Consider the following 57671-nt stretch of genomic DNA (forward strand, 5'->3'; position numbering starts at 1 on the left):
CTCCCGAGCATTTCCGCGGCAGCAGCAGCAGCAGCTATACCGACCGCAGCAGCCGCTCTCGCGACCGTGATACAGGTTCTGAGCTGCCGTTCGCAGGTTCTTCCCTCCGAGAGCATATCGAGCAGAGCCCCGCCGTCGAGTCCGCTGAACGGCAAAAGGTTGAACACACCCGCCGCGAGGCTCAGCCGAGCCGTTCCCGTGCAGCAGTGCAGAGCCGTCAGGAGCAGATACAGCAGCAGATTCACCGCAGGTCCGCTCAACAGCACAGCCGCTCCCCTGCTCACATCCGCTGCGGGAGCTGCGACCATTCTTATCCCGAAGAAGCTCAGCTCCACGCGGCGCAGCTCACCGCCCGTGAGTCTCAGCGCAGCGATATGCCCGAACTCGTGCAGCAAACATACCGCGTAGAATGAGAGTATCATTTCCCCGCCGCAGAAAAGGAACAGCAGAGCATTGAACAGCAGGAAGGAAAAACCGACCCTTAACCTCGTCATTAGTCCAGCATTTCCGTCAGGAGTTCGAGGGGGTTCCGAAAGAGTTCGTCCGCGCTCCCCGAGAGTTCACGTATACGCGCAAAGAGCTCGCCTGATACATCGGGGCGGAAAATGTTAGTTATCAGCAGAGCAGCGGCGACCAGCATACACACTGCCGCCTGCATCGCGATGATATCGTCCGCATGACCCTCGCGTCTGCGTCTGGAGCTCTCCTCCGCGAGCATTTCGGTGTCGTCCTCGGCGGGGAGGGCGGGATGGTCGTCAATGACCGTAGGGATAATGTACGTCTCGTCCATTTTCAAGCCTCCTTTTCATAATAATCATACTGCGAAAAAAGCGAAAACAGAACCCGCATCCCGCGCCCGCACAAATTAAAAGAATAAAATATATCTTCTGCTGCTTGACAGCCACCATCCCGTATGCTATAATTAAGTACTGTAATGTATATTGGCACTACTGTCTAAAGGAACTGATGGGCTGCACGATTATACAGAAATAAACCATGGAGGTGAAAATCGTGAAAGAGGGAATCCATCCTACAATGTACAAGACCACAATTACCTGCCACTGCGGTAATGTGATCGAGACAATGTCCACAAAGGAGAACATCAAGGTCGAGATCTGCTCTAAGTGCCATCCGTTCTACACAGGCAAGCAGAAGCTTGTTGACACAGGCGGACGCGTTGACAGATTCAAGAAGCGTTTCAATCTCGATAAGTAATCAAAGAGCCGCTCAAACGAGCGGCTTTTTTGCTCGGAGCCCGCGCTGGCAGCTTCGCGATGTTATTCCCGCAGAAACGGCAGTCTTTTTCACCGCGAGCCATACTTGTCAGCACATTCACATAAAAAACGGATCTGCTGATTCACGTCCATACGCCGAACGCCCGACCGCACGGAGGTGCATAATGAACTACCTGACGATATCCGCTCCCGCCGAAGCCTCGTTCGTGGAGAAGAAGTCCGAATTCATCGGATACATCGCTCCCGTGAAGAACGGCGACGAAGCAGTTGAATTCATAAACAAGATAAAGTCGATGCACCGCAAGGCGCGCCACAACGTCTACGCCTACATTGTGCGTCAGGACAATATTTCCCGATATTCCGACGACGGCGAGCCGCAGGGCACAGCGGGCGTCCCCGTCCTCGACGTACTGCAAAAGCGCGGACTCACGGACGTGTGCATAGTCGTGACCCGCTACTTCGGCGGCATACTGCTCGGCGGCGGAGGTCTCGTGCGTGCATACTCCCACGCGGCGGCACTCGCCTGCGACGCGGCACAGCTCATGGATATGAGGCTCTGCCACAGGCTGAGGATAACAGCGGATTACGGGCTGTACGGCAAGATAAGCTATATCCTGCCGAGCTTTGACACGATAACGGAGAACTCCGACTTCGGCAGCGAAGTCACGCTTGAAATACTGGTGCTGTCGGAGAAGCTCGCCGCACTGACCGAAGAACTGACCGAGGTCACCAACGGAGCCGCTAAAATAGAGGATCTGGGCGAGCTCTACGGAGATTTTTCCTCGGTGAAAAAAATTTTCTGAAAAATTTAAAGGGATTTTCACGTTTCTGGAGTATAAGTATTATAAAGACTAATTATGTAGGGGCGCATTCCGTGCGCCCGATAAATACCGACAAACTGGCGGGCGAGCGGAACTCGCCCCTACAGGTTCGTTTGAATTATCGTAGGGAGTCCTTGGCGCACCGTCTGAGCTTTGAGCTCTGAAAAGGGGTGATAGAATGACTGTAAGAGAACAGTACGAGATAACAGAAGTCGGCATACTGAGCAAATTCGCGTGTACGAGCGTGAACGAGGAGATGATACGCCGCGAGCGCCACGAGGACAAATGCCCTTTCCGCACGGAGTTCCAGCGCGACCGCGACCGCATAATCCACTGCAACACCTTCCGCAGGCTGAAGCGTAAGACGCAGGTATTCCTGTCGCCCGTGGGCGACCACTACCGCACCCGTCTCACGCATACGCTCGAGGTCTCGCAGATAGCGAGGACTATCGCCCGCGGAATGCGGCTGAACGAAGACCTTACGGAGGCTATCGCGCTCGGTCACGACCTCGGACATTCCCCGTTCGGTCACTGCGGCGAGAAGATACTCAACGAGATATGCCCCCACGGCTTCAAGCACTACGAGCAGAGCGTGCGCGTGGTGGAATCCCTCGAAAAAAAGGGAAGCGGGCTCAACCTCACCTATGCAGTCCGTGACGGCATACTGTGCCACACGAACAAGGTCGCGGCGACCAAGGAGGGCAACATCGTCCGCCTCGCTGACACTATCGCATACATAAACCACGACATCGAAGACTCTGTGCGCGCGGGCATACTCGACCCGAACGACCTGCCGAACGACTGCGTGCGGGTACTCGGCAACACCAAGACAAAGCGCATAACCACGCTCATCGCCTCGGTCATCGAGCACGGAGCGTACGAAATAGACTTTGCGCCGCAGATAAGGCGTGCGCACGACGACCTCAAAGCCTTTATGTTCCGCAAGGTGTATACGAATCCCGCAGCCAAGCAGGAAGAGGCGAAGGCAGTGCAGCTCATATCAAAGCTGTACGAGTACTTCATCGCGAACATAGACAAGCTCCCCGAGGAGTACCGCATCATCGCGAAGAAGACCGACCCCGACCGCGCGGTCTGCGACTACATCTCGGGCATGAGCGACAGCTACGCGGTAGACCTCTACACCGAGCTTTTCGTCCCCAAATTCTGGAAGTGACCGCTGATGGTAAAGAACGACGAATTTCTCTACAGACTGCGGGAAGCCAACCCGATAGAGACGGTCATGGGTGAGTATGTCAACCTCATCCGCCGCGGACGCAATTACGTCTGCAACTGTCCGTTCCACTCGGAGAAAACTCCCTCGTGTACTGTATTTCTGGACAAAGACCCGCATTTCTACTGTTTCGGCTGCGGAGCGGGCGGCGACGTTATCACCTTTATAATGAAGGTCGAGAACCTCGACTTTATGGATGCCGTGAAGTTCCTCGCGGAGCGCAGCGGCATGGAAGTCCCTCAGAACAACGACCGCAGCAGCCTCTCGGCACAGCGGAGAACGCGCATCTACGAGATGAACCGCCTCGCCGCCAACTTCTTCTACGCGAACCTGATAAAGGGCGCGAACAAGGCGGGGCTGCAATACTTCTACAAACGAAAGCTGACTCCCGCGACGATAAAGAAGTACGGGCTCGGCTACGCGTCGGACTCATTCACCGAGCTGACGGATATGCTGCGCTCGAAGGGCTACACCGAAGACGAGATAGTCGACGCGTGGCTCGGCGGACGCTCGCAGAAGACAGGCAGACTGTACGACCTCTTCCGCAACCGCGTGATGTTCCCGATAGTCGACCTCCGCGGCAATATCATCGGCTTCGGAGGGCGCGTCCTCGACGACAGCAAGCCGAAATACCTCAATACGGGAGCCACCCCCGTCTTTGACAAGGGCAGCAACCTCTTTTCGATGAACTTCGCAAAGAACGCCGACCAGAAGCGGCTGATACTCTGCGAGGGCTACATGGACGTCATAGCCGTGAATCAGGCAGGCTTCGAGAACGTCGTTGCAACGCTCGGAACGGCAATAACGCCCAATCAGGCGCGTCTGATAAGCCACTACTGCGACGAGGTCGTCATCGCATACGACAGCGACGGCGCAGGACAGAACGCCACACAAAAAGCGATAAACCACTTCTCGGACGTGGGACTGCGCACACGCATCCTCCATATGGACGGAGCCAAAGACCCCGACGAATACATAAAAAAATTCGGAGCACAGCGATTCCGCAACCTTATCGAAGGCTCCGACGACGCCAACAACTTCATGCTCGACCGCTGTGAGGAAGGGCTCGACCTCGACTCCGAGAGCGGCAAGGTAGAGCTGCTGAAGCGCGTATCACGTGTGCTTGCGGGGATAGAATCGCCGCTTGAGCGCGAGGTGTACATTTCCCGCACGGCTAAGAAGTGCGACATCTCCACAGATGTACTGAAAAGCCACATCAACGAAATGATACGAGCGAAAAAAGCGGGAAAGAAAAAGGAAGAATGGCGGAATATCAAGGCAAAGACCGCATACGTAAGGGACGACGTCAATCCCGAAGCCGTGCAGTTCCGCAGGGAAGCAAAGGCAGAGGAGACCATAATCACCTATCTGCTGAGACGTCCCGAGGACGCCGAAAAGATAGGCGCCGCCGCACCGCCCGAGATATTCGTGACCGCCTTCAATAAGCGCGTGTATGCGTCACTTCTGCGTGCGATACAGGCGAGCGAGCACTTCACGCTCTCGCTCATCGCGGACGAGTTCACTCCGCAGGAAATGGGAAGGATAAGCGGAATATCCGCCTCAAACCGCGAGTTTGGCATAACCGAGAAAGCGATGCTCGACTGCGCGGAAACGCTCAGACAGCACCGCGCACCCACAGGCACGGGCGGAGATATTTCCGACGACGACCTGCGCGACCTCTTCAATAAAAAGAAGCATTAAGACATCACCGCGCAATGCGCGCCGCAATGATAAACGTCAAACAAATCCCAAGATAAAGCCAAAAATCAGGAGGAATCATAATGGATTCAAAAAAGAACACCATTGACTCGCTCATAGAGCAGGGTCAGGCAAACGGAAAGCTCACGACAAAGGAGATAACAGACGCCCTTGAAGAGCTCGACTTCGACGTTGACCAGATAAACAGCTTCTACGACAGGTGCGAGGCGCTCAACATCGAGATAGTCGAGGACATGAACGTCGATACCGACCTGAAGATAGGCATGGATTCGTCTATCACGGACGACCTCGAAATGGCGCTCTCCACCGAGGGTATCGCCATCGACGACCCTGTAAAGATATACCTCAAGGAGATAGGACGTGTTCCCCTTCTCACGACCGAGGAAGAGATAGAGCTCGCACAGCGAATGGCAAAGGGCGACAAATACGCGAAGAAGCGTCTCTCCGAGGCTAACCTCCGCCTTGTAGTCAGCATCGCGAAGAAGTATGTCGGCAGAGGGATGCAGTTCCTTGACCTCATACAGGAGGGCAACCTCGGACTCATCAAGGCAGTCGAGAAGTTCGACTACACCAAGGGCTTCAAGTTCTCGACCTACGCCACATGGTGGATACGTCAGGCTATCACGCGAGCCATTGCCGACCAGGCGCGTACTATCCGAATCCCCGTACATATGGTAGAGACCATCACAAAAGTAAAGAAGGTATCGAGCCAGCTCCTCCACGAAAACGGTCACGACCCCAGCCCCGAGGAGATAGCGGAGAAGCTCAATATGCCTGTGGACAAGGTACGCGAGATAATGCGTGTCGCTCAGGACCCCGTATCGCTTGAAACACCTATCGGCGAGGAGGAGGACAGCCACCTCGGCGACTTCATCCCCGACGACGACGCGCCCGCACCTGCGGAAGCAGCATCGCACACACTGCTGAAGGAGCAGCTCAACGAGGTGCTCAACACTCTCACAGACAGGGAGGCAAAGGTACTGAAGCTCCGTTTCGGACTTGAAGACGGCAAGGCACGCACGCTTGAAGAGGTAGGACAGCGTTTTGACGTAACACGTGAGCGTATCCGCCAGATAGAGGCAAAAGCACTGCGCAAGCTCCGTCACCCGAGCCGCAGCAAGAAGGTCAAGGATTTCCTCGATTAATAGCCAATCATTAAGGACTGCATATTGCAGTCCTTTTATTTTTTCAAAAAAGCTCAAATCAGGTATTGACAAATAGATATATATATGCTAAACTGTACATATACAGATATATACACGCATATACAGTATAAACAGGAGCGCTTCATGAAGATAATAATAAAAAACAGCTCAACTCTGCCGATATATGAGCAGATAGAGGAACAGATCAAATCACAGATACTCGCAGGGAAAGTCACTGAGGACGAACAGCTCCCCTCGATACGCCAGCTCGCACGCGATCTGAAGATCAGCGTCATCACGACGACGAGGGTATACAACGACCTTGTCGCCGAGGGCTTTCTCGTTTCGGTCGCAGGCAAGGGCTACTTTGTCGCACCGCGCAACAACGAGCTCCTTCGCGAGCGTATGCTCTGCGAGATGGAGGAAGCTATCGAGCAGGTCGTAGTCAGCGGACGCAACGCGGGGCTGTCCGATGAGGAGATACTCGCCGCAGTAAAAGGATTTATGGAGGAATAACTATGGAGAACATACTTGATATCAAAGGACTGAACAAGGCATACGAGGGCTTCGCGCTCAGGGACGTCACCTTCTCGCTGCCCAAGGGCTATATCATGGGCTTTGTAGGACAGAACGGCTCGGGCAAGACCACGACTATCCGCTCTATACTCAACATGGCGAACATAGACAGCGGCAAGATAAGCGTATTCGGGCTCGACAGCGTGACCGAAGCGGTCGCGATAAAGGAGCGCCTCGGCGTGGTATTCGACAGCCTCTACCTCGCAAATCACCTCAACGTAAAGCAGATAGACAAGCAGCTCGCCCCCTTCTACAAGGACTGGAGCAGCGAAGAGTTTTTCCGCAGGATAAAGGCATTCGGGCTGCCCGACAACAAAAAAGTCGGCGACTTCTCAAAGGGCATGAAGATGAAGCTTATGGTGGCAGTCGCGCTCTCGCACAAGGCAGAGCTGATGATACTCGACGAGCCGACAAGCGGTCTTGACCCCGTAGCCCGCGACGAGCTGCTCGACATACTCTCCGAGTACATCGCCGACGACAGCAGGAGCGTCCTCTTCTCGACGCACATCACCTCCGACGTTGAGCGTATCGCCGACTACATCACCATCCTCCACAACGGAAAAGTATGGTTCACGGGCACAAAGGACGAGCTCCACGAGAAGTACCTCGTCCTGCGCGGAGCCGAAGAGGACATCTCCTCGTCACTGAGGGAGAAGTGCATCGGCTTCCACGGCTACAGAAACGGCTTTGACGCGCTCATCTCCGCCGACCATACGGACGAGATACCGCGCGAGCTCGAGACCGAGAAGGCGAGCATCGACGAGATACTGGTCTACATCGCAAAGGAGGACAGCCATGAACAACGTTCTGAAAATGATAAGGTTTGATTACTCGATAACCAAGGGATTAGGCGCAAAATACGCATATTACTTCGCGGCACTGTGCACAGTCGGCTGCCTGTCGGGCTGTTTTCCTGCGGCATTCGGATTTGTGATAATCCCGTTTGCGCTCTTCTCGCCGCTCGAAACTATCCGCAAGGGCGACTTTATGAAGATATACGGCTTGCTTCCCATAGAGCGCAGGTACGTTACGAGGGCGCTTTTCGCCGAGATAGCGTATCCGCAGATAGCAGGCTGCATCGTCTGCGAGCTGCTGCTGCTCATCACAAGAGCAGTCGGCGAAGCACGCCTGTATCCTGCTTATCTTCAGGAGCACATCTACGACGAAAACAAGCTCAATATCCTTGCAAATCTCGGAATGAGATACAGCGACCTGTACGTTATCGCGGCCCTCGCAATGGCGGCGATAACCATTGTCGTGCTGTTCTTCTATATGATACTTGAGATAAAGGGCGAGACGATAGCGCTGATGTGCTGCGTACCGTTTATGATAGCTATGTTGGCTGCCGCAATAGGCTATATGCTCGGAAACGACAACGGCGCAGTCCCGTCAATTTCCGAAATGCTCCCCGAAAGCGCTATACTGCGCGTGCTTATCATCATCGTCTCATTTGCGGCAGTTCTCGCAGCAGAGCGGCTCTTCAGCAGCTTCACGATAAAAGCAACTGCCCAAAAGGAGATATGAGGAGGGAAAGAAATGAAAAATATACTCAGCATAATGAAGCTCGACCTCATCGCGATGGGTGCGAAAAAGTTCAGCCTCGGCAAATTCTATGTGATAATGTCCATAGTTTCCGCCGTCGTCGGAGTCATCTTTCCTCCGCTGATACTCGGCTTTGTGTTTGCACTTTCTCTTACGGCTGTTACCTCGTTCATCGACATTGACGACAAAAACGGCGGTGAGATGACATTCGCGGTCATCCCCGTAACGAGAAAGCAGAACGTCATCGCGAGATACGGGCTCATCACACTGATACTGACGATCAATATGTCGCTGTCGCTCATGGTTCTGAAAATAGCACAGCTTCTCGATATATCGGGCTTTTTCCGCTTATCGGGCGAACTGAATGAATCGCTCTCGGAAGTGCTCGGTCTCAAAATAAACGATTTCGGCTTCTTCGCGCTCGGTATGTGCGCATTATTTGCTTACGGAATGGTATTCTCTGCCATGCAGCTCGGCGCCTATTTCAAAAGCGGCAGAAACAGCGCAAAAAAATCGGCCGCAAGAGGACTTTTTATACTTGTTTTCGTATATCTCGCTTTTGCAGCAGTTATAATGATAGAATCCTCATCGCTCGACGTAAAGGTGCTGCACAGCGCCCTTGCAGTGTTCGTTTCACTGTTCATGTCGCTCTCGGCGCCGTATAACGGAGCTCTGCTCGGCATACTCGTGCTCGTTTGCGCATACGGATTCGTATTCTACAAGGCTGCGTGCTCGGTCATCGACTACGAATCACGCGAGCTGTAAGGAGGTGCGGAAATATGAAAAACATCGTTAAACGTATGGCGTCCGCACTTCTTGCGGCAAGTACAGTTTTTGCTCTCGCAGCTCCGAATGCTATGGCTGAGGACGAGCGCAGGCTCCCCTCGGGGGTAAAGTTCAGCGACCTCGGGAAGAAGTTCGACAGCGAGCTCAATTTTGAAACAGAAACAGGCATAGAGTACTACGCTGGCTATGAAGCGATAGTCTTCTGCGGCGACGAGATAATCTATGAGGGCTATTTCGGCGAGACCGACCGTGAGGCTCACATCGCCTGCGACGAGGACTCCGTCTTCGAGTGGGGCAGCATCTCCAAGACGATGACGTGGGTCAGCGCCATGCAGCTCTGGGAACAGGGCAGGCTCGACCTTGATGCAGACATAAGGGACTACCTCCCCGACGGCTTCCTTCAGCATCTCAGCTACGACGAGCCCATAACAATGATGGACCTCATGGACCACACGGGCGGCTGGTGCGAGACCACCTACAGCTTCTCCACTCCCGACCGCACCAAGCTCAGGTCACTTGCAGAGACATTGCAGGCGACCGAGCCCGCACAGGTGAATCCTCCTGGCGAGGTCATTTCCTACTCCAACTGGGGAGCAGCGCTCGCGGCGTATGTCATCGAATGCATAACAGGCGAGGACTACGCCGATTACGTCCGCGAGAATATCTTTGATAAGCTCGGCATGGAGCACACCTCCATTGCCGCCGACTTCAGCGACAACGAATGGGTACGCTCTCAGCGCGACAAGCTCTGCTCCTACAGGTTCACGGCACCTATCCCGAAATACAAATCGGAAGGAAAAAAGATATCCTACATCGAGCTCTATCCGTGCGGCTCGGCAGCGGGCACGATCCGCGACCTCGCGACCTACGCGCAGGCTTTCGTCAGCGATGACGCTCCCCTCTTCGAGCACAGGGAGACACAGGAGAAAATGTTTGAAGGTACGCAGTTCTACGGCAGCACCGATATCCCGATTTCAAGCTGCGGCTTCTGGTGCGATGAATACAAGGTCCGCACCTTCGGCCACAACGGCGCAACGATCTCCTGCCATTCCAATATGCTGTTCGACCGCAAATCAAAGGTCGGACTTGTAACGCTCACGAACGAGACCTCCGCAAACCTCGTCATTGAGGGCATACCCAAGCTGATATTCGGCTCGCCCGACACTGACAGCCTATCCGACGGGAACAAGTCAGCGGAGAGATTCGACGGCTTTTATCTTACATCACGTTCAGCGCGTTCCGGCATAATGAAGCTCACAAGCTACCTTTCGCCCATCAACGCCAATATGTATCCTGACCTCACAAGGCTCGGCGACGGCTTCTACTCTCTTGGAGACACAGGTATGCTGCTCGGCGTCAGCAAACGTACTGACGGCACAGACGCCTTCATTCTCGGCGGCGGCGCGATGGAGATAGACAGAGACAAGGCATATCCCGCGGAGATATCGCTTCTCGCTCTGTACTTCGTCATAGCGGCAGGCTCGGTGTTTGTACTGCTGTACAAGTTCAAAGCAGCCCGCAAAGGCAGATACAGTCTCACGGCTGTCGGCGCGGTGCAGACTGCGGGACAGCTCATCAAGCTCGTTTCGGTCGCGTCAGCATTTGTAATAATAGCCTACTCGGGGCGCGAGGCATTCTACGGCATACCCAAGGCAGTCGGCGTGGGAGCGGGCACGCTCAACATCATCTGCATTGCGGTCTGTGCAGCAGCGGGAGCAGCTTCTCTCGCAGCGATGATAATGAAGAAGACGGACAAATGGGCAAAGCTCCGCTGCGCAGTCAACATAGCAGCAAACTCAGTGATGATAGCCGCGATCATCTACTTTGAGATGTACAAATTCCTCGGCTGCTGAAAACAGGGTAAGCAAGGGCGTGACAAACGGGTTTGTCACGCCTTTTTTGCGCGCAGGCGCATTATACCATATGTAAAAACTCATTCCCGATATACCGAAACAGGCATATCCTTCCGCAGTTTCAAGGCGTATCGGTCAAACTGCTCCGAGCATACCGCAAGATTTTTCCGCAACATTGACAAAAATTTCTCAAAGCAGTCCCTTTTGCCGCTAAGTGCCATTGACATTTCAGTAATGCCATTGTATAATAATAATGTATACGCGCACGGATGCAAAAGATTTGCAAATTTTGTCCCATTTCTTTGACTTTCCGCGAGTATACTGATATAATCATATATGGACTATGATAACGGTCGCCGCTTCCGACAAAAACGGCAGGCTCAACGAGCCATAGGAGAGAGATCATGAAAAAACACAACAAAACGCTTATCTGCGCATTTGCGGCAGGGCTTGCAATGCTCGCTGCCGCTCCGTCAGCAGCACACGCAGCCGAGGGCGACCCGATTTCCACCGCCCCCGCGACCACAGCCGCCGCGAGCACAACGACGACCGCACAGGCTTCGACCACGACCTCGCAGGCGACCACAACAACAGCTGCTGCCTCTACCACAACAACAGCGGCTGCCTCCACGACTTCCTCGACAGCGGCTCCGACTACAGCCGCCCCCGCTTCGAGCACAGCTCCCGTATCAACGAGCACAGTTACCCCTTCGATAGAGGGCTGGCACATCGACACCGCGGGCAGGATAACCTACTACAAGGCAGACGGTACATTCCTCACAGGCATACAGGAGATAGACGGCGAGAAGTACATATTCTCCAAGAACGGCAGTCTTAAAACAGGCTGGCGAACAGTCGGCGGCAAGCGTCTTTACTTCTCCCCCGATTCGGGCAAGCCCGTATACGGCTGGCTCGAATACTGCGGCAGGAAGTATTACATCACCAAGGAAGAAGGCAAGATAACAGGCGTCTACACCGACAAGGACGGCAAGCAGTACCGCTTCTCGGATACAGGCGCACTCATGGCTGAGGCAGGCTTCTTCAAGGTCGGCGACGACTTCTTCTACGGCAAGGACGACGGCACACTTGCCGAGGGCGAGATAACGATAGACGGCTTCCCGTACATATTCGGCGAAGACGGCAAAGAGCTCACAGGCTGGCAGGAAATAAAGGGCAAGTCGTACTACTACTATCCCGAGACAGGCAAAGCAGCCGAGGGGCTCTCAAAGATAGAGGATAAGTTCTACTTCTTCAGCGCAGAGAGCGGCAAGACGACAGGCATCGTTGATATCGGCGGAACGCCCCGCATATTCGGCGAGGACGGCGTAATGCTCCTTGGCAGACAGTACATCACAGGCAAGGGCAAGTATTATTTCTACGATGATTCGAGCTATGCAAAGGGTCTCTGCACTGTCGACGGCAAGAACTACATATTCGGCGAAGACGGCATCCTTGTTGAGGAGCGCGGTCTCACGACAGTCGACGGCGTGACCTACTACCACGACGAAAAGGGCGAGGCGCTCAGCGGCGGACAGATAATCAACGGCGATTACTACTACTTCGGCGACGACTTCAAGATGTTCACGGGCATCCTCGAATACAACGGCAAGACCTACTACTTCGGCGCAGACGGCAAGCGCACAACGGGACTCATCGACTACAAGGGCGCGACCTACTACTTCGACGAGACCGACGCCGCGATGAAGACAGGCCGCCTGAAGATAGACGGCAACAAGTACTATTTCACCGAAGACGGAAAGATGACGAAGTCGAGCTGGGCAACGATAGACGGAGCGAAGTATTACTTCGGAGCAGACGGCATAATGGCATCGGGCATCACCGAGATAGACGGCGACAAGTACTGCTTCTCCGCCGAGACAGGTCAGATTGCCACAGGCCGCCTCATCGTCGACGGCAAGAAGTACTACTTCGGCGAGGACGGCAAGATGCGCTTCGGTATGCAGGAGATAGACGGCAGCAAGTATTACTTCGACGAGGACGGCACCATGCACACGGGCTGGCTGGAGTACGAGGGAAATAAGTATTACTTCCTCGACACAGGCGCCATGGCAAGGAATATGGTCATCGACGACACCAACCTCCTCAACGACGGCACAGCCGCCCCGCTTTCCGACGTACAGATAAGGGCAAAGAACATACTGACCTATTCGGGCAAATCAGTTGACGGCATATACAATTACGTCCGTGCTCACAACTATTACAAGAATATGGAAGCGACCAAGTCACTCAATGAGATACAGCAGACAGGCTGGTCATACTACGCTTCCTACATGATGAACAACAGCGGCGGAGTCTGCTACTACCTCGCAGCGATAACCGATATCCTGTACAAGCAGGCAGGCTACCAGACGCGCATAGTATACGGTACAGGCGCATACAACAGCGACCACTACTGGAATCAGGTGCTCATAAACGGCAGCTGGGTCAACTATGACACCTGCAACGGATTCCGCGGCGTAACGGAAGCCTACCTTAAAACGCCAGGCAATCAGAACGAAAACAAGAATTACACGACAGGCAAGGGCTATACCATAAAGGCATACGTCATCACAAGTTACAATTAAATTCGGAGGATAAATATGAAAAAGGAAATCATCGCTATCGCAGCGATAGCACTCATCAGCACAATGACAGCCGTTTCATGCGGCAGCGACGTCGAGCAGGACTCCGTGTCCGTAGCACTCCCCAAGGTGACAGTAGCCTCGGGCGAGCAGACGACCACGGGCACTGCCACCACAAGCAAGACCACGGCTACGGCTGCGGTAGTATCGGGCACAGGCACAAGCTCAGGCTCGTCGACGACCAAGTCCGACGACGACGAAAAGGACACCGAGACCACAGCAGCTGCAGAGGAAAAGACCGACGCGGACGAGCCCGCGGAGAAGCCCACCGAAGCTCCCACGGAAGCGCCTACAGAAGCTCCCAAAGCGACAGGCACAGGCGTGAGCCCCTCCTACATCGACCAGACATTCGACTCCTTCGCCTCTGCATACGGCACAGGCTACGTAGAATCTGTAGTTCCCTCATGTATCCCGAAGGGCGACGAAAGCGATATGTACGTCTATGATTACAGCGGAATGACGATCCAGTGCTACTCCAGCGGCGGTGTCAAGTACGTTGGAGCTATACACATCACAGGCAGCAATTATGCTACTCCCGAGGGTGTGGGCATAGGCTCGTCCAAGAGCGACGTAGAGGCAGCATACGGCAGCGGTCTTGTACAGGGCAGCGGCAACATCCTCTACAGGGGCGCATACAATCTCGAGTTCATTATGAACGGTGATACGGTTTCAGAAATAGATTACGACCTCGCATTCTGATAAGGAGGAGCTGTTTTGGTATTCAGCAGTCCCGTATTCCTGTTCGTATTCCTGACGGCGGTATACATACTCTACCGCATAATACCGACAATGACAGCGAAGAACGTGCTGCTGCTCATATTCAGCATCGCGTTCTACGCATACGGCGAGCCGAAAGCAGTCATTCTGATGATAATATCCATCGTAATGAACTACCTCTTCGGTCTCGCGATGAAAAAAGAGAACAAAGCGCGCAGAGCAGTGCTCGCAGCCGCGGTTATCGCGAACCTGCTGATGCTCGGCGCATTCAAGTATCTCGGCTTTGCGGCGGAGACAGTGAATATGCTCCCCTTCGTGAAGCTCCCCGTACCTCACATCGCCCTGCCGATAGGCATATCGTTCTACACCTTTCAGGCGATGTCATACGTTATCGACTCCTACAAGGACCCTCGCTACATCCAGAAGAACCCTTACAAGCTCGCGCTGTACATAACGTTCTTCCCGCAGCTCATCGCAGGTCCTATCGTTAAGTATTACGACATAGCAGACCAGATAGACAACCGCAGGAGCACCCCCGAGATGACCGCGCGCGGAATACGCCGCTTCATCACGGGGCTTTCAAAGAAGCTCTTCATCGCGAACACCATGGCACTCGCAGCGGACTACGTCTACGCCCTCGGCACCGACGAGCTGTCCTTACCGCTCGCATGGCTCGGAGCGATATCCTATCTTTTCCAGATATACTTCGACTTCAGCGGCTACAGCGATATGGCGATAGGTCTGGGTGCGATGTTCGGATTCAGTTTCCGCGAGAACTTCAACTACCCATACATCTCGCAAAGTATGCAGGAATTCTGGCGCAGGTGGCACATCAGCGTGTCAACATGGTTCAAGGAGTACCTGTACATCCCGCTCGGCGGCAACCGCAAGGGCAAGCTCAGGACTGCATTCAACAAGCTCGCAGTGTTCTTCTGCACGGGACTTTGGCACGGCGCAAGCCTCAACTTCATCGTGTGGGGGCTTCTCAACGGCGGCTTTATGATGCTTGAATCCTACGGCATACTCAAGCCGCAGAAATGGCTTCGTCCGCTGCGGCACATCTACGCATCCGCAGTGACGGTGCTCGCATTCGTGTTCTTCCGCGCGGAGGATTTGCCGACAGCGTGCCGTTTCATCGGGCATATGTTCGTGCCCTCGGGCGGAAGTGAGAAGTGGGCGATGTTCATGTCACAGCTCACACCGATGTACCTGATAATGCTCGGTGCGGCTATAGTGTTCTCGGCGCCCGTTATCCCCGCGGCAGCGAAGAAAGCGCAGGGTATCAAGCTCGCGGGCATATGCGAGGTCTGCTCGTATGCGGCAGCAGCAGTGATGTTCCTGCTGTGCGTGATAACGCTCTCATCGGCTTCCTACAACCCGTTCATCTATTTCAGATTCTGAGGAGGCGCACGATGAAAAAGAACATACTTTACAGGCTTTACACAGGTGCATTCATTGGCATCTGTCTTATCCCCTCGGCGCTCATGCCGTTCGTAAAGGACGGCGAATCCAAGGAAAACCGTACTTTATCGGAGCTCCCGAAGCTGAAAACGGCAGAGGGCAAGCTCAACATAAACTACCTTTCCGACCTCGGAGACTACTTCTCCGAGCACTTCGCATTCCGTCAGCAGCTCGTCACCGCCGACGGACGCATAAAGACAGCGCTGACCGCCACCTCCCCCAACACCGACGTCATCGACGGCACGGACGGCTGGCTCTACTACAGCGCGACTCTTGACGACTACCTCAACATCAACACAATGAACGCGCGGCAGATAAGCGGCATTTGCCACGACCTGCGGCTCGTGAACGAATACTGCGGGCGCAGCGGCAAGAGCTTCCTGTTCACCTCCGTGCCGAACAAGAGCTCGCTCTATCCCGAGCATATGCCGTTCAACTACGTCCCCGCGGACGCTCCCGACAACTACGAGCTCCTTTCCGCTGAGCTTGCGGGAGAGCCGTTCTACCTTGATATGAAGGCAGCTCTCGCGGACACAGGTTCGAGCATACCGCTGTATCACGCGACCGATACCCACTGGAACAACCTCGGCGCATACGCGGGACACTGCGCTATAATGGGCGCTCTCGGCAGGGAGACCTGCCCCGCGGACAACTGGACGGTCGAGGCTGACGGACGTCTCGGCGACCTCGCGGCGATGATATACCCCGCAGAGGACGCGAAGGACACTCAGGTCAACAGCGACCACGCTTTCACATACGAGTATCAGGGACACTTCAAAGCTCTCGACGATGTCACGATTGATACCGTCAGCGAGAGCGGCGAGGGCACGCTGCTTATGTACCGCGACTCCTTCGGCGAGGCTATACTCCCCTACATGGCAGAGATGTTCGCAAGTGCCGAATTCTCGCGCATCACGCCCTACCGTTTCGACGAAGCAGCCATCTCAAAAGGCGACACCGTCGTACTGGAGATAGTCGAGCGCAATCTCCCGCGGCTTGCACGGACAGCGCCGTTCATGCCCGCCCCAGAGGTTGCAGAGGACATGGTCTTCTTCACACCTTCAAAGTATGTGGGAGAATTCAGTGAAAAGGAAAACTGCCCCGTCATCGACTGGGAGGATATCCCCGTACATATTGCTCAGAACGGCGCATTCACGCTCATCGCGGGAGCTCTCCCCGAGAGCTTTTTCAGCGGTGACAGCGCAAGCGTTTACATCACCGTCAACGGCACAACTTTTGAGGCATTCCGCGCGAGCGAATACACCGACTGCGGAAACGGCTTCTCGGCATATATCCCCGCGGATACGGAATTCGACAGCATTGAGGTATTCACCCAGTGCAGCGACGGACTCGCCGTTGCAGTCGAAGTCCCCGCAGACAAAATGATAAGAAAGGAACAGTAACAATGAAACAGAAAAAACTGCTTTCAGCTTCTATGGCAGCCGCAGTTCTCGCAGCAATGCCCGCTGCGAACGTATTTGCGGCGGAAGAGCCCGTTTTCCCGCACTTCAACAAGAACGACGTCAACGGAAGCGTCACCGTAGCCCTCCCCGAGGGCATGAGCGCAAATGTGAGCATCACCTTTGATTCGCCCGAAGGCAAGGCAGAGCCGTACTACGTCAAGGAGCTTGCCGAGAACAGCACCGCGACCTTTGATATCGAAGGCAGAGACAATACCGAAGACGACTACAGGAACTACCTCCTCACAGTCACCCCCACAGGCGTTAGCGTAAAGCCGTTCACAGCGGAGTTCACCGTTCCCGACGGCAATGATAACCCCGACAGCTTCAAAGCATACACATATACATTTGTTGTAGACGACGTCATCTCCGACAACGACTGGGACACTGCTGACACAGAGTCGGGCGTTCAGGTAGCGTACCACCTCAACGCCTTCACGCGCGGCGACGTCAATCAGGACGGCAAGATAGACGCCAAAGACGCATCGAACGTGCTCGTGTACTACTCCAAGATGTCCACAGGAGCAGAGGGCAACCTCACCGAGGCACAGAAAAAGGCAGCAAACGTCAACGGCGACAACAAGATAGACGCCAAAGACGCCTCACGTATACTTGTCTACTATTCTGTCGCCTCCACAGGCAGCACCCCCACATGGGACTGACCCGCAAACATTGCTTAACAGCGAACTCGTTTTTCCAACTGCAATAAAAAAGCTGACCTTTCGGTCAGCTTTTTTTGTAGGGAGAATCGTTACTGTTTTGTATCGGACTCCGCAATGCTCTTTAGCCCTGCTGCGAGTCCCGCGAGACCCTGTATCTCGCTCGGTATGATTATCTTGGTAGCCTTGCCGTCAGCCGCCTTAGCGAAAGCTTCGAGCGACTTGAGCTGGATGACCTTCTCATTGGGCGAAGCGTTATTGAGCTTTACAAGGCTCTCAGCGACAGCCTGCTGAACGAGTTCGATAGCCTGCGCCTCACCTGTAGCCTCGAGCACTTTCTGCTCTCTTACCGCATCAGCGCGGAGTATCATAGCCTGCTTCTCAGCCTCAGCCTCGAGTATCTGAGCTTCCTTCTTAGCCTGCGCGCGGAGTATCTGCGACTCCTTTTCACCCTCGGCAACGAGTATCTGTGACTTCTTGTCACCCTCAGCCTGGAGTATCTTCTCACGGCGCTCACGCTCAGCCTTCATCTGCTTCTCCATAGCGTCCTGTATCTCACGGGGCGGGATGATGTTCTTGAGCTCAACGCGCTCGACCTTGATACCCCAGCGGTCGGTCGCCTGGTCGAGGATAGCAGTGATGTTGGTGTTGATAGTATCACGCGAGGTAAGTGTCGAGTCGAGCTCGAGCTCACCGATGATATTACGGAGCGTAGTAGCCGAGAGGTTCTCGATAGCCGCGAGAGGTCTCTCAACGCCGTAGATATACTGTTTAGCGTTCGTTACCTTATAGAATACGACAGTATCTATCTGCATGGTAACGTTATCCTTAGTGATAACGGGCTGCGGCTTGAAGTCGACAACCTTTTCCTTGAGTGATACCTTGCCTGCGATGCGGTCGATGAACGGGAAGAGGAAGTGAATGCCTGTTTCCCACTCACACTTGAAAGAGCCGAAGCGTTCGATAACGAAAACGTGAGCCTGCGGTACGATCCTGAAGCACCTGATGAACATAAATAATAGGAAAACGATGACCAGTAATACGATGATGCCGAAGGCACCGAAGATAGAGCCTGTGTTGAAATCCATAACAATTTCCTCCTGTTAATCCTTTGGTTTTACTGTGAGCTTTGCGCCGTTCACGGCGGTGACAGTAACGACAGTGTCGGCGGGGATAACGGAATCGTCAGCGGAGACCGCGCTCCAGTCGACGCCCCCGACCCTGACACGACCCGTGCCGTTGTCGGTGTTGATCTCTTCGATGACCCGCGCGACCCTACCTACTTCGAGCTCGGAATTCGTAGGTATATAGCCTTTTTTCTTCCTTTTCGCGATGATGAACGGCATTGTCAGTGCGAGGAAGAGGGCAGAAGAGCCGATAAAGATACCGACCTGCCCGATAATGGGTATATCGAAGAAAAAGACGAGTATCATCGTCACGAGGGCACCTGCGGCGAACCACACGGAAACGAGCTGTACAGTTGCGACCTCAGCGATGACGAAAGCTATAACGAGAATAGCCCAGATAATAACGTCCATGAAATTCCCCCTTTCGCGGACATTTCACCCTACGCCATTATTGTATCATATTTTTCTCGGCATTGCAATATGTTTTTTATTAATAATTTCGCAGAATGAACAAAAATCAACAAAAAGCGTAAAATCGTCAGATAGTGAACGAAAAAAGCACTGCTCGGCGGGCGGGTTTTCAACAATTGCCTGTTGCAAAAACCAATTTTTGTTCACAAATTACCGTCAACCGCAAAAGCTCCTGCCGCACATCCCATATAATGAATATAACGTAAATTTTTGTTTTTATGTTGCAATGAAGTCGGGAATGTGCTATAATAATAATGAATTAATATCGTTTTCAGACAGTATCAACTACGGTGAGCTGCTCACCGAGAAAGCAGCTCCGCATCAATGCGGGTCAAAGGAGCGCTTATGAGTATTTTTGACCTTTCAAAAAAACCTCCTGAGCTGAGCCACGACTGGGAAGTATTCCAGCAGTTCGTCGGCAATATAGGCGCTTTCACCTACATAGCAAAGGAGAAATCCGCCTACCTCGACGAATCCGCCTGTCGGATGCTCGCCTGTACGAGCACAAAGCTCAACGAATTCGAGTTCTTCAACCTTCTCGAAAAGATATCGAAATCCCCCGTTGAGGGACAGAAGCACATCTACCGCTTCACGAACAATAACACGACCAAATACATCAAGATGAACATATACGAGAGCAGCGATGAGTGGCTCGGCTTCGTGCAGGACTTCTCACGTCAGTTCTCGGAGGAGAACGAGAACAGCAGCTTCATCGAGTACGACCCCGTAATGCGGCTGCCCTCGTACCCGTCGTTCTCGCAGAAGATAAAGAAGCTCCTGCCCGACATCAAGAACTGCTGTCTCGCAACGCTGTACCTCAACGGCATCGAGAAGCTCGGCTCGTTCCTGACAGTCGACAGCACCAACAGCTGTATAGCCTCCGTAGCAGAGACACTGAAAAGCTTCTCGAGCGACAATATCATCATAGGCGCAAAGTCCAACTACGAGATATTCGCCTTCTTCATGAACTGCGACAAGATGCAGATATACAACGTCCTCAACAGCATGGACGAGGCAGTGCAGAACTGCATCCTCACCGATGACTTCGGCGAGATAATCGACATATCCGACAAGAGCCGCCTCAGCCTGTCTATCGGCTGTTCGTCGTACCCTGACGAGGCTTCGGACTTCAATATGCTCGTCAATTACTCCGAGTTCGCACTGTATGAGGCACGCGCCGACCGCAGACACGTTATCAACTGGTTCTCCGAGGAGAACTACGTCCGCGAGAAGGACTCCTACAAGAACGCCCAGCTCCTGACGCGTATCGTCATGGACAATATGCTGATGTACTATGTCCAGCCCATCGTCGAGACTACCACGGGCGAGATAGTCGCATATGAGGCGCTGATGAGGACAGTAGGCGACATAAAAATGGAGCCGAAACAGATACTCTCGATAGCCTCGGGACAAAACAACCTCTACTCGATAGAGAAGCTCACCTTCTTCAACACCCTGCGTCTCCTGAGCGAGAATCAGCAGGTATTCGCGAACAAGAAGCTCTTCATCAACTCGATGTCGGAATATATGCTGACCGAAGAGGACTTCAACGACCTCTACCTCACATTCGGTGAACTTCTTGAGAAAATAGTCATCGAGATAGTCGAAGACAGCGACGCCACAGCCGAGGGTATAGAGACGCTCCGCAAGCGACTTTCCTTCACGCATTCCCAGCTCGCGATAGACGACTACGGCACGGGCTACTCCAACCTCACCAACCTCCTGAAGTACAAGCCCGACTACGTAAAGATAGACCGCTCACTCATCGCAGACATCCACAACGACCTGAAAAAGCAGCAGCTCGTCACGCAGATAATCGAGTTCTGCCGCGACAATCAGCTCCAGTCGCTCGCCGAGGGAGTTGAAACGGCACAGGAGCTCAAAACGGTGATACGCCTCGGCATAGACCTCGTACAGGGCTACTACACGTCCAAGCCGAAGCCGCTCTTCCTCGACAGCATAGCCAAGGACGTCAAGGACGAGATAATCAAGACCAACCTCGAGACCCGACCGAACGGCACAAGGAAGATATACGCCGCAAGGAACGATACGGAGATAGACCTTCTGAAGCTCGCTCTCGAGAAGTACACGGATATCCACATCTACCAGAGCAAGCTGACCATAGTCGGCGACCCCGACAAGCAGGTCAAGATGAACATCGCGGTAATGGACAACCACAGCTGTGAGCTGACGCTGAAAAACGTAAATATGGTCAGCGGCAACAGCAAGCCGACCATTTCCGTCGGCGAGTACGCACGTCTGGTTCTCATCATCTCGAAGAACAACAAGCTGGGCTACTCGGGCATATACGTGCCGATGGGCTCTCAGTTCGAGATGACGGGCAAGGGCTCGCTGACTATCGACTGCTACGCCTCGGCGGGTATCGGCATCGGCAATGACTACGACCACGGCTACGGCGATATCACGGTAGATATGCAGGGCACGCTCGAGATAATCTGCAACGGCATGGAGACCGTGTGCATAGGCGGCGGCTACAACGACGACGAGAGCGAGATAAAGCTGCTCTCGGGCAAGACGAAGCTGTATATGTACAGCCATAACGGACTTGCGATAGGAAGCTACAACGGCGACGCCAACATCGAGATAGACGAGAAGTGCGACCTTGACATAACCGTCTCGGGCATCAAAGTGACGGGCATAGGCAGCTGCAAGGGCATCGCCACAGTCTCGTGCGCAGGCGACATAAATATGTTCTGCACAGGCGCGCAGGCAGTGGGCATAGGCTCGCTCGAGGAGGGCGAGGGCAGTATCCTCATCAGGAAGGGGCGCGTCAACATCAAGATGCGCTCGGCGAAGCATTCGTGTATCGGAGCAATAGACGGCGACGTGAACACGAAGATAATGAACGCAGAGATAATCATCGACTCCGAGGGCGACTTTGCAACAGGCATCGGAGACCCGCAGGGCAGCGGCAACGTATTCATCATGGACTCGGCAGTTACGATGAATATGCTGTGCGGCAACCCGAACGACATCTGTTCGGGCAGCGGCGACGTGCAGATACAGAACTCGACCATCAATTCCGTGGTCAATAACCGCAAGGTACAGCACGGGTCGAACTGAGCTGTCAGAGCTCAGACTGTAGGGGCGAGTTCCGCTCGCCCGCCAAACTGTCAGCAATAATCGGGCGCACGGATAAGCAGCACACCAAATCTTTGATTTGGATTGTGATGCTATATGCAGCTTTGCTGTAATGCGCCCCTACATGGCAACTTTGTAGGGGCCGCCTTTGGCGGTCCGAAAGCAAACAATAAATGCGGACGCCCGAAGGACGCCCCCTACAACAGCAAAAATGCAGGGAATGCCGCACTCGGCGTCCCACAAAAACACAACAGAAAGTAAGGTAAATCAAATTATGAAGCTTGGTATGGTAGGTCTGCCCAACGTGGGCAAAAGCACCCTTTTCAACGCACTGACGAACGCGGGCGCAGAGTCGGCGAACTATCCGTTCTGCACTATCGAGAAGAACGTGGGCATAGTTTCAGTCCCTGACGAGCGCCTCGATAAGCTCGCGGAAATGTACAAGCCCGACAAGTTCACCCCCGCAACGCTCGAATTTGTGGACATCGCAGGCCTTGTAAAGGGCGCATCGAAAGGAGAGGGACTCGGCAACAAATTCCTTGCCGATATCCGCGAGGTGGACGCAATAGTCCACGTGGTACGCTGCTTTGAGGACGGCAACATCGTCCACGTAGACGGCAGCATAAACCCGCTCCGCGACATCGAGACCATCAACCTCGAGCTCATATTCTCCGATATAGAAATGGTCGACAGACGCATCGACCGCGCACTGAAAGCAGCAAAGGGCGACAAGAAGTACCTCGCGGAGGCAGACTTCCTGAAGCGTCTGAAGGCTCACCTTGAGGAAGGCAAATCCGCGCGCGGCTTCGACTTCACAGACGAGGAGCGCGAACTGATAAAGTCAACTCCCCTGCTCTCGGCAAAGCCCGTAATATACGCCGCAAATCTCAGCGAGGACGACTTCGCGAACAACATCGAGACCAACGAGAACTACCAGCAGGTACGCAGGCTCGCCGAGGAGGAGCATTCCGCGGTGCTGCCGATATGCGCGCAGACCGAGGCTGAGATAGCAGAAATGGACGAGGACGACAAGAAGATGTTCCTTGCGGAACTCGGGCTTGAGGTGTCGGGACTCAACCGCATCATCAAGGAGGGCTACTCACTGCTCGGACTCATCTCCTACCTCACCGCAGGCAAGCCCGAGGTACGCGCATGGACTATCAAGAAGGGCACAAAGGCACCGCAGGCGGCAGGCAAGATACATACCGACTTCGAGAAGGGCTTTATCCGTGCGGAGGTCATCTCATTCGACGACCTCATGGCTTGCGGCTCAATGGCAGCGGCGAAGGAAAAAGGACTTGTCAGGCTCGAGGGCAAGGAGTACGTAATGCAGGACGGCGACATCGTGCTGTTCAGATTCAACGTCTGAAACGAAATACTTGGGGGCGGAGACATTAGGCTGCTCTCCTTAGCGGAAAAAAGTGGGCTACCGAGCCGTAAAGTAACGGCTCATATTTGGTAACCTGCGAATCCGCCAAAGGGGGCTCCCCTTTCCGCCCCTTTTTGTATTAACGGCTGGTCAAGGGAGAAGCCCTTGCAAAAAGTACACAGAAAAAAACGGCTCACAGCGCAGAATTTTAACATATGAAGTCTTGTATTTTAAGCGCCTAAATGATATAATGTAAAGTGGCCGTATTTTCGGTCGAAAGAACAAAAGGAGATGGGCTCACAAAGCCCGCGAAAGATATATGGAGCATAAGAATTTTACCGAGGAGAGCGCCGCCGAGGTCATCTGCGGACGCAATCCCGTTACCGAAGCACTGAAATCGGGGGCTAACCTCGATACGATATACATTTGCGGCAGCGGCGGGAGCCTCAGTGTTATCCGCCGTCTTGCAAAGGAGAAGGGCGTAGTAGTCAAGGACGCCCTCGAAGCCAAGCTGACCAAGCTCTCGGGCGGCGCGTCACATCAGGGAGTAGTCGCGATAGGAGCGTGTGCGGAATACGTGACTATCGACGATATCCTTGCCGTCTCCGAAAAAAAGGGCACGAAGCCCTTCATCATCATCTGTGACGAGATAGAAGACCCCCACAATCTCGGCGCTATAATCCGTACAGCCGAGACTTCGGGAGCTGACGGCGTGATAATCCCCAAGCGCAGGAGCGCAGGGCTGAACGCCACCGTGTACAAGACCTCCGCAGGCGCGGCAAGCTACGTCCCCGTAGCGCGTGTATCGAACCTCGCCGCAGCGCTCGACGAGCTGAAGGAGCGCGGAGTATGGATATACGGCACAGACGCCACGGGCTCGGACTACACAGCTACCGATTTCACGGGAAGCTGCGGACTTGTCATCGGCTCGGAAGGCTTCGGCATCAGCAAGCTGATACAGAAAAAATGCGATTTCATGGTAAAGCTTCCGATGCTCGGAAGGATAAATTCGCTCAATGCCTCTGTCGCTGCGGGCATCTTCATGTATGAGGTGCTCCGCCAGCGCGGCTCCAAAGCATAAGGAGGACATTATGGCAGAAAACAAGCTTTCACTTGAAAACATACTCGACGAGTATTCCCCCGATAAAGATGAAGCGGGGGCGCCTCACGTAGCGAGAGCGGACGCGCAGAAGGTCATAAATTCGACCCTGCCCGACCCCGTGAAGGAAGAGCCCGCGCCCAAGCCGCCAACGGTCTCGCACGAGAGGCACGAACTGTTCGACGAGCCCGCCGAGAGGCAGCCTTCAGCGGACGAATACAAGCCCGAGACTATTTCCCGCAAGAGAACGGGATTTGCTGGAAATGAGGGACTTGAAGACGTAAAGACCGAAACTCCCGTCAACTCCTACGCCGCCGACGATAACGCCCCCGCAGCGAGCGGCACACCGCTGATAAGGCGTATGGCGGACTCAACACGAGCCCGCGAGATAGAGCGGCAGAGCAAGAAAAAGAAGCGCGGCCGCAAAAACAAGACGGGCTATACCTACTCAAAGGAGTCGCCCGACGGCGAGTATATGTACACTCCGCCCGAATTCAAGAAGAAAAAGCGTACACGCCGCGAGATACTTGATGAATTCGAGTCACCCGAAGGCAGGAAGTACGTGACCGACATAGTCCCCTCCCCCGACGCGGTAGAGGCAGCAAAGCCTGTTATCCCCGCACCGCGTGCAGAGGTGACGAGCCTGAATCTCAGCGAAACGCAGGAGATAGACGCCTCACAGCTCGACGTACATATCACCCAGAATGCCGACGAGATAACGCGTATGAAGGCAAAAGCCGAGCGCACCAAGCGCATCGTCGACTTCAACTACTACGGCGACGTGCAGGACGTAGGGCGCGACATATACGAGCTGAAAGGCATCATTTCCACAAGGACGACCGTGCTCGCGATGACAGCCTTTCTGAGCCTGTATATCACGCTTTGCAGCCGATTCGGCTTCCCGATAGTGAGCTTTCTCAGCATCACCCACATCAGAACTTTCCTGCTCGCACACCTGCTGCTCGGACTGATATCGATGTTCTACTCGCTGCCCGTCATCACCAAGGGCGTGAAGAACCTCATCACGCTGAAGCCCGACAGCGACTCACTTACGGCAGTGACCTCGCTCTCCTGTCTCCTCTCGCTTCTGACGGCATTTCTGCGGCAGGATATGGCACAGCAGGAGACGATACACATCTATATGCCCGTCGCGATACTTGCGATGCTGATGAACTCGATAGGCAAGCTGCTGATAATCAGGCGTGCCCACCGCAACTTCAAGTTCGTCTCGCAGAACTTCGAGCGTCACGCAGTCGTATACGTCCGCGACGAAGAGCGCGCCGAGCGCCTTACCCGCGGCACGCTCGGAGACTTCCCGATACTTGCCGCCATGCGCCGCACCGACTTCCTCACCGACTTCCTGCGCTATTCCTACTCCGCAGACATCACAGACGCATTCTGCCGCAAGTCAGTGCCGCTGAGTCTCGCATTTTCGGTGATAGTATCGGTATTCCTCACATTTTTCAGAACAGGCTCACTGTTCACGGCAGATTCGCTGGCATTCGGCTTTTCGATATTCAGTATGCTGATATGCGCAAGCTCATGTATAGCTCTGCCCTTCGTAGCGAACATACCGCTCGACAACATCTCGAACACCACACTCAGGAACAAGGGCGTGCTGCTCGGATATCAGAGCGTCGACGACCTATACGACGCCAACTCTCTCCTTGTGGAGAGCAGCCTGCTCTTCCCCGAGAACACGGTGAGACTGGGCGGAATAAAGGTCTTTTCCAACACAAAGATAGACGAGGCGCTGCTTGATGCGGCAAGCCTCACCCACTACTCGGGGAGCGTGCTCCAGCAGCTTTTTGCTGACGTGATATCGGGCAGGGAAACGCTCCTCTACCCCATCGAGAACTTCTCCGCCGAGGACACGGGTATGTGCGGCTGGATAAACAACCGCCGTATCCTTCTCGGCAGCCGCGAGCTGATGGAGTCCCACAACATCGAAGGACTCCCCACCCGCACACAGGAGGGCGAGGTCTCGAATGGGCACGAACCGCTTTACCTCTCCATATCGGGAAATCTTGCGGCGCTGTTCGTCGTGGACATCGTCCCCGACAGGAACATCAGAAAGTGGTCGGAGAAGCTCATCAAGAAGAAGATATGCCTCATCGTGAAGAGCACAGACCACTTCATCACGCAGGATTCGATAGCCTCTTACTACAATATCCCGAAGGATATGATAAGGGTCATCCCGAAGAAGCTTTACGAAGACTTTGACGCCGAAACGAAGCGCACAGTCCGCATGAGCGCCTCAATGGCTTGTACGGGACGCTTCTCCTCGTTCGCACAGCTCATACTCGGCATCAAGATAGTACACTCGTCCGCCACCCTCGGGCTCATCTTCCAGACGGCGTCAATACTGCTCGGACTTGCACTGTGCATGATGCTGATACTGTCGAAGGCATTCGAGTTCGACTACATCTATATGTCGGCGACGGCAATGGTGGTATACAATCTCATAGTGACGGGACTGACATATCTTGCCGTGAACCGCAAGAAGCTGTAAACAGATACATCAAGGGCGCACCATCGTGTGCGCCCGAATCATAACCGCAAAAGGAGCGACATCATGTCCGAGAAATACAGAAACGGCCGACCTGTCCGCAACGAAGACAACGAAAACACGCGCACGACGGTGATACCGCCAGAAGCGCGCCGTCAGTACAACGAGCGGTATAGGCAGCCGCAGGAGCAGCCCTATCAGCAGCCCTACTACCAACAGCAGCCGCAGGAGCAGCCTTATCAGCAGCCCTACTACCAGCAGCAGCCACAGGAGCAGCCCTATCAGCAGCCCTACTACCAGCAGCAGCCGCAGGAGCAGCCTTATCAGCAGCCCTACTATCAGCAGCAGCCGCAGGAGCAGCCTTATCAGCAGCCCTACTACCAACAGCAGCCGCAGGGACAGGCATACAGTCAGCCTGCTCCCCCGCCTCAGAGGCGGCGTCCCGCCCCGAAGCCCCAAAAGGTCAAGAAGAAGAAAAAGCGCAGCGGCACGTTTATCGGCAGGCTCTTCAAGCGGCTTTTCACATTTGTGATGACGATTGTGCTGACGCTTTTCATCATGTACTCATGCACCTCGCTTAGCCTTATACGCAAGCTCGACTACGTCCCCACGCAGGAACGTGAGCGCACCTCGGGAGCACTGTCCCGCAGCTACGTGACGAGCGTGCTCCTCATCGGCACAGACGGCCGTTCACTCGACGAGCGCGGACGCTCCGACACGATGATGCTCGTCTCCGCCAACAGCGCGACGAACAAGGTCTGCACGACGTCCTTCATGCGTGACTGCTACGTCGAGATACCTGGCTACGGCTGGGACAAGCTCAATGCCGCGTACTCCTACGGCGGCCCCGAGCTTCTTATGGACACGATAGAGCACAACTTCGGCGTAAAGATAGACGATTATGTATGCATAAACTTCCTCTCGTTCGCGAGCATAGTTGACTCCGTCGGCGGCATCGACGTCGACCTCTCCGACGCTGAGGCAGAGGAGATAAACACGATACTGCAAGCCGAGGTCAACGAGATAATGGGCGACGAGCGCACGTCAGACCTGCTGAAGAGCGGCGGCAGTAAGGTGCATCTGGTCGGCAAGCAGGCACTCGCATATGCACGCATACGCCACATCGGCAATGCAGACTTCGAGCGCACGGAGCGTCAGCGCCGCGTGGTAGACCTTGTAATGGACAAGCTCAAGACCTTCAACCCGATGATGCTCAAGAACCTCTCAACGAAAGTATTGCCCGATGTGACCACGAATATGGACACCGCGAAGCTGTACATCATGTCACTGCGCGCACCGCTGTGGATGAGGTACGAGCGCTCGCCCATGCAGATACCTGCCGAGGGCACATACTACGGCGAGAGCACCGCGAGCGGAGACGCCCTCATAGTCGATTTCGACCAGAACTTTGAGACTATCAAGAACAACGTATTTGCATCCGAATGACACCGTCCCGCAGGCGTGACACGTCGGAGCAAAAAAATACTAAATATATCAAAAAAATGGTATCAAATTGTTAAATAAACTGCTACAATGAATAAAAACAACACCGCCACGGAGGTAGCGCATATGCTGAAGGAAAAAGGCTTTTACAAGGGAATCAATTTTGGCGGCTGGCTGTCGCAGTGCAGCTACGCCAAGGAGCATCTCGACGGCTTCATAACCGAGGCGGACTTCGCTGCCGTTTCCGAATGGGGCATCGACCACGTCCGCATACCGTTCGACTACAACATACTCGAGCGCGGAAGCGGCGACTATATTGAGGAGGGCTTCGCATATCTCGATTACGCATACGAGATGTGCAGGAAATACGGGCTGAATCTGCTGCTCGACCTCCACAAGACGGCAGGCTTCTCGTTTGACTACTACGGCGAGGACGAAAACGGCTTTTTCGACAGCGAAACGTATCAGGAACGCTTCATGCTGCTCTGGGAGGAGCTTGCGAAGAGGTACGGCAAACACCCTGAAAACATCGCCTTCGAGCTTCTCAATGAGGTGACCGACAAGTCCTACATCGACACATGGAACGCCGTTATCCGACGCTGCATACCAAGGATAAGGAAGTACGCCCCCGACACGCTCATTTTTGTCGGCAGCTACCACAACAATGCCGCAGACACCGTACAATTCCTCGACGCTCCGTTCGACAAGAATGTTGTGTACAATATGCACTGCTACGAGCCCCTCAAATTCACGCATCAGGGAGCTTACTGGACCAACGACATCGTCCCCGAAGAGCGCATCGCATTCGAGGACAGCGGCTGTACACCCGAGTATTTCGAGAAGCTCTTCTCCACAGCCATCGCCAAGGCGAACGAGCACGGCGCCGCCCTCTACTGCGGCGAATACGGGGTTATCGACGTCGTTCCCGCAGATGACGTCATCAAGTGGTACCGCACGATAAACACCGTATTTGAGAAGCACGGCATCGGCAGAGCCGCATGGTCGTACAAGAAAATGGACTTCGGCATTACCGATGAGCGCCTTGACGGAGTCCGCAGCGAGCTGCTCAGACTTATATAAAACAACACTATCGGGAGGGAACCTACACAAAAGGCTCCCTCTGATTTTTTCTCCGTGCGGCTTGCTATTATCAGAATAATATGTTATTATTAATGTGATTGAAAAAACGCGAAGCGCAATTACGGGGGTCTGGGGTGAGGTTCTCACCCCAGCAGGGGGTGGACAGAGGGGGACGGCGTCCCCCTGAAAAGCAGGCAGGCGAGCGTTAGCTATGCACTGCCGACCGTTCCGTACATTTTCGCCTCGGCGCAGACCGACAACATATCATTGATTTTTATTGCCGAAGTATTGACACAAACGGAGGGATAAAATGTTTGCAAATTACCATACACACACATTCCGCTGTCACCACGCCAAGGGCGAGGACAGGGAGTACATCGAGCACGCCATAGCCAACGGCTTCAAGGTGCTCGGATTCGCCGACCACTGCCCGTGGGTATATCCGTATGCGTACATCTCAGACTCGCGCATGGAGCCCCGCGAAGTCGACGGCTATTTCCGCTCACTGACCGACCTGAAGAAGGAGTACGCGCGTGACATCACGATATATATAGGTTTTGAAGCCGAATACATCCCCGAGCTCCTCGAAGCTCAGGACAAGCTGCTCGCGGGCTATCCCGTTGACTACATGATACTGGGTCAGCACTCGGTCGGAGCCGAGCCCTACGCCCCGTACACAGGCATCCCCAACGACAGCGAAGCCGACCTCACAGCATACGTCGACACTGTCATCGAGGGCATGGAAACGGGCAGATACGCCTATCTCGCCCACCCCGACCTCTTCAACTTCACAGGCAGCCCCGCCGTCTACGACAGGGAATTCAGGCGCCTGTGCAGATACCTGAAAGAGCACGGCAGTCCCGTTGAGATAAACCTCTACGGAGTACGCGACGGGAGGAACTACACCTCCGAGCGCTTTCTCGCAATAGCGCGGGAAACGGGCAATACGGCGATAATCGGCTGTGACGCGCACACGCCGACCATGCTCAGCGACAACGGACCGATAGAGAGGTGCCTTGCACTCGCCGAGAAGTTCTCGCTGCCCGTAAAAGAGAAGCTTGACGGCTTGGACGCAGAGCCCGCCGCAGACACAGTATAAAGCCGTCAGCGGACTTTGTGCGGTGTTGTCTAAATTTATATATACTGACGAAATTGCGAAAACCCCTTGCAAAAAAGCGAAAAAAATGGCATAATTAAAGAGTATTGACGCACAAGGGAAGCGGAGCGTACAAGCGTCCCGAAAGCGGAATAAGGAGGAAACCTATGGCAAACCAACTTTGTATCGTGCTGGATTTCGGCGGACAGTACAACCAGCTCATCGCGCGCAGAGTGCGCGAGTGCGGCGTATACTGCGAGATACTCAGCTACACGACTCCCATTGAAAAGATAAGAGAGCTCGCTCCCGACGGAATAATATTCACGGGCGGCCCCAACAGCGTATACGACGAGACCTCGCCCCACATATCGGCAGAGATATTCAGCCTCGGCATACCGATACTCGGTATCTGCTACGGCTGCCAGCTCATGGCATACACGCTCGGCGGCACGGTCGAGAGCTGCGAGAAGAGCGAATACGGCAAGATAGAGATACAGCAGACAGGCGGAGCGCTCTTTGGCGGAGTCCCCGAGAAGAGCGTAGTATGGATGAGCCACACCGACTTCGTCAGCAAGCTCCCCGAGGGCTTCACCGTGAAGGCGACATCGGCGGACTGCCCCTGTGCAGCGTTTGAATGTCCCGAGAAGAAGCTCTACGCGGTACAGTTCCACCCCGAGGTAACACACAGCGAATACGGCAAGGAGATACTCCACAACTTCCTCTACGAGGTCTGCGGCTTCACGGGCGACTGGGTAATGGACGACTTCATCGAGTCCACCGTGGCGAAGCTCCGCGAGCAGATAGGCGACAAGAAGGTCATTCTCGGACTTTCGGGCGGAGTTGACTCCTCCGTGGCAGCAGGACTTCTCTCCCGCGCAGTCGGCAAACAGCTCACCTGCGTATTCGTCGACCAGGGGCTTATGAGAAAAGACGAGGGCGATTTTGTCGAGGAGACCTTCACCCGCCTCTTTGATATGAACTTTGTCCGTGTCAACTGCAAGGAGCAGTTTCTCACGGCACTAAAGGGCGTTACCGACCCCGAGCAGAAGCGCAAGATAATCGGTACCGAGTTCTACAACGTGTTCTGGAGCAAGATACGCGAGCAGGGAGCCGACGGCTTCTTTGCACAGGGCACTATCTACCCCGACCGCATAGAATCGGGCAAGGGCAACAAGGCAGGACAGGGCAGCACCGCTGTCATCAAGACTCACCACAACATGGTAAAAATGCCCGATGACATCAAGTTCGCAGGCACGATAGAGCCTCTTGCGGACCTCTTCAAGGACGAGGTACGCGCAGTAGGCGAAAAGCTTGGTATCCCGCACGAGCTGGTGTGGAGACAGCCATTCCCGGGACCGGGACTCGGCGTCCGCATACTCGGCGAGATAACAGCGGAAAAGATAAAGGTATTGCAGGAGGCAGACGCCGTATTCCGCGACGAGATAGCCAAGAGCGGGATAGAGAGCGAGCTCAAGCAGTTCTTCGCAGTGCTGCCCGACGTCCGCACAGTCGGAGTTATGGGCGACCACCGCACATACGACCACCTCATCGCTATCCGTGCCGTAACGACGGACGACTTCATGACGGCAGACTGGGCGCGTATCCCGTATGACGTTCTTGCCCGCGTGTCGAACCGCATCTGCAATGAGGTAGAGCACGTAAACCGCGTAGTCTACGATATAACCTCCAAGCCCCCCGGAACCGTGGAATGGCTCTGATGAAACAGTTATCCCCGTCTGTATTCAGACGGGGATTTTCATTTATTTACAGCCTTGTTGTTTGTTCTGCCTAGGATATAATCTGTCGAGACCTTGTAAAAATCTGCGAGAATAAGAAGATGTTCCACAGGAATCGTCTGGAAGCCGCGTTCATAGCGTGAATAGACTGTCTGACTGGTGTGGAGGAGCTCGGCGACCTGTGTCTGATTCATATCCATATCTTCGCGCAGGTCTCTCAGCCTTTGAAAGTACACAAATATCATCTCCGTGATTTGTAAAGTCTGCCGATTTCAGCTTTAGAACCTATCGGTACTATTGACTTTATCATATTCTGATGATATAATGTGTATGTTAGTACTAAAAGGTACTAACAATTATATCCAACTTGCAGAAGGAGTGATTGTATGAAAAAGAATAACTCTAAAATAATCATCATTATTGCTGTCATCGCCTGCGTTCTTTGTATGGGCTGTTGCTGTTGTTCATCTGTAATTATACTCGGTGAAGACAGCCAGACCAAAGAAATGCCTGAGACATCAGCTACATCTGCGGCAGAAGACACGGAAAAAACAACGGAATCATCAAAAGAAACCATTTCTGAAACGACCACTCAAAGCGCTGCAACAACAAACAGTGGAAATGAGACTACCGTCCCTGAAACAACAACTATTGCGACAACTGTTGCGACCGAACCACCGACTACTGCAAAACCCGAACCAACCGCTACACTTGGTGAACGTAACGCGTTAAACGCCGCGAAGAATTATCTTACACTTATGGCTTTTTCGTATAATGGACTTTATAATCAACTTATATTTGAGGGCTATTCGGAATCAGAAGCAAAATACGGTGTTGATAACTGCGGTGCTGATTGGAATGAACAAGCAGCCAAATCAGCTAAGAATTACCTTAGTACCTTTAGCTTTTCGCGTCAAGAACTAATAAACCAATTATTGTTTGAAGGTTATTCAGAAAGCGAAGCCGAATACGGTGTAACACAAGCAGGGTATTAACAGCAAAAAAGCCGACCCAAAGACGGGTACTAATAAAGAAGTTTTAATTTTTCGAAGATAAGGTTGCGTAACCTGGGCGGTTACGCAGCCTTTCTCTTTTTGTCATACTTCATGCTGTCAGCAACAGCAGTCGCTACGGCAACATTGAAGCGATAGTGAATTTCGATCTCCTGTGTGCGATGCCCGCTGCTCTTCTCAGGAGCGTGAACGACGATCTTCTCGATCAGCTCATGCATGATCTCAGGTGTCAGCTCCGTGATACGCTCATACTTCTGCACCACCTGAATAAAAGAGGTCACATCGGCTGACTTCTGTTCGGCAGTATCAATGTAAGCGGTCAGCTCAGCTACGGTTGCCCTGAGCTTTTTCTGCTCGTCCTCATATCCTGCCGACATCACTGAAAAACGCTCATCGGAAATCTTACCTGATACGTTATCCTCATAGAGTCTTGTGAACAGTCTGTCCAGTTCAGCGATGCGCTTATCTGCTTCTTTCAGCTTTTTCTTCGTCTTCGCAAGTTCCGAGGACTGCTTCTGAACGGAATTGTCCATAGCCATCTGCACAAACTCGTCCTCATTATCCTTGACAAAGGCAACCATCTTATTTAGTTCACCGAGTATGATCTCTTTCAGCACTATTGTCCTGATGAAGTGAATTGTACAGCCGTTCTTGTCTTTTGCATAGGTGCCACATTTCAGATGCTCTTGGTCGGCAGTCATGGTTGTCGCTCGGCACAGATACAACTTCTTTCCACAGTCGGCACAGTAACAGATGCCTGAAAACGGATTGACTTCCTCGTGCTTTGTCGGACGGCGTTTGTTCTTGCGAAGCTCCTGAACCAAGTCAAACTCCTGCTGAGTGATAATGGCTTCATGGGTATTCTCAAAGATCAGCCAATCCTCTTTCGGGTTATCCACACGCTTCTTGTTTTTGTAGGACTTCACATGAGTGCGGAAATTCACAGTGCGACCTGCATATTCGGGCTTTTCAAGAATACCTGAGATTGTTTCCATACCCCAGCGGCTGAGATTGGCATTCTTGTGACCGTTATCCCTGCCCTGCGACAAAGCATAAGCCGTCGGCGTAGGGATACCTTCTTCCGTCAAGATGCGAGCGATCTGCGCCGGACCGTATCCGTCAATGCAAAGATGAAAAATCTTGCGAACAACTTCGGCGGCTTCATCGTCGATCACCCAAAGGTTCTTGTCAGTTTCCGAATGTTTGTAGCCGTAGATCGGATTGGAAAGGTGTTTGCCCGACTGCCCCTTGGCCTTGAAAACGGCTCTGATCTTCTTACTCGTATCACGGGCGTACCAGTCATTAAAAATGTTCTTGAAAGCCATCAGCTCATTTTCTGACTTGAACGTATCCACGCCGTCATTTATCGCAATGTAGCGAACGTCATAATCTGGGAATACCATTTCGATCAGTTCACCCGTTTTGAGATAATCACGACCGAGACGGCTCAAATCTTTGGTGATGACCGTTCCTACTTTGCCGTCCTCAATGTCAGCCATCATCGCTTTGAAGCCCTCACGCTCCCACGTTGTTCCACTTACTCCATCATCAACATAGTAAACGGTGTTGCAGAAGCCATTGTCCTCTGCATACTTCTTGAGGATAGCCTTCTGATTGGTGATGCTGTTGCTCTCACCCTGTAACATATCGTCCTGCGAAAGACGACAATATAATGCTGTGATCTTGTCTGTCATAATTTACCTCTCTTTCCGACAGATACAGCAAGCTATGTTATCATTATAGCGCACACCGAAAATAAATACAATGCGCCATTATTCCAAAGTTACACAGCCTGCTTCTCGGGTTCTTGTCCGGATTCACCGGGGAGTTTTTCGCTCTCTCGGATGATCAGCCGTTTCATGATTTCTGAAAGGCTCTCCTTTGAAGCAGGGTTGAACACGGTGGTCACAGTGTAAAGGGTATGCCCGATCTTGTACTCGGTCATTGGATTAAAAGTAGTTTCTGCCTTCTCTCTATCTACGGCAGTTGTGTTATTATTCATAGCTTGTACTCCTTAGCTTCTCTTTTTCTATGCTTTTAGAGCGAGGGATCGCTTTCTCTATCTGCCCCTCTTTCTGTTTTTGACATAGCTGTGCGGAACGGCAGGTGCCGTCCCATTGCATAGCTATTTTTATTATCATATAGTTTTAATCCTCGTATGGATTCGCTTTATCCGTAAAGCTCATTTGTTGTCCGAAGTCAGCGGGAAGATCGGCGGTATCGGTTTTCTCATTTTCAGCATTTCCGCCGCCGACCAGTTTCAGAAGATCTTCATCGGAAAGACCGCTTGCTCTCAGTTTCTCCAGAAGCAGATGCTCCGAGGTGATGATCTCATCAAGCTCACGGGGCTTGCAGTTGTACTCCTCCGCCATCGCCAGACGAGAAACTTCTTTCAGCTTGTCCTCCAGCGTTTTCTTTTTCGCAGTATCGCTTGCGATACGCTTTTCCAAACCTTTGATCTTCTCAATGAGCTGATCTCTCTTTTCTGTATAGATGCCCATAGAAAAATCACAACCTTTCATTTTTTGTTCTCAGCAGGCAGAGCCGAGTGACCGAAGCTCAACTGCCATGATCCAATTATAGCGCGCTCTACATTTGAAATACAAGCCGCATTGCGCACAAACTTTTGTTCATACTTTGTCAACAAATATCCGGGGAATTTTGCGATTCAAAAAACTGAAAGTACGCTATTTCGCCGTTTACGCTATCTGGGCATTTTGACGAAGCGATTTTGAACGAACATAAAAAATCTGAAATTTATTATTGACGTGATCGGGAAAGTGCGCTATATTGGTAATGGGGAGCGACGATATAGAAAAAGTCGCACAGCTCCAATTCTCTGAATCGAGAAAAAAAGACCGAGCTGAAATGCTCGGAAATGACATTCGCCCCACAGGGACGAAACTCTACCAGCAAGCACGGTGAAGTGTGGGCGCAAAATGCGGCTACACACACTTCACAAGGCTTGGCAGAGGGCGCTGCCCCTACGACCCCGAATTGAGAAGAATAAAAAAGGAGAACAAGAGAAATGAAAGATGAAAAGAAGCGTACACTGTACCTGAAAGTCCGTGTCAGCCCCGAAGAAATGGCGGCTATCAAGAAGAAGTTTGCTAACAGCGGTATGAAGAGTCTCAGTGGATTTGTTCGTGCGATGATTTTTGAGGGATACATCGCTCAGGTCAACGAAAACGAGCTGAAAGAACTCACCCGCATCGCCAATAACGTTGCCAACAATATCAATCAGATCGCCCGTCGTGCAAACGTCACGAACAAAGTTTACAAGGAAGATATTGAGGAGATCAAGGAGCTTGGCGATAATCTCTGGCGTCCGCTGATGTTTCTGCAAACAAAGGTGGCTCAGCTAAAGCATTGAGCAGAATATTAAAATCGCCGTCAGTGGAAACCCTGACGGCGATGAAATACGATATGTGCGCTATGTACCGGACTGGCTTTTGAAATTGCTGCGCCTTTCACAATAATGGTTACAATTATTCCGATATGCTGGACTCTGGTGCTATTATGGTATATACTGTATCTACAATATTGATTTGGAGGTACACAGCTATGTTGAAAACACCAGAATTGGCAATGCCGAAATCGAACACGGTCATTACAGTATGCAATGGCAGACGTGAGGTCTGGACGGACTGCGAAGAAGCTAAGGCGTATTTCCTTGAACTTATGATGTCCACCGATGGCGAGGAGCATGAACGTGCGGAGTGCGTATACATTCAGCTCCTGCACGGGCTGGAGGAATGTTCGGATGAGGATGAATAAGCAAAAGGGCGAGCTATCAAAATGGTAGCTCGCCTTTATTCGCAATTATTTGATCATTCGTGTGTGAACAGTTGTTGCTTTGGTTATATTTTCCAATCTAACTTCCTCAACTTGAGTAATCTTAAAGAATTCAGTATAAGGATCTAAAATTGGTAGTTCATATGGATAGTGTGGATCATTAAATGGGTATGGATATAAACCTGGAACCTCTTTGGGATCTGGACCATAAAAGAAAGCGTAATTCTTTCCGTTAGCTACACTACTTTGATAACATATTCCATCGAGACCAATGCTTCTAATATATTCAGAGATTATTTGAGTTGCAACATATTCGTAGGAACGATCTTGATTATCACTGATTGGTTGAGACAGCTCCTTAACAAAGCTCTTTAAAAAGCGAGTCATGAAACGCTCTTCATGACAATAATCTTCGCTAAATATACTGCCACAATCATAATAATCATTATCTTTAGTAAAATCAATTACTTGCAATTCTTGAGTTGATTCAAATTCAGCAACAATCGCAGTACAATCGGACAACCGACACTCTGAAAATGTTGTATCTTTATCAGTTGCTAAATATAAATATGAGATGCCCGCTGGGCTCATTCTATTAGTTTGTGCGAATTTTGGAGGTGCTGGTCCCATATCCTTATACGGCTGAATATTAGATAAGTCATTTAATGTATTATCCTGTTTGCGTGCTCTGCATAACTTGGTTCCAACAGGTAGATCGTCGGCAAATCCCCATAGAATGCTTTTAAATCTCTCTAAGAAGTCAGAGTAGTCTCCATATCCATCAATTGCAAAAAACCTATTATAATGCTTGGCGATATGCTTAAACATCAACCAATCTTGATACACAGGCAGTATTTCCTCACCATATAAATCATCACGAATGACAAATTGAGGCTCATCTATCTCTCCCCATATATCATATTCACCGTCTTTTACGTTTTCATATGAATTGACATCTTCAAATAAGGATTCTAACAATCCGTTTTTCATTGCAATATCTGTAAAGATCGCTTCATCATCGCATAAAATCTCTCTTATTGATATAGGCTCAGATGAATTTCCTTTATAATCAATATAGCCGTCTTCTTCATCATCCCACATTGCTCCTGTTCCATCATCTATATATTCGTATGCTTTCATTAAACACTCTCTGATATGCTCGCCCATTTGAGATACAGGATACAGCTTAACATTTTCTGATTTACAGTAATCGCACACTCCAATTTGGTCATAATTCTGCATAATATGATTTTGCAAATGTAAATTGGAAAAACAATTTGTGCAGCAATGCTTTGGTTGCAATACAATCATCTCCTCTATCCTATACATAGTGATAATAGATTTCTACTTTTTTAACAGCCTATTGATATGATTCAGTATCATCAACTGATCCCCGTCATCAAGCTGCTTCATACCCTCAACAGCCTTCCGTATCAGCTCAGGATTTGAAATGCTGTCATCGAAGAACTCAGCAGGTGTGATGCCAAAGTAGTCGCATATCGCAAATAGCTCCGAAAGCGGCGGCAGGGACTTTCCCGATGAGATGTTGTAGATATATCCACGGCTATGACCGAGATCATAGCTCATCTGGTACTCTGATACACCCTTTTGCAGCCGGAGCTGAGTTATCCTGTTCCTTACAAAATCGTCTGTCATAGCTAAATCACCTCTTACTACTATAATACAGCAAAAGAAATCAGCTATACTCAAAGGAAATATGTTGTTTTATCTTGAATAATCTTCTAATATATGTTATAATCAAGATATATTAGATTATTCTTGCGATGGTATCATTAGTAATACGAACAACAACATTTTTAGGTATAAGCTATGGACATATACACAGTCAGTTTCTTTGGGCATCGTGAAGTAGAAAGGGCGGCAGAGATCGAAAGTAAGCTGGACCAACTCTTGCATGATCTCATCACCCAAAAACAGTATGTAGAATTTCTGATCGGTCGGGACGGGGAATTTGACCTGCTGGCAGCATCGGCAATCAGACGAGCTGTCAAGCAGTACGGCTACGGCAACACGTTGCTGATCCTTGTGCTGCCGTATATGAAAGCCGAATACCGTGACAACGAGCAGAGCTATCTCAGTTACTATGATGAGGTGGAGATCTGTGCCGAATCATCTGAAGCACACTATAAATCTGCAATACAAGTCCGTAACAGGTACATGGTTGCTCGTTCTGACCTGGTCGTGTGCTGTATTCAACATAAGAGCGGCGGAGCGTATAAAACGATGCAGTATGCCGAGAAGCATAGAAAAAAGGTTAGGAACTTGGCTGATATGCAACTTTGATTCCAGCAGGATTGAAGTTGAGGATCAATCTTTGGAATTCATTTTTATATTGTTTAAACATAGCGAAATGTATTGCTTTTTTACTAAATTTGTGGTATAATACATTATAAAAATTTGTAAATTGTTACGTTTGCAGATTATGAATTGCGATACTAAACTTATGTATTCAGGGGGTAAATATGGAGAACGCATATAAGATGAGGATCACTTGTAATCCCTATACCAAAGAAATTGTCTACGAATGCTGTGAAAACGACAGTTTTGTCAATATCAGCGAGCTTTCCGCTGAATACAGCTCAGAACTGATAAATGATAAATTTACAAAAACATCATTCCAGAATCGTGCATATGAGATCGTCGAGCTTCTAAACAAGCATTTTAACCCCGGCAACAAAGGACTTCATATTGATTTCATAGGAAATAAGGACGATTATGATGCTTTAGAAAGTGTCATATCTACATATTTCGCTGATTGTAATATTGTAAGCGAAAAGAATCAGCAGTATTTCAATGAAGCTCCCTATGTAATGCAGCAGATTGAAACTCGCTTTGATGATGTTATTTCCACTCTTGAAGATAGTGAGTATATCAAAGACGAGATCGCTGCTGAGATAAGCAAGTACAGAGATACCATAGATGAATCTATCGCTATCTGCGTTACAGGTCTTTGCAGTGCTGGCAAATCGGCGTTTATCAACAGCCTTATTGGTTATGAGATACTGCCCAGTTCGTCTGATCCGACAACAGCAAAGATGTTCAAAATCACTTGCAGTGATACGTATTCCATATCATTTGAAGCATATGGGCAGACTGTAACAGTATCTTTCAGCAATGATATGTATACTATTTCCGATAACTGTCCGTCTGAAGTCAATGCAGAAATCGGAGCTGTTTTCACCGATCAGAAGGCAGATAACGAAGTAAAGAATATGCATCGTTTCCTTGACTGGCTGAACAAGGGAAAACTGCTTATGGAAATTGGCAGGATAGATATAAGTGTACCTTTCAGACAGGTGACTTACTTCGATAGTCACTATCAGTTTGTTATCTATGACACTCCAGGTTCAAATTCCGATAGTAACAAGAAGCATTTTGATATTCTCAGGGAGTCTCTCAGTAAGCAGACCAATGCCCTGCTCATTCTTCTGACTACTCCTGATACAATGGATTATACCGATAACAATAATCTGCTTGACCTCATTCAGGAGACAGGCGAATCCTTAGATACATCAAATGCGATCATTGTTGTAAATAAGGGAGATATACTTACACCAAGTTCATTGTCTGAAAAACGTGAACGCTATCAGAGCTTAAAGATTACCAAATGGAAGTCTACGAGGATATTCTTCCTTTCGTCTGTAATTGCACTTGCAAGTAAAAAGGACGATCCCGATGATAAATCATCATGGATAGATGAAGATGCTTTTGACGCTTATGATGACAGGTGCCGTAAATTCGCCCGTGGCGATAAGGTGCTGTACAAATATAATATCATTGACAAGAGTAAAGAAGTCGCTCCAGTAGTTGAAGAAGGTGTTGTATCAGATACCACTCTTTTCATCAACAGCGGTCTTGCAAGTATCGAGCATGAAATATCGGATTATGCTCTCAGATATGCACTTTGTAACAAATGCAGCCGTGCCACTGAATATCTGCAAAGGGCAATACAGCTTTGTGAAGACAACGTCCGTGAAATAGAGCGCCAGCGTGATGAAGAACTTACGTCTACACAAACTCTTTTTGATGAAAAGCAGCGTAATCTTGCTGAATCTCTTGACAGCAAGCAGAGTATGACAGCGAGCAGTAAATCGGTAGAGTTCAGACAGAGCATTGGACAAAGTTTCGATGGCTTTAAGGCTCAGAATGGTCTTGTATATAAAAACTTCCTGCAAATCCGCAAGCTCAGCATTTATTCAGAGTTTGAGCAGGAATGGAAGAATATTTCCGCATTGAAAGAACAACAGGGCTTCGATATGGATGAAGCACTTCGCAGAATGGAGAGCAAGGTTAGATACAGATATAATGCACTTCTTAACGCATTTTCTTCTATCGCCAACGCTCTTATCGGATCATTCTGGGAAAATGCTACCGAGACATTCAAGGCTGATTGTAAGGGGATTATTACCGACAGTGATGTTCTTAATGATGAGCAGAAGGCTATTATGAACTCTATATTGCTTAACATGGAGAACATGACAAGAGCTGTTGTTGAATTCGATCTGCGCTCTATCCACGCTGTAAGGCGCACATTCTTCGGCAAGGATAAATATGATAACGGAACTTGCTGTAAAAATCTTGTTCAGACGCTTGATGATGTTGTTATGCAGGAAATCGAGCGTGTAAGCAGTAATAACAGCAGATATTTTGAAGAATGGAGCAAAGCGCTTGTTGCAAGCATCAAGACAAAGCTCTGTACATTCAATACCGATCTTCATGATTGGGAAGTAAAGATCGGAGAGCTTAACCAGATCATCGAAGAAAAGAAAAAGCATCTTAAATTACTTGAAGATACGAAAGACTATGTTTGCCGTCTGTTAGAAATACAGGCAGAGTAAGCGGTTAATAGAAATGGGGGTACACTATGGCTATATTGGCAACTATCAAAAGCGGAGCAGGTAAAATAGCAGGAAAAGTCGCAAACAAAGGCGGTAATATTGTCGCAAAGGCTTCGGGACTAAGCTCTGCACAGCTTGAAAAGATAGAGGAAAAGCGTAATGCTTATCTCATGGAAAAGCCTGAGACCGATCCCGAAAGCATCGAAAGACTGTTAGGCTCGTATGCCATTGAAGCCTATGAAGCGTATCTCCCTCAGCTTTCAGAGCTTTACAAACCGATGTTTATCGGTGAAGCTGATGATGAGAGAAGTCTTGATAACCGTATCCGCTATTTTGAGGTGACAAAGTGGGTCACTGATCCGACTGAGGATAATCTTGATAAGCTCACGAATATGTATCATGTTCTTTCAGAGGAAAACTGCAATATCGCACTCATCTTCAATCGCCGAGTTAGCGGTACTACGGTTTTTTTCGCAGTTGTCAACAATAGCGAAAAGGATACTCCTCATATCGCTGATATGTTCGGAAAGCGACTTGAATCGTCCTTGTTGGGTAACTTTCCCGGCGCAGAGATCAAGAAGTTGCCACATGACAAGCTGAATGCAGGCGTTATTCCTGTTTTAAAGGACATAAAAAAGTCCTCAGTTGCTATCGTGTCCAATATAGCGTCCGAGAAGTCAGAAAAGTTTATAAGTCAAAGTATGGAAAAGCTCATTGACGGTATTGTTCCGAGCAGTGAACTTGAAGAATATACTATTGTTCTTCTTGCAACACCCGTAAAAGAGCAGCTTGAAAGGAAAAATGCTCTCAGCGAGCTGTATTCAAAGTTAGCGCCATTCTCAACGTGGTCAACTACATTCACGCTTTCAGAGACCACAGCAGTAGGTTCATCGGCAACATTCGGAGCAAATCTCGGCGGTTCAGCAGGCAGACAGATAGGAGATACTACTACCGCTGGTACAAATAGTTCAAGAGGCACGACTGCCAGCGATAGTACAGCACATACGGATTCATCTACTGATAGCACAACAGACGGTACGAACAGCAGTACCTCGTCTGGTACAAGTGATACCACTAATCAGTCGACAAGTCAAGGAACAAGTACTAATACCAGTACAGCCAACATGACAGGAGAGAATACTTCTGTTACCGATACTGATTCAGCAACAGGGAATGTAACCATTACTCCTTTTGGTATCGGTGCATCGGGAAGTACGAGCAATAGCACTGCAAATCAAACAGGTACAAGCAGTAGCACTACCAATACGACTGGTTCAGGTACATCGACTACCAATACCAGTGGATCAGGTCATACGATAACCCAAACCGCAACACAGGGACTGTCTCACGCTGAAACCGCAGCGAAAGGTCTTGCTGATACGGTCACAAAGGGCAAGTCTATTACCGATACGATAGGCAGAATGGCTTCAACAGCCCATAGCGTTGCTACAAATATAGGAATGAACTTCGGCGTTAACTTCTCCCGTTCTTCTAATGTTACGGTTCTTATGGGCAAAAATGATGCCCTCACTCAAAATTTCATAAACTATGATGTTAAGAATACACTTGAGCTTATTGAGAAGCAGATAAAGCGTGTGGAACAGAGTACGGCACTCGGTATGTGGGATTTCTCTGCCTACTTTATGTCTGAAAGTCCTATAATCGCCAATAATACTGCTCATATGTATCTTGCCTTAACACAAGGCGAGAATTCGTATTTATCACAGTCTGCCGTAAATCTTTGGGAGTACCGTGAGGAACGGAAAGACGATATAGCCAACATCATGGATTTTATCAGGAGATTACAGCATCCCGAATTTGAGCTTGATATTACTCCAGATGATCCATCATTCGATCAGGATTGGCTTATGTATCCGCCTCATGTTAATGCAACAGTATCACTTACAGGCAGAGAGCTTGCTTATTCGCTTAATCTGCCGAAAAAATCTGTCAGCGGTCTGCCTGTTCTTGAAAGCGTTGCATTTGGCAGAGAAGTTCAGAAGTTTACACCGCCAAGTGAGAAAACTCCCAAAACTCTTATCGCAGGCAATGTATATCATATGCGTAAAGAGGATAAGAATATCCGTGTCAAGCTCGATATGGACAGCCTTTGCGCTCATACATTCATAACAGGCTCAACAGGAACAGGTAAGTCAAATTTCATTTATAATCTGCTTGAACAGATATATGAGGAGGATAAGCATTTTCTTGTTATCGAGCCTGCAAAGGGCGAATACAAAAATGTTCTCGGCGGATTTGATGATGTCAGCGTATACGGAACAAATCCTATGTATACCGAACTTCTGCACATAAATCCATTTTCGTTTCCGAAGCATATCAATGTTCTGGAGCATATTGACCGTCTTGTGGAAATCTTCAACGCCTGCTGGCCAATGTATGCAGCTATGCCTGCTGTGCTGAAAGATGCTATAGAGAGAGTATACAAGGATAAAGGCTGGATATTCTCAAATCCTTCGTATTATAGTGACGATTTCCCGACATTCGCTGATTTGATAAAGGTGTTACCTGATATTATGAACGAGTCGCTGTATTCCGCTGATACCAAGAGCGACTATTCGGGAGCTTTGATAACAAGAGTAAAATCCCTGACGAACGGTATCAACGGTGAGATATTCTGCTCTACTAAGGAGATAAGCAACGAAGCTCTCTTTGACAGGAATGTCATTGTTGATATAAGCAGAGTCGGTTCTGTTGAGACCAAATCGCTTATTATGGGTATTCTTATCATGAAGTTGCAGGAATACCGTATGCAGCCCGATAAGATGAATGAAAGCTTACAGCATATTACTGTATTGGAGGAAGCTCACAATCTCCTCAGACGAACTTCCTTTGCTCAGGCACAGGAATCATCGAATTTACAGGGCAAGTCTGTTGAAATGCTCACAAATGCGATTGCAGAGATGCGTACATACGGTGAAGGCTTTATCATTGCAGACCAAGCTCCCGATATGCTTGATGAGGCAGTTATCCGCAACACAAATACCAAGATCATTTTCCGTTTGCCTGACGAACACGATTGCGAGCTCGTCGGAAAATCAATAGCACTATCTGATGTTCAGATCAAGGAACTTGCGAAACTGCCTGCATTTGTTGCGGTAATTCATCAGAATGACTGGATTGAAGCGGTATTATGCAAGTCTGAAAAGTATGACAAGGAACGTAAATACTCTTTCAGTAAGAAAGAGAACAATTTGTCTGCTTACCGTCTGATGCTTAATATTTACGGCGTATCCGAGAAAATCACGCTATCTGATGAAGAAAAAACAGAAGTGCTTGATTGGATAAACAGGCTTGAAAACGGCGATAACACAAAGTGTATCCTCCGTAAAGGACTTTCAGATGAATCGCTTACCGAGGAAGAAAAGCTAATTGTTGCTTATAATGTATTCGGCGGACATAGAACCGCAATGCTTCTCAGAAACGCTGAAAACAACGAAGTTGGTCTCATCCGTGTACGTCGTTCTATTGGAAGTGTATTCTCGCTTGACAGCGATGATAAGCTGATAGATACAGTTCAGCAGTATATCTGCATTGCTATTAACCGTGAGGAAACTTGTGCGGATATTGCTCGCAGATACCAATATTTCGGAATGAATGGGGGTATCATGTAATGATGAACATGAAAGATGTATCATCTGATGTTAATCCTGCAAAGGTTTCAGAAATCAAGCCAGTTGAAGTTCCGAAAGAGATAGGCGAAAATAAGAACAGTTATACCGATGCTCCAAAAGAAATCGGCGAGAACTCTGCTAAGGCACAGGATATACCACAAGAAATCGGAGAAAATAACAATTTACAGCCTAATACTGTTTATGAAGTTGACGGCGCAAAACACTATACCGATGATAACGGCGAAGTATATCGTGTCGATAATGATTTTGTAGCAGATAATGCTTATGAAATCAATGGTTATAAGTATGAAACGGATGATCAGGGGCGAATAGTTTCTGCTGAGGGCAAACTCCAAGTCAAAGATCATGATAGTTATCGTAAGATTAAAGATACGAAATCTGAAATTGGAAAAGGCGATGAGAAAGAGACAGATGATAGAGGACATATTATCGGAGATCAGTTTAACGGGTCTAATGGTATGGAAAACATCGTCGCTCAAGATTCGGCATTAAATCAGCGTGAATACAAGGATTTAGAGAATCAGCTGGCAAAAGAAGTGAACAATGGGAAAGATGTACATATGCGAGTTGATCTTAACTACCCTGGGGATTCATATCGTCCTGGCAGCTTTTTAGTAAGCTATTCTATTAACGGAGAAGAATTTGTCAAGGTATTCTCCAATGATCCAAGAGGTGAAGTGAAATGAAAGAGATTCCATATCAGAGCATATTCAATACATTGCAGGAGGTATTGCCCGATGATTGGCATAAGGTATTGTTCTACGCCAATTACGGTGAGAGCAGTTACAGTATGAAATACTTTGTTGACTCAGGCGATGGATTATATACTGACTGCTTCAAACTCAAAGATATTCCTAAGCGTGATATTATAAAAGCCTTTGCTGTTATCGACAGTCAGATAATGCCTATTCGTAAGGAATTGAGCAAGAAGGATACTTGGTCGGTTATGACACTTGTCGTTGACGATGAAGGCAATTTCAAGGCTGATTATGAGTATGATGATATTTCAGAAGACACTATTGGATATTATCAGCGTTGGAAGGAGAAGTATATAAATTAAGGAATTGGCCAATAAAACGTTTAAGGGAGGTGTATTATGAATAAACAAACTGTAATGAAGCTAATTAACAAGGGCGAATCATCAACCGTAGAATTAAAAACAGGTAAATGCAAAGATTTCGCTAATATATTTCGTGTTATGTGTGCCTTTGCTAATACCAAAGGCGGACATCTATTAATGGGTGTTTCTGAAAATGGGGAAATAGTAGGTTGTGAATCACATTATATAAGTTCAATTAAATCAAGAATTCAAAGGGAAAACGAACATCCGAATGCCATTGTACCTAAAATTACACTCCAAATTGAGATAATAGACATTGATTCTAAATCAATTCTTTGCATTTCAGTTGATAAAAGCAATCAAACTCATACATAGGCGCGTTGTAAAATGAACGTGCAGCCCTAAGAAAAAAGAATAGCCCACAGCAAAGATCCATGGTATAATAAAAGTGCAAGCAATATCATACCGAAAGGATCAAGCTATGGACTTCACTCATTATACCACAGAAACAAGAAAAGGTCAACACCTGAACTTTGAAGAGCGTATGACGATCGAATTACGGCTGAAGGATGGCTGGAACATCAATCAGATCTCCAAGACTCTGAACCGCTCCTATAATGCGATCAAGAAGGAGATCGCACGCGGCACAGTGCTGCTGTATCACGGAAAAGTCAAGCGTTACAAGGCGCGTGCCGGACAGGCAGCTTATGAGCTGAATCGTCAGAAATGCGTAAAAACAACCAAGCTGCTTGCGTGTATGCGTTTCATTCGCTATGTGGAGAAGCACTTTGAAGAGGACGGCTGGTCGCTGGATGCCTGCGCGGGCCATGCACAGATCAGCGGCGAATTCAGTCCCGAGGAGATCGTCTGCACCAAAACACTGTACAACTATGTGGACGCTGGTTTCATGCACATCAAGAACATCGACTTGCCGGAAAAGGTCAGCCGAAAGCTCAAACATAAGCTCATTCGTCAAAACAGCCGCAAGCTTGGCGACAGCATCGAGGATCGCCCCGCAAGCATCGAAGCTCGCGAAGAATTCGGGCATTGGGAGTTCGATTCCGTGCTGGGTCGGAAAGGTGAAGATGAGCCTGTCGTTGTGACAATGGTGGAACGAAAGACACGCTGCTGCATCTGGCTTCGTGTTCAAAACCATACGGCGGATGCATTGATGGAGGCTGTGCGTGCCGAATTTGAGTCATATAAAGGCTGTCTGAGCAGCGTATTCAAAAGCATTACAGCCGACAACGGATCAGAGTTCGCGCGGTTGAGTGAGCTGAAAAAGAGCGGTATTGCGGTGTATTTCACACACCCGTATTCGTCTTTTGAGAAGGGCACGAATGAATGTCATAACCGGATGCTGAGGCGGTTTGTACCGAAGGGCAAGAGCATTTCCGACTATTCTCAGGAGGACATTGCCTATTTCGCTGACATCATCAATGGACTGCCGCGAAAACGCCTTGGATATCGTACACCGGAGACGTTGTTCGAGCAAGAGCTCGACCGCATATGCGAGCTGAACCAAGCCGTCTGACAGGCGCCGCAGCATAGCTTTTCCGTTCGGGCTGCGCCCTCTCTCCAAAGCTATGCTGCACTTTGAAACCCTCTTGCGCTCGTTATACTCTTGGATTGTAAATTTTCTGTGAAATGCTGCACGTTGCTATTGCAATTTAGGAAACTCATACATATAAAGGAATAGCACTTTATCGAATTAACGATATGGTAGTTAGCCGAGAAGCTGCTACTGCCTACAAAAAGATCAATAGAAGTGGTGTCTATAATTTTTTAATGCATGATGACAGTTCGCAAATTAGTAGTTATCAAGCAGCATTTAGAATCTTAGAACCATTTAAAGAATGGGTTGAAATGCACAAGGGATGGCAAATGATCCAAGAATTTCCAAGTGCTTCGAGAGAAAAAGATATACAACGCTTAATTGATTTAAAAGGCAGAGATTACTGCATCAATAATAATATTGATATGTCATTTGAAGCTAATGAAGGACCTGGGGCTTTAGACTTAAAACTAAGCCGTGGGAATGATAAGACAGTAATAGAAATAAAGCTCTCTACAAATGATCAATATCTGCATGGATTTGAAGTTCAAATTGAAGAATATGCAAAAGCTGAAAACACCCGAAATAGAATCTATGTATATATTCAACTTGGCAATCCAATAAGAACAAAAAGAATAAAAGAACTATATGCCAATAAGATGGCTGCAGGAGATGACCCACCTTTTCTTTTTGTAATAGACTCACAGCCAAGACAATCTGCAAGTAAAAAATAAACTATTTATATATTAAAAAACAGACAGAGCCGATTTCGACTCTGCCTGTTCTGTTCATAGCCCGCTGTATAGGTCTTTCATATTAGTTCTCGAAAAACTTCTTTATGAGTACCGACCTAAAGGGTCGGCTTCCTTTATGTCAACTTATGCCTCAGCCTCAACAACGGGAGAATCCGCTGCATTCTTGCGAACGCTCTCGATACCGTTCTTGGCGCTGTCCTTCTTGACATAGCCTTCGCTCACCGCGAGGATATCGCCCGCCGCGTTTTTGAGGCGGAAGCGGAACTCGCCGGCCTTATCGGAATAGAGCTCAAACTTTGCCCCCTTCTCCTCCTTGAAGCCCTCGACAGTCTGGTCCTCGAGCGCAGCCTTGGGAGCGGAAGCGGTAACATCAGCGATAACAGCCTTAACGCTGTCGATATCGTTGAATATCTTGCTGCCTGCGGCAACAATCTCGCCGTTACCGGCCTTGAGGCTGAAGCTGAAGCCCTTACCCGACTCCTTGATCAAAAATTTTCCCATTGTTGATTCAACACCTTTCTAAATGATTGTGGGTAATTGTTATACAATTATGACATTATTATACCTTTTTTAATTGAAAAAGTCAATAGAAAACGAAAAAAAGGGAGCAAGCCGAAACTTAGCAAGTGCTAACAAGAATGATTGACAGAGAATTATCAATATGGTATAATAAAGATGTCGGACAGCGGGATTTATTCCGCAGTCGGTCGGTCACAATGTTAGTTTTCGGGCAGCAGGGCACACGGCTCTGTTATCGGAGAGCGGCTTATATCGCAATTTTAAGCTGTTTATGCCCGCTCGAACTCCGAGCGGGCTTTTTTGGTGAAAATATGGAAAGCTGTAAAACTAAGTACCCTATACTTCTGGTACACGGCATGGGCTTCCGTGACGAGCCTATCTGCTACTGGGGACGCATCCCCAAGGCGCTGCGCAAACACGGCGCGGAGGTATATTTCGGCGTTCAGGAGGCAAATGCGGACATTGAGCGCAATGCGCGGCTGCTCGCGGAGAGGCTGAAACGTCTGCTCGCAGAGACAGGAGCCGAGAAGGTCAACGTCATCGCGCACTCGAAGGGCGGCATGGAGACGCGCTTCCTTATCTCCACGCTGAAAATGGGCGGACACATCGCCTCGCTGACGACGATAAGCACGCCGCACAACGGCTCTGCGGCAATGGATTGGCTGATGAAGTTCAAGCCGATAATGAAGCTCATCGGAGTGGGCACGGACTTTTTCAAACGGCTGGGCGGAGACAAAAAGCCCGACACCTACCGCTGCTTTGAGCAGCTGACGACGGGCTATATGCGGCACTTCAACGAAAACGTCCCCGACGACCCGCGAGTGCTTTACAGGAGCTGTGCCTTTCTGATGAAGCACTGGTACAGCGACCTCATCATGTCGGTGCCGTACATCGGAGTGCGACTACTCAACGGCAGGAGCGACGGCTTTCTCACGCCGCCCGAGGTCACACACGGCGAGCACCGCGGCACATTCACGGGAGCGGGCATCCGCGGGATGTCCCACTGTGACGAAGCAGACCTGCGGCGGATGAGGTGCGGAGTCCGCAATATCGACACTGGGGAGGTCTTCCCCGACGTAACGGATATGTACATAAAGCTCGTATCGGAATTGAAAGAACGCGGACTGTAGGGGCGGATATTATCCGCCCGCACAATACCGCAAAATTGACGGTTGTCCGATGTAGGGAACGCCGCTCTCGGCGTTCCGAAACGGAAAGGGGCGAAACAATGGAAGAAAAACGCATAGCGGTCGCGGCAATCGTGATAGACGAGCAGTCGGCGGCGGTAGAGGTCAACAACGTGCTCCACGAAAACACCGACATCATCATCGGACGAATGGGGCTCCCGTACAGAGAGCGCGGAATATCGCTGATCTCTGTTGCACTGGACGCAACGCCCGACAGGATAAGCAGTCTTACGGGCAGGCTCGGACAGATAAGCGGAGTCTCCGTAAAGGCGGCAATATCGAAGAAATGAGGTGCACCATGAGAAGGAAGGACAGGGAAATAACCGATATCTCCGCGATCGATGCCTTCATTTCGCGTGAGAAGATAATGCGCGTAGGCTTCTGCGACGACGGCGAGGTCTACATCGTCCCCGTGAATTACGGCTATGTACACCGCGGAGACGAGTGCGGATTCTACTTTCACGGTGCAATGGCGGGCAGAAAGTTCGAGCTTGCAAAATGCTCGCCGAAGGTGGGCTTCGAGATAGACGGAGGATACCGCCTCATTGATGGCGATAAAGCCTGCGACCATTCGGCGCAGTTTCAGAGCGTCATCGGGACGGGGCAGCTATCGCTTGTCGGTGACGCTGACGAGAAGGAAGCGGCGCTGAATTGCCTGATGAAGCATCAGACGGGGCGCAGTGACTGGAGCTACGACTCGGGAATGCTCGCACACACAGCGGTATTCCGCATAAAAGTTACACAAATGACCTGCAAGGCAAAATAAAAACAGGAGGAAAATATATGTACGACGTAAAATCGCTTAATGCAGACGAATTCATCAACCACGAAGAAATACTTGAAACGCTCGAGTACGCGGAGCAGAACAAGCACAACAAGGCGCTCATCGAGGAGATACTAGAAAAGGCACGCCCTAAGAAAACGGGACGCGGAGTCGAGTGTGCGGGACTCACACACCGCGAGGCGAGCGTACTTCTCGCGTGCGACCTTCCCGAGATGACAGAGAAGATATACGACCTTGCCCGCGAGATAAAGCAGGCATTCTACGGCGACCGCATCGTAATGTTCGCGCCGCTGTACCTCTCGAACTACTGCGTAAACAAGTGCGTATACTGTCCCTATCATATGCAGAACAAGGATATCCCCCGCAAGAAGCTGACACAGGACGAGGTGCGCGACGAGGTCATCGCCTTGCAGGATATGGGTCACAAGCGCCTTGCTATCGAGTCGGGCGAAGACCCCGTGAACAATCCCATAGAGTACATCCTCGAGTGTATCAACACTATCTACTCGATAAAGCACAAGAACGGAGCTATCCGCCGCGTAAACGTCAACATTGCGGCAACGACCGTTGAAAACTACCGCAAGCTCAAGGAAGCGGGCATCGGCACGTATATCCTCTTTCAGGAGACCTACCACCGCGAGAGCTACGAGGTCCTCCACCCCGCGGGTCCCAAGCACAACTACGCATACCACACCGAAGCGATGGACAGAGCAATGGAAGGCGGCATCGACGACGTAGGGCTCGGCGTACTCTTCGGGCTCGACAAGTACAGATACGAGTTTGCGGGACTTCTTATGCACGCCGAGCATCTTGAAGCCGTACACGGCGTAGGACCTCACACTATCAGCGTACCCCGCCTCAAACGCGCATCCGACATCGACCCCGATGTATTTGACAACGGCATCGACGACGACACATTCGCAAAGATAGTAGCTTGTATCCGCATCGCAGTACCGTACACGGGCATGATAATCTCAACTCGCGAGAGCGAGGAGTGCCGTGCGAAGGTCATCGGACTGGGCGTATCGCAGATATCGGGCGGCTCGAGGACATCGGTCGGCGGCTATGCGGGCTACTCGTCGGAGGAGAGACCTCACGACACCGAGCAGTTCGACGTATCCGACCAGCGCACGCTTGACGAAGTCGTGAAGTGGCTCATGGACATGGGCTATATTCCGTCCTTCTGCACAGCCTGCTACCGCGAGGGACGCACAGGCGACCGCTTCATGGCGCTTTGCAAGGTAGGACAGATACAGAACTGCTGTCACCCGAACGCACTGCTGACATTGCAGGAGTATTTGCAGGACTACGCTTCCCCCGAGACAAGGAAGGTAGGCGAAGCTCTCATCGACCGCGAGATACAGAACGTACCCGACCCGAAGCGCCGCGAGAAGGCACTCGACTACCTCGACAGGATAAGGAAAGGCGAGCGCGATTTCCGCTTCTGACATGATAAAACAGGCAGGTCTGATGCCGCGGATGATCATTCGCGGTGACGGACCTGCCTTTTCTCTGCGCCCGACATCGTATCACACACTGTTCTTGATACGGCTGATCGCCCCTTTTTCGAGCCGCGAGACCTGTGCCTGCGAGATACCTATCTCGTTGGCTACCTCCACTTGGGTCCTGCCTTTCAGGAAGCGGAGGTAGAGGATATTCCGCTCGCGCTCACCGAGCTGTTTAATGGCATCGCGAATGGACAGCTCGTCCATCCAGCTCTCGACGTCATTTTTATCGCCTATCTGGTCCATGATGTACATGGTATCATCGGAGTCTGAGAACACAGGCTCATAGAGCGAGATAGGGTCACTGATGCTCTCGAGAGCGATGACCACGTCCGCCCGTTCTTCACCTATCTCAGCGGCAATCTGCTCTATAGTCGGCTCGCACTGATTTTTCAGCATTAGCCTTTCCTTGGCCTGGATCGCCTTGTAGGCGAGGTCGCGCAGCGAGCGGCTGACCTTTATCTGGCTGCAATCCCGCAGATATCGGCGGAGCTCGCCCGTTATCATCGGCACGCAGTACGTCGAGAAGCGCACCTCTTTCGTAAGGTCGAAGTTGTTGATAGCCTTGATGAGCCCTATCACGCCTATCTGGAAGAGGTCATCGACGTCCTCCCCTCTTCCCGTGAAGCGCTGTATCACGCTTAGCACAAGGCGGAGGTTCCCCTTGATGAGCTTATCCTTGGCCTCCTTGCTGCCTGTCCTGCGTATCTCGCGCAGCAGTTCCATTTTCTCAGATTCCTTCAGCACAGTGAGCTCGGACGTATTGATCCCCGAGATAACGACTTTATTGAATGCCATAACATATCTCCCCATACAGGTTTTGATACTATTATTGGCAATATCGGCGCAGGTAATCACAGGAAAAAGTTACCTGCTCCGAGCTGACCGCGAAAAGGGTTCATATGACTTACCAATTCGCAACATACAGACCAAAAAAACTTGATTTATTCACAGGGATATGGTATAATTGACGTGTATAGAGTAATCTTTTTTCACAAAAAGGCAGGTGTGATCCGTGGAACGCTGTCCCAAGCTCATCGGTGTATGTCTCTCCACCATACAGGACGAGGACCGCTTCAATTTCATAAAATCCCTGAACAAGTACGCCGTTTCGAGCGGCTACAGGCTTCTCATATTCAACGCCTGCACCGACCTTTACGAGGATACCAACTCCAACTATAAGGGAGAGGGAGCCATCTTCAAGCTCATCCCCTACGAGAAGCTGTCAGCGCTCGTGATAATGTCCAATTTCATCTACGACAAGAAGGTCGTAAAGAACATCATAGATTCCGCACAGGCAAACAGCGTGCCGATAATATCCATCGACAAGGACATTCCTGGCTGTATAAATATGGCGTTCACGTATGCGGATACCTTCGAGCGCATCTGCCGCCACGTCATCGAAACACACGGAGCCCGCAGGCTGTATATGATAGCGGGCATGAAAGACAATGATTTCTCAGATGAGAGGATAGCCGCTTTCAGGCGGGCGCTCGAATCCAACGGTATCGAATACGAAGAGGATAACGTCGGCTACGGCAATTTCTGGGACGGTCCCACCACCGACCTGCTCAACCGCTGGTTCGTGACCGAGCACCGCGACATCCCCGACGCGATAATCTGCGCCAACGACTCAATGGCAGTCGTGGCGAGCAACTATATACAGCGCCTCGGCTTCAGCGTACCCGAAGACTGCATCATCACAGGCTTTGACGGCACCATGCAGGCTGAGTACCATCTCCCCCACCTCACGACCTGCCGCCAGAACTACGACGAAATGGGCAGACGCCTCATAGATACGGTCATGCGTCTCGGCAGGGGCGAGAAGTGCAGCGGCGGAACAGTCGACTTCCATATCAAGCTGTCGCAGTCGTGCGGCTGCGTAAAAATGGACAAGCACAACGTAAATGACTCGATGCGAGCCATCCTCGAGCGCTACAAGCAGTCGTCATACAGACAGACGCTGATGTGCGACATACAGTCCTCGATATCGAAAGCGGACGATATAAAGGTACTGCCGCATATACTCATGGACAAATTCCAGTTCAGCACGTGCGTTTTCGCGCTGAACACCGACGTCCTCGAGCCGCCCGATTTCGGCGAGCAGCACGACAGCGAGCACCCGTTCACCGAGGAAATGGAAGTGCTCTGCCAGCGCTACCACTGGGTAGACCAGCCGCCGTGCAGAGTAAAGCTGAGCGAGCTTCTGCCCGATTACAGTACGATAACGAGGCGCCCCGAGCCGATAATACTGTGCTGTCTGCACTATCTTGGCATGGTGCTGGGATACTGTGCATTCCAGCCGCGCATCGAGTTCGACGAATACGAAAAGGTACATACACTGATGAACGCGATGAACTCATCGTTCGGAACGTTCCACGGAAAAATGCATATACAGTACATCAACGCCCAGCTCAGAGCCGCGAATGAAGAGCTGCGCATATCGTCGCTCCACGACTTTATGACGGGACTGTACAACCGCCGCGGCTTCTATGCCGAGACGGAAAAGCTGCTGAATGCAAACAGCGGCTCGGGTGATAAACAGATAGCGCTCATCTTCGCCGACCTCGACGGTCTGAAGCGCATAAACGACAATTTCGGACACAACGAGGGCGATAACGCCATAATAGCGCTCGGGCACGCCCTGCTCAGCAGTGCGGTCCGCGGAGAGATATGCGCGCGCTTTGGCGGAGACGAATTCTGCACAGCAGTGCTGACCTCAAAGAGCCACGCGGAGAGATACTGCGAGAACTTCAAGAGGAGCGTTACGGAGTATCTGAACAATTACAGCGAAAGCTCGGGCAAGCAGTACAGAGTTGAGGCAAGTATCGGCTTCTATCTGCGCACCGTCGCCCCCGACCTCGACATCGAGGAGCTCGTCGCAACAGCCGACAAGCAAATGTACGAGGAAAAAATGGCAAGAAAAGCGAGAAAGAATGAACAGCAGCTCAAAGCGTAAACGAAAGATAATAGCTCTAACGGTCATCGCAGCGGTGGTATTCGCGCTCGACTGGCACGGCTTTTCGATGAAGCCCGTGTACTACGAGGTGAGCACTGAAAAAGTAAGCGAGCCGATACGCATCGTGTTCATCTCCGACCTCCACAACAGCTTCTACGGCGGTCACGACCAGAGCGGACTATGGGACGCAACAGAGGCAGCAGAGCCCGATATGGTGCTGTTTGGCGGCGATATGATAGACAGCAGGGCTAAGGGGACGAAAAATGCCCTCACACTGATGAAGCTCGCGGCTGAGAAGTACCCATGTGCCTATGCGACGGGCAATCACGAGCAGCGCCGCAAGGACAGAGAGGACTTCTACTCTGCTATAGAGGAGCTCGGCATACCCGTTCTGCACGGCAGTTACACGGACATCACCGTAAACGGGCAGAAAGTCCGCATACACGGCATAATAAACGCAGGCACATTTGACGAGAACGGCTCACAGCTCGACAGCTGCTATAAGGCAATAGCACCCGACGCATACAATATCCTGCTCGCGCACGAGCCGCAGGAGATAAGCGATATCGGATATGAAAGCGCGAATCACGGCGGAAAGAAGTTTGACCTTGTGCTGTCGGGTCACGCACACGGCGGTCAGTGGAGACTGCCCTACGTGCTCGAGCAGGGGCTCTACGCTCCCGACCAGGGCATATTTCCCGAATTCACAACAGGTCAGCGCACGGTTCAAGGCACAGTACAGATAGTCTCCCGAGGCCTTGCGCGGAATCTGAATATGATAACGATACCGCGAATATTCAACCGTCCCGAGCTGTCCGTGATAGACATCGGGTAGGGATATCCAGAATAAAACAAGGCTGAACCTGTCAATAACCACATAATGCATCAGCGGGCGAACTGTGTTCGCCCGCTTTTTATGTCCTGCAACACCTTGTAGGGGTCGACGCCCACGTCGACCCGCCGTTAATCAGTATCCCGCAGGGATTCAGCCGCTGCCATAAGATAAGGCGCGATACCCTTAGCATCGTTCTCGACGACGCGCTCGCCGAGGTAATACTCAACCGAGCCGTCGCGTCCCTCGGCACCGCCGAGCCCGCCCATGAGGCAGATATTCCTCAGCACAGGCACATCGCCGTCGTAGGAAACGA

The 57671-nt window shown here is 50.7% G+C and carries 53 protein-coding genes (2 of these 53 cut by a window edge); 40 read left to right on the plus strand and 13 right to left on the minus strand.

Translation table 11 applies throughout. The annotated features are described in order from the left end of the window. Nucleotides 1–494: the 5' portion of a hypothetical protein gene (locus tag BMX22_RS04455; protein ID WP_074741041.1), read on the minus strand. The gene continues 7 nt to the left of window position 1, outside the view; the window shows 494 of its 501 coding nt (coding positions 1–494); its start codon is at nt 492–494; the stop codon falls past the left edge of the window. Then, complete coding sequence (locus BMX22_RS04460; protein WP_074741043.1) at nt 494–790, minus strand: hypothetical protein; 297 nt, start codon at nt 788–790, stop codon at nt 494–496. The genes BMX22_RS04455 and BMX22_RS04460 overlap by 1 nt, the downstream gene beginning before the upstream one ends. 221 nt (nt 791–1011) lie before the next feature. On the opposite strand from BMX22_RS04460, the gene rpmE reads away from it, so the two are divergent. The 15 genes from rpmE (at nt 1012) to BMX22_RS15805 (ending at nt 17850) form a co-directional block, all read left to right on the plus strand. Further along, nucleotides 1012–1215, plus strand: coding sequence for a 50S ribosomal protein L31 (rpmE, locus tag BMX22_RS04465; protein WP_031559612.1), 204 nt, complete (start codon nt 1012–1014; stop codon nt 1213–1215). Between the two features lie 184 nt (nt 1216–1399). Next, nucleotides 1400–2038, plus strand: a complete 639-nt coding sequence (locus BMX22_RS04470; protein ID WP_074741045.1) for a YigZ family protein — start codon at nt 1400–1402, stop codon at nt 2036–2038. A gap of 196 nt (nt 2039–2234) precedes the next feature. Next, the gene (locus tag BMX22_RS04475; RefSeq protein WP_074741047.1) at nt 2235–3230 is read left to right on the plus strand and encodes a deoxyguanosinetriphosphate triphosphohydrolase; all 996 of its coding nucleotides are present in this window, start codon (nt 2235–2237) and stop codon (nt 3228–3230) included. 6 nt (nt 3231–3236) lie between these two features. Next, nucleotides 3237–4988: a DNA primase gene (gene dnaG, locus BMX22_RS04480; RefSeq protein WP_074741048.1), complete on the plus strand. Its 1752-nt coding sequence runs from the start codon at nt 3237–3239 to the stop codon at nt 4986–4988. A gap of 80 nt (nt 4989–5068) precedes the next feature. Continuing rightward, complete coding sequence (gene rpoD / locus BMX22_RS04485; protein ID WP_031559620.1) at nt 5069–6151, plus strand: RNA polymerase sigma factor RpoD; 1083 nt, start codon at nt 5069–5071, stop codon at nt 6149–6151. A gap of 144 nt (nt 6152–6295) precedes the next feature. Then, complete coding sequence (locus BMX22_RS04490; protein ID WP_074741049.1) at nt 6296–6667, plus strand: GntR family transcriptional regulator; 372 nt, start codon at nt 6296–6298, stop codon at nt 6665–6667. A 2-nt stretch (nt 6668–6669) separates the two neighbouring features. After that, complete coding sequence (locus BMX22_RS04495; RefSeq protein WP_074741051.1) at nt 6670–7554, plus strand: ABC transporter ATP-binding protein; 885 nt, start codon at nt 6670–6672, stop codon at nt 7552–7554. Next, nucleotides 7523–8251, plus strand: coding sequence for a hypothetical protein (locus BMX22_RS04500; RefSeq protein WP_074741053.1), 729 nt, complete (start codon nt 7523–7525; stop codon nt 8249–8251). The genes BMX22_RS04495 and BMX22_RS04500 overlap by 32 nt, the downstream gene beginning before the upstream one ends. 12 nt (nt 8252–8263) lie before the next feature. Beyond that, the gene (locus tag BMX22_RS04505) at nt 8264–9034 is read left to right on the plus strand and encodes an ABC-2 transporter permease (RefSeq protein WP_074741055.1); all 771 of its coding nucleotides are present in this window, start codon (nt 8264–8266) and stop codon (nt 9032–9034) included. A 14-nt stretch (nt 9035–9048) separates the two neighbouring features. Next, complete coding sequence (locus BMX22_RS04510) at nt 9049–10908, plus strand: serine hydrolase domain-containing protein (protein ID WP_074741057.1); 1860 nt, start codon at nt 9049–9051, stop codon at nt 10906–10908. A gap of 404 nt (nt 10909–11312) precedes the next feature. Next, nucleotides 11313–13493, plus strand: a complete 2181-nt coding sequence (locus BMX22_RS04515; protein ID WP_074741059.1) for a transglutaminase domain-containing protein — start codon at nt 11313–11315, stop codon at nt 13491–13493. Nucleotides 13494–13508: 15 nt separating this feature from the next. Next, nucleotides 13509–14249: a hypothetical protein gene (locus BMX22_RS04520; protein ID WP_074741061.1), complete on the plus strand. Its 741-nt coding sequence runs from the start codon at nt 13509–13511 to the stop codon at nt 14247–14249. A 15-nt stretch (nt 14250–14264) separates the two neighbouring features. Further along, nucleotides 14265–15668 carry an MBOAT family O-acyltransferase gene (locus BMX22_RS04525; protein ID WP_074741063.1) on the plus strand — a complete coding sequence of 468 codons (1404 nt, stop codon included), beginning with the start codon at nt 14265–14267 and terminating at the stop codon, nt 15666–15668. An 11-nt stretch (nt 15669–15679) separates the two neighbouring features. Then, nucleotides 15680–17131: an alginate O-acetyltransferase AlgX-related protein gene (locus BMX22_RS04530; protein ID WP_074741065.1), complete on the plus strand. Its 1452-nt coding sequence runs from the start codon at nt 15680–15682 to the stop codon at nt 17129–17131. Nucleotides 17132–17133: 2 nt separating this feature from the next. Then, on the plus strand, nt 17134–17850 hold the full coding sequence (locus BMX22_RS15805) for a dockerin type I domain-containing protein (RefSeq protein ID WP_081349079.1): 717 nt from the start codon (nt 17134–17136) through the stop codon (nt 17848–17850). A gap of 89 nt (nt 17851–17939) precedes the next feature. Here BMX22_RS15805 and BMX22_RS04540 read toward each other — a convergent pair whose 3' ends face one another. Beyond that, nucleotides 17940–18935 (minus strand): SPFH domain-containing protein, encoded by a 996-nt coding sequence (locus BMX22_RS04540; protein WP_074741067.1) that lies wholly within the window; start codon nt 18933–18935, stop codon nt 17940–17942. Nucleotides 18936–18950: 15 nt separating this feature from the next. Further along, the gene (locus BMX22_RS04545; protein ID WP_074741069.1) at nt 18951–19385 is read right to left on the minus strand and encodes an NfeD family protein; all 435 of its coding nucleotides are present in this window, start codon (nt 19383–19385) and stop codon (nt 18951–18953) included. Between the two features lie 405 nt (nt 19386–19790). Between BMX22_RS04545 and BMX22_RS04550 the strand changes: the two genes are divergently transcribed. From BMX22_RS04550 to guaA, 8 genes are all read left to right on the plus strand, one after another. Beyond that, entirely contained in the window at nt 19791–22529 is a 2739-nt protein-coding gene (locus BMX22_RS04550) for an EAL domain-containing protein (RefSeq protein ID WP_074741071.1), read from the plus strand. 292 nt (nt 22530–22821) lie between these two features. Then, complete coding sequence (gene ychF / locus BMX22_RS04555) at nt 22822–23916, plus strand: redox-regulated ATPase YchF (protein WP_074741073.1); 1095 nt, start codon at nt 22822–22824, stop codon at nt 23914–23916. Between the two features lie 319 nt (nt 23917–24235). Further along, nucleotides 24236–24997 carry a 23S rRNA (guanosine(2251)-2'-O)-methyltransferase RlmB gene (gene rlmB / locus BMX22_RS04560; RefSeq protein ID WP_074741075.1) on the plus strand — a complete coding sequence of 254 codons (762 nt, stop codon included), beginning with the start codon at nt 24236–24238 and terminating at the stop codon, nt 24995–24997. A 10-nt stretch (nt 24998–25007) separates the two neighbouring features. Continuing rightward, nucleotides 25008–27527: a hypothetical protein gene (locus tag BMX22_RS04565; protein ID WP_074741077.1), complete on the plus strand. Its 2520-nt coding sequence runs from the start codon at nt 25008–25010 to the stop codon at nt 27525–27527. 63 nt (nt 27528–27590) lie between these two features. Next, complete coding sequence (locus tag BMX22_RS04570) at nt 27591–28970, plus strand: LCP family protein (protein ID WP_074741079.1); 1380 nt, start codon at nt 27591–27593, stop codon at nt 28968–28970. A gap of 123 nt (nt 28971–29093) precedes the next feature. Continuing rightward, nucleotides 29094–30047 (plus strand): glycoside hydrolase family 5 protein, encoded by a 954-nt coding sequence (locus BMX22_RS04575; protein ID WP_074741081.1) that lies wholly within the window; start codon nt 29094–29096, stop codon nt 30045–30047. Nucleotides 30048–30357: 310 nt separating this feature from the next. After that, nucleotides 30358–31146 carry a histidinol-phosphatase gene (locus BMX22_RS04580; protein WP_074741083.1) on the plus strand — a complete coding sequence of 263 codons (789 nt, stop codon included), beginning with the start codon at nt 30358–30360 and terminating at the stop codon, nt 31144–31146. A 164-nt stretch (nt 31147–31310) separates the two neighbouring features. Continuing rightward, nucleotides 31311–32861 (plus strand): glutamine-hydrolyzing GMP synthase, encoded by a 1551-nt coding sequence (gene guaA, locus BMX22_RS04585; protein WP_074741085.1) that lies wholly within the window; start codon nt 31311–31313, stop codon nt 32859–32861. Nucleotides 32862–32899: 38 nt separating this feature from the next. On the opposite strand, the gene BMX22_RS04590 is transcribed toward guaA, so the two are convergent. Next, a complete protein-coding gene (locus tag BMX22_RS04590) occupies nt 32900–33115 on the minus strand; it encodes a helix-turn-helix domain-containing protein (protein WP_318259677.1) in 216 nt (71 codons plus the stop codon). A gap of 150 nt (nt 33116–33265) precedes the next feature. On the opposite strand from BMX22_RS04590, the gene BMX22_RS04595 reads away from it, so the two are divergent. Further along, nucleotides 33266–33874 (plus strand): Ltp family lipoprotein, encoded by a 609-nt coding sequence (locus tag BMX22_RS04595; protein WP_074741089.1) that lies wholly within the window; start codon nt 33266–33268, stop codon nt 33872–33874. Between the two features lie 80 nt (nt 33875–33954). Here the strand turns inward: BMX22_RS04595 and BMX22_RS04600 are convergent, their stop codons facing one another. The 3 genes from BMX22_RS04600 to BMX22_RS04610 form a co-directional block, all read right to left on the minus strand. Then, nucleotides 33955–35586 (minus strand): recombinase family protein, encoded by a 1632-nt coding sequence (locus tag BMX22_RS04600; RefSeq protein WP_074741091.1) that lies wholly within the window; start codon nt 35584–35586, stop codon nt 33955–33957. Nucleotides 35587–35675: 89 nt separating this feature from the next. After that, nucleotides 35676–35894, minus strand: coding sequence for a transposon-encoded TnpW family protein (locus BMX22_RS04605; protein WP_074741093.1), 219 nt, complete (start codon nt 35892–35894; stop codon nt 35676–35678). 145 nt (nt 35895–36039) lie between these two features. Continuing rightward, nucleotides 36040–36414, minus strand: coding sequence for a hypothetical protein (locus BMX22_RS04610; RefSeq protein ID WP_318259678.1), 375 nt, complete (start codon nt 36412–36414; stop codon nt 36040–36042). 506 nt (nt 36415–36920) lie between these two features. On the opposite strand from BMX22_RS04610, the gene BMX22_RS04615 reads away from it, so the two are divergent. Both BMX22_RS04615 and BMX22_RS04620 read left to right on the plus strand, forming a co-directional pair. Then, nucleotides 36921–37265: a plasmid mobilization protein gene (locus tag BMX22_RS04615; protein WP_074741097.1), complete on the plus strand. Its 345-nt coding sequence runs from the start codon at nt 36921–36923 to the stop codon at nt 37263–37265. 191 nt (nt 37266–37456) lie between these two features. Beyond that, nucleotides 37457–37669 (plus strand): hypothetical protein, encoded by a 213-nt coding sequence (locus BMX22_RS04620; protein ID WP_074741099.1) that lies wholly within the window; start codon nt 37457–37459, stop codon nt 37667–37669. 45 nt (nt 37670–37714) lie between these two features. Here BMX22_RS04620 and BMX22_RS04625 read toward each other — a convergent pair whose 3' ends face one another. Continuing rightward, nucleotides 37715–39016 carry an RES domain-containing protein gene (locus BMX22_RS04625; RefSeq protein ID WP_081349081.1) on the minus strand — a complete coding sequence of 434 codons (1302 nt, stop codon included), beginning with the start codon at nt 39014–39016 and terminating at the stop codon, nt 37715–37717. A gap of 15 nt (nt 39017–39031) precedes the next feature. Then, on the minus strand, nt 39032–39343 hold the full coding sequence (locus tag BMX22_RS04630) for a helix-turn-helix domain-containing protein (protein ID WP_072419348.1): 312 nt from the start codon (nt 39341–39343) through the stop codon (nt 39032–39034). A 174-nt stretch (nt 39344–39517) separates the two neighbouring features. On the opposite strand from BMX22_RS04630, the gene BMX22_RS04635 reads away from it, so the two are divergent. The 8 genes from BMX22_RS04635 (at nt 39518) to BMX22_RS04670 (ending at nt 49548) form a co-directional block, all read left to right on the plus strand. Next, nucleotides 39518–39991, plus strand: a complete 474-nt coding sequence (locus BMX22_RS04635; RefSeq protein ID WP_074741103.1) for an SLOG family protein — start codon at nt 39518–39520, stop codon at nt 39989–39991. A 179-nt stretch (nt 39992–40170) separates the two neighbouring features. Continuing rightward, on the plus strand, nt 40171–42546 hold the full coding sequence (locus tag BMX22_RS04640) for a dynamin family protein (protein ID WP_074741105.1): 2376 nt from the start codon (nt 40171–40173) through the stop codon (nt 42544–42546). 26 nt (nt 42547–42572) lie between these two features. Then, complete coding sequence (locus tag BMX22_RS16775; protein ID WP_074741107.1) at nt 42573–46178, plus strand: helicase HerA domain-containing protein; 3606 nt, start codon at nt 42573–42575, stop codon at nt 46176–46178. Beyond that, nucleotides 46178–46885: a DNA/RNA non-specific endonuclease gene (locus BMX22_RS04650; RefSeq protein WP_074741109.1), complete on the plus strand. Its 708-nt coding sequence runs from the start codon at nt 46178–46180 to the stop codon at nt 46883–46885. Before BMX22_RS16775 ends, BMX22_RS04650 begins: the two co-directional genes overlap by 1 nt. Next, entirely contained in the window at nt 46882–47259 is a 378-nt protein-coding gene (locus tag BMX22_RS04655; protein ID WP_074741111.1) for an immunity protein YezG family protein, read from the plus strand. Before BMX22_RS04650 ends, BMX22_RS04655 begins: the two co-directional genes overlap by 4 nt. Nucleotides 47260–47295: 36 nt before the next feature. After that, a complete protein-coding gene (locus BMX22_RS04660) occupies nt 47296–47634 on the plus strand; it encodes a helix-turn-helix domain-containing protein (RefSeq protein ID WP_074741113.1) in 339 nt (112 codons plus the stop codon). A 106-nt stretch (nt 47635–47740) separates the two neighbouring features. Next, nucleotides 47741–48793 (plus strand): IS30 family transposase, encoded by a 1053-nt coding sequence (locus tag BMX22_RS04665; RefSeq protein WP_074741115.1) that lies wholly within the window; start codon nt 47741–47743, stop codon nt 48791–48793. Nucleotides 48794–48978: 185 nt separating this feature from the next. Further along, nucleotides 48979–49548: a hypothetical protein gene (locus BMX22_RS04670; protein WP_318259679.1), complete on the plus strand. Its 570-nt coding sequence runs from the start codon at nt 48979–48981 to the stop codon at nt 49546–49548. Between the two features lie 144 nt (nt 49549–49692). On the opposite strand, the gene BMX22_RS04675 is transcribed toward BMX22_RS04670, so the two are convergent. Further along, complete coding sequence (locus BMX22_RS04675; protein ID WP_074741117.1) at nt 49693–50070, minus strand: DUF1508 domain-containing protein; 378 nt, start codon at nt 50068–50070, stop codon at nt 49693–49695. A 329-nt stretch (nt 50071–50399) separates the two neighbouring features. On the opposite strand from BMX22_RS04675, the gene BMX22_RS04680 reads away from it, so the two are divergent. From BMX22_RS04680 to hydG, 4 genes are all read left to right on the plus strand, one after another. Further along, complete coding sequence (locus tag BMX22_RS04680) at nt 50400–51218, plus strand: hypothetical protein (protein ID WP_074741119.1); 819 nt, start codon at nt 50400–50402, stop codon at nt 51216–51218. Nucleotides 51219–51316: 98 nt separating this feature from the next. Continuing rightward, the gene (locus tag BMX22_RS04685; protein WP_074741121.1) at nt 51317–51565 is read left to right on the plus strand and encodes a TM1266 family iron-only hydrogenase system putative regulator; all 249 of its coding nucleotides are present in this window, start codon (nt 51317–51319) and stop codon (nt 51563–51565) included. An 8-nt stretch (nt 51566–51573) separates the two neighbouring features. Next, nucleotides 51574–52041, plus strand: a complete 468-nt coding sequence (locus BMX22_RS04690; protein WP_074741123.1) for a pyridoxamine 5'-phosphate oxidase family protein — start codon at nt 51574–51576, stop codon at nt 52039–52041. 17 nt (nt 52042–52058) lie between these two features. After that, nucleotides 52059–53507, plus strand: coding sequence for a [FeFe] hydrogenase H-cluster radical SAM maturase HydG (hydG, locus tag BMX22_RS04695; RefSeq protein WP_074741125.1), 1449 nt, complete (start codon nt 52059–52061; stop codon nt 53505–53507). A gap of 81 nt (nt 53508–53588) precedes the next feature. On the opposite strand, the gene sigG is transcribed toward hydG, so the two are convergent. Then, entirely contained in the window at nt 53589–54362 is a 774-nt protein-coding gene (gene sigG / locus BMX22_RS04700) for an RNA polymerase sporulation sigma factor SigG (RefSeq protein ID WP_074741127.1), read from the minus strand. A gap of 217 nt (nt 54363–54579) precedes the next feature. Here sigG and BMX22_RS04705 point away from each other — a divergent pair, with 217 nt between their 5' ends. Further along, nucleotides 54580–56523: a diguanylate cyclase domain-containing protein gene (locus BMX22_RS04705; protein ID WP_074741129.1), complete on the plus strand. Its 1944-nt coding sequence runs from the start codon at nt 54580–54582 to the stop codon at nt 56521–56523. Continuing rightward, nucleotides 56501–57358: a metallophosphoesterase gene (locus BMX22_RS04710; RefSeq protein WP_081349083.1), complete on the plus strand. Its 858-nt coding sequence runs from the start codon at nt 56501–56503 to the stop codon at nt 57356–57358. The genes BMX22_RS04705 and BMX22_RS04710 overlap by 23 nt, the downstream gene beginning before the upstream one ends. A gap of 128 nt (nt 57359–57486) precedes the next feature. On the opposite strand, the gene BMX22_RS04715 is transcribed toward BMX22_RS04710, so the two are convergent. Further along, nucleotides 57487–57671, minus strand: the 3' end of a protein-coding gene (locus BMX22_RS04715; RefSeq protein WP_081349084.1) for a glycoside hydrolase family 88/105 protein. Its footprint extends 937 nt past the window's final position; the window shows 185 of its 1122 coding nt (coding positions 938–1122); its start codon lies beyond the right edge, outside the window; it ends in the stop codon at nt 57487–57489.

The organism is Ruminococcus sp. YRD2003 (genome assembly GCA_900109435.1).
Lineage (GTDB): Bacteria > Bacillota > Clostridia > Oscillospirales > Ruminococcaceae > Ruminococcus > Ruminococcus flavefaciens_G.

Excerpts from the sequence above, each read along its gene's own strand:
- BMX22_RS04460 (WP_074741043.1), bottom strand. The coding sequence starts at position 790 with ATGGACGAGACGTACATTATCCCTACGGTCATTGACGACCATCCCGCC.
- BMX22_RS04470 (WP_074741045.1), top strand. The coding sequence starts at position 1,400 with ATGAACTACCTGACGATATCCGCTCCCGCCGAAGCCTCGTTCGTGGAG.
- BMX22_RS04475 (WP_074741047.1), top strand. The coding sequence starts at position 2,235 with ATGACTGTAAGAGAACAGTACGAGATAACAGAAGTCGGCATACTGAGC.
- dnaG (WP_074741048.1), top strand. The coding sequence starts at position 3,237 with ATGGTAAAGAACGACGAATTTCTCTACAGACTGCGGGAAGCCAACCCG.
- rpoD (WP_031559620.1), top strand. The coding sequence starts at position 5,069 with ATGGATTCAAAAAAGAACACCATTGACTCGCTCATAGAGCAGGGTCAG.
- BMX22_RS04490 (WP_074741049.1), top strand. The coding sequence starts at position 6,296 with ATGAAGATAATAATAAAAAACAGCTCAACTCTGCCGATATATGAGCAG.
- BMX22_RS04495 (WP_074741051.1), top strand. The coding sequence starts at position 6,670 with ATGGAGAACATACTTGATATCAAAGGACTGAACAAGGCATACGAGGGC.
- BMX22_RS04500 (WP_074741053.1), top strand. The coding sequence starts at position 7,523 with ATGAACAACGTTCTGAAAATGATAAGGTTTGATTACTCGATAACCAAG.
- BMX22_RS04505 (WP_074741055.1), top strand. The coding sequence starts at position 8,264 with ATGAAAAATATACTCAGCATAATGAAGCTCGACCTCATCGCGATGGGT.
- BMX22_RS04510 (WP_074741057.1), top strand. The coding sequence starts at position 9,049 with ATGAAAAACATCGTTAAACGTATGGCGTCCGCACTTCTTGCGGCAAGT.
- BMX22_RS04515 (WP_074741059.1), top strand. The coding sequence starts at position 11,313 with ATGAAAAAACACAACAAAACGCTTATCTGCGCATTTGCGGCAGGGCTT.
- BMX22_RS04520 (WP_074741061.1), top strand. The coding sequence starts at position 13,509 with ATGAAAAAGGAAATCATCGCTATCGCAGCGATAGCACTCATCAGCACA.
- BMX22_RS04530 (WP_074741065.1), top strand. The coding sequence starts at position 15,680 with ATGAAAAAGAACATACTTTACAGGCTTTACACAGGTGCATTCATTGGC.
- BMX22_RS15805 (WP_081349079.1), top strand. The coding sequence starts at position 17,134 with ATGAAACAGAAAAAACTGCTTTCAGCTTCTATGGCAGCCGCAGTTCTC.
- BMX22_RS04540 (WP_074741067.1), bottom strand. The coding sequence starts at position 18,935 with ATGGATTTCAACACAGGCTCTATCTTCGGTGCCTTCGGCATCATCGTA.
- BMX22_RS04545 (WP_074741069.1), bottom strand. The coding sequence starts at position 19,385 with ATGGACGTTATTATCTGGGCTATTCTCGTTATAGCTTTCGTCATCGCT.
- BMX22_RS04550 (WP_074741071.1), top strand. The coding sequence starts at position 19,791 with ATGAGTATTTTTGACCTTTCAAAAAAACCTCCTGAGCTGAGCCACGAC.
- ychF (WP_074741073.1), top strand. The coding sequence starts at position 22,822 with ATGAAGCTTGGTATGGTAGGTCTGCCCAACGTGGGCAAAAGCACCCTT.
- rlmB (WP_074741075.1), top strand. The coding sequence starts at position 24,236 with ATGGAGCATAAGAATTTTACCGAGGAGAGCGCCGCCGAGGTCATCTGC.
- BMX22_RS04565 (WP_074741077.1), top strand. The coding sequence starts at position 25,008 with ATGGCAGAAAACAAGCTTTCACTTGAAAACATACTCGACGAGTATTCC.
- BMX22_RS04570 (WP_074741079.1), top strand. The coding sequence starts at position 27,591 with ATGTCCGAGAAATACAGAAACGGCCGACCTGTCCGCAACGAAGACAAC.
- BMX22_RS04575 (WP_074741081.1), top strand. The coding sequence starts at position 29,094 with ATGCTGAAGGAAAAAGGCTTTTACAAGGGAATCAATTTTGGCGGCTGG.
- BMX22_RS04580 (WP_074741083.1), top strand. The coding sequence starts at position 30,358 with ATGTTTGCAAATTACCATACACACACATTCCGCTGTCACCACGCCAAG.
- guaA (WP_074741085.1), top strand. The coding sequence starts at position 31,311 with ATGGCAAACCAACTTTGTATCGTGCTGGATTTCGGCGGACAGTACAAC.
- BMX22_RS04595 (WP_074741089.1), top strand. The coding sequence starts at position 33,266 with ATGAAAAAGAATAACTCTAAAATAATCATCATTATTGCTGTCATCGCC.
- BMX22_RS04600 (WP_074741091.1), bottom strand. The coding sequence starts at position 35,586 with ATGACAGACAAGATCACAGCATTATATTGTCGTCTTTCGCAGGACGAT.
- BMX22_RS04605 (WP_074741093.1), bottom strand. The coding sequence starts at position 35,894 with ATGAATAATAACACAACTGCCGTAGATAGAGAGAAGGCAGAAACTACT.
- BMX22_RS04610 (WP_318259678.1), bottom strand. The coding sequence starts at position 36,414 with ATGAAAGGTTGTGATTTTTCTATGGGCATCTATACAGAAAAGAGAGAT.
- BMX22_RS04615 (WP_074741097.1), top strand. The coding sequence starts at position 36,921 with ATGAAAGATGAAAAGAAGCGTACACTGTACCTGAAAGTCCGTGTCAGC.
- BMX22_RS04620 (WP_074741099.1), top strand. The coding sequence starts at position 37,457 with ATGTTGAAAACACCAGAATTGGCAATGCCGAAATCGAACACGGTCATT.
- BMX22_RS04625 (WP_081349081.1), bottom strand. The coding sequence starts at position 39,016 with ATGTATAGGATAGAGGAGATGATTGTATTGCAACCAAAGCATTGCTGC.
- BMX22_RS04630 (WP_072419348.1), bottom strand. The coding sequence starts at position 39,343 with ATGACAGACGATTTTGTAAGGAACAGGATAACTCAGCTCCGGCTGCAA.
- BMX22_RS04635 (WP_074741103.1), top strand. The coding sequence starts at position 39,518 with ATGGACATATACACAGTCAGTTTCTTTGGGCATCGTGAAGTAGAAAGG.
- BMX22_RS04640 (WP_074741105.1), top strand. The coding sequence starts at position 40,171 with ATGGAGAACGCATATAAGATGAGGATCACTTGTAATCCCTATACCAAA.
- BMX22_RS16775 (WP_074741107.1), top strand. The coding sequence starts at position 42,573 with ATGGCTATATTGGCAACTATCAAAAGCGGAGCAGGTAAAATAGCAGGA.
- BMX22_RS04650 (WP_074741109.1), top strand. The coding sequence starts at position 46,178 with ATGATGAACATGAAAGATGTATCATCTGATGTTAATCCTGCAAAGGTT.
- BMX22_RS04655 (WP_074741111.1), top strand. The coding sequence starts at position 46,882 with ATGAAAGAGATTCCATATCAGAGCATATTCAATACATTGCAGGAGGTA.
- BMX22_RS04660 (WP_074741113.1), top strand. The coding sequence starts at position 47,296 with ATGAATAAACAAACTGTAATGAAGCTAATTAACAAGGGCGAATCATCA.
- BMX22_RS04665 (WP_074741115.1), top strand. The coding sequence starts at position 47,741 with ATGGACTTCACTCATTATACCACAGAAACAAGAAAAGGTCAACACCTG.
- BMX22_RS04670 (WP_318259679.1), top strand. The coding sequence starts at position 48,979 with ATGGTAGTTAGCCGAGAAGCTGCTACTGCCTACAAAAAGATCAATAGA.
- BMX22_RS04675 (WP_074741117.1), bottom strand. The coding sequence starts at position 50,070 with ATGGGAAAATTTTTGATCAAGGAGTCGGGTAAGGGCTTCAGCTTCAGC.
- BMX22_RS04680 (WP_074741119.1), top strand. The coding sequence starts at position 50,400 with ATGGAAAGCTGTAAAACTAAGTACCCTATACTTCTGGTACACGGCATG.
- BMX22_RS04685 (WP_074741121.1), top strand. The coding sequence starts at position 51,317 with ATGGAAGAAAAACGCATAGCGGTCGCGGCAATCGTGATAGACGAGCAG.
- BMX22_RS04690 (WP_074741123.1), top strand. The coding sequence starts at position 51,574 with ATGAGAAGGAAGGACAGGGAAATAACCGATATCTCCGCGATCGATGCC.
- hydG (WP_074741125.1), top strand. The coding sequence starts at position 52,059 with ATGTACGACGTAAAATCGCTTAATGCAGACGAATTCATCAACCACGAA.
- sigG (WP_074741127.1), bottom strand. The coding sequence starts at position 54,362 with ATGGCATTCAATAAAGTCGTTATCTCGGGGATCAATACGTCCGAGCTC.
- BMX22_RS04710 (WP_081349083.1), top strand. The coding sequence starts at position 56,501 with ATGAACAGCAGCTCAAAGCGTAAACGAAAGATAATAGCTCTAACGGTC.